This is a genomic window from Trueperella sp. HMSC08H06, from assembly GCF_001808465.1.
Classification (GTDB): Bacteria; Actinomycetota; Actinomycetes; order Actinomycetales; family Actinomycetaceae; genus Trueperella; species Trueperella bernardiae.
On record NZ_KV793344.1, the window covers coordinates 193,993 to 247,369 of the forward strand.

Below are 53,377 nucleotides of genomic sequence, written 5' to 3' on the forward strand. Positions count from 1 at the left end.
GTGGGGATGGACAGTGAGGCGTCCATGTTCTTCGCCAGCCCGCGGTCCCCGCCCTTGAGGGCCGTGACGTCCTTGGCCTTGGGGTCCATGTCCGCTTCGGCGCTGGCCGGGCGGAGGGAGTAGGACGTGGCGTAGGGGGTGATGGCGGGGGCGGCCGCGGCGCGCGGTTGCGGGGGCAGGTCGGAGCGGGTGACGTTCGTGGTGGGGGTGGAAGCGCGATCGGCTTGGGAGTGGACGGCGCGCTGGGCGGGCGTCACTTCCTTTTTCGGCTCCGGGGTGTTCACGACGCCGGCCTCGCTCGCCGCGCCCGCAGGCTTGCGGCCCTGTGCTTCCCAGCTACGGAACATCTCGGCCCACTGGGGGCCGACCCCGTCCTTGTTTTGAAGGTATGCCGCGTAAAGATCTTCGATAAAACCCTGGTTCGCGCCAAAATCATCGGAGTTGGTTGACGACACTGTCTGCCTCACTTGTTCGTTGGATGACCGATGTATCCAAGCCTAGTGATCTTTCTTTCGCACGGGGGAGCAAAGTCCCAAAACTGGCCTCAAATCGGGGTGTTTTCGCCGGTCAAAATCTCTTAGCGTCAAGAAAACTCCCGTGATGATTCAAGAATTCCCCTGTGGGCGAGGGCGGGGCCGCAGCGCGCCCAGGCGGTGGGTTACGATGGTGGGTATGGAAGGACGACAAGAGGTGGCCCGTGGCCACTGATCTCATATTGCTTTGTCTTGCCCTTGTACTTATTGCGGGCAACGCCCTGTTCGTTGCCGCCGAATTCTCGCTCGTCGCCCTGGATCCAGCCACGATCGATGACCGCGCCCAGTCGGGGGACGCGAAGGCCGGGCGCGTGCAAAAGGCCCTGCATCACCTCTCCCTCCAGCTGTCCTCGTGCCAGGTGGGCATTACGATGACGACGATCCTGCTCGGCTACGTGGCCACGGCCCCGCTGCAACACTTCTTCTCTGGCCTGTTGGGCAGCCTGGCGCCCGCAGCGGCGGTCGGCACCGCCGCGACGCTGGCCTTCATCATCATTAACGTCGCCTCCATGCTGTTCGGTGAGCTCATCCCCAAGAACATGGCGCTCGCCGAGCCGCTCTCCACCGCCGCCTTCGTCTCCCTCCCGTTGCGCATCTTCACGGCGGTGTTCAAGCCGGTGGTCGTGCTGCTGAACGAGACCGCGAACTGGATCTTGCGCAAGTTCGGCATCGAGCCGGCCGAGGAGCTCTCGGGTGCGCGCTCGGCCTCCGAGCTCGCCGCGCTCGTGCGGCACTCGGCGGAGGAGGGCACGCTCGACCTGCCCACCGCCCGTCTGCTCACCCGCTCGATCGACATCGGCGCGCTGACCGCCGTGGACGTCATGACCGACCGCGGGCGGGTCGCCGCCCTCCACGTGGACGACACGGCGGCCGACGTCATCGCGCGCGCTGCCGAGACCGGACACTCCCGCTTCCCCGTCATCGGCGAGGACCTCGACGACATCCGCGGCTTCGTCCACCTGCGCCGCGCGGTGGCGATCCCCTACGAGGCGCGCGGGCAGGTGCGCGTGACGTCGTCGTCGTTGCTGGTCGAACCCACGCGCGTGCCCGAGACCATCGCGCTCGCCCCGCTCCTCGTGCAGCTGCGCGCCGAGGGGCTGCAGATGGCTGTCGTCGTCGATGAATACGGCGGTACCTCGGGCATCGTCACCCTCGAGGACGCGGTGGAGGAGATCGTGGGCGACGTGGCCGACGAACACGACCGGCGCCGCGTGCGCACGCATATCGTCTCTGGAGGTAGCTGGATGATCCCCGGCCTCATGCGCCCGGACGAGGTGGCCCGCGAGCTCGGGCTCGACGTGCCGGACGAGGGCCCGTGGGAAACCGTGGGCGGCTGGATGATGGCCCGGCTCGGGCGGATGCCCGAGGTAGGGGACGAGGTGGAGGAAGACGGCGTGCGCGCGGTGGTTGCCACCATGGATGGCCGACGCATCGAACAGGTGCGGATTTGCGGGGTGGACGAATGAGCATCGGAATGGCACTCCTTGTCACGGGCCTGCTCCTGCTGACCAACGCGTTCTTTGTGGGCGGCGAGTTCGCGGTCATGGGCGCCCGGCGCTCGCGGGTGGAACCGCTGGCGGACGCGGGGAAGAAGTCGGCCAAGACCGTCATCTACGCCCTGGAGAACGTCACCCTTATGCTTGCCACCTGCCAGCTCGGGATCACGCTCGCCTCGGTGGCGCTCGGCGCGATCTCGGAGCCGGCGATCGCGCACTGGATCGAGGGCCCGCTCGAGGCGGCGGGCGTGCCCGCGTCGTTCCTCCACCCGATCGCGCTGGTGCTGGCGCTCGCGCTGGTGGTCTATCTGCACGTGGTGCTGGGGGAGATGGTGCCGAAGAACCTGTCGGTCACCACCCCCGAGCGGGCGGCTTATATCCTGGTGCCCCCGCTTGTGTTCGTCTCGAAGATCTTCCACCCGGTGGTCTTCTCCCTCAACTGGTTCGCCAACCACATCATCCGCGTCTTCGGGCTCGAGCCCAAGGACGAGGTGGGCGCAGCGTTCACGGTGGACGAGGTGGCATCGATCGTGCAGGCCTCGAAGAATGCAGGCGTGCTCGACGCGGACGTCGGCCTCATCTCCTCCGCCCTCGAGTTCTCCGAGTACACGGCTGGCGACCTCATGGTGGCAACCGACCAGCTAGTCATGGTCATGCCGCAGACCACCCCGGCCGAGCTGGAGGCCGAGATCGCCCAGCACGGGTTTTCGCGCTACCCGGTTGAGGAGGGCGGCGAGATTGTCGGTTACGTCCACCTCAAGGACATCATCGACGTGGCGCCCGGGCGGCGGAACGCGCCGCTGGCGCCGTGGAAGATCCGCACCATGTCGAAGGTGGATTCGAAGGACGAGATCGAGACGGCTCTGCGCTCCATGCAGAAGGACGGCACTCACCTGGCGGGCGTGGTGGTGGACGGCGAGGTGCGGGGCGTGCTCTTCCTCGAGGATGTGATTGAGGAGCTGATTGGCGAGGTTCGCGACGCCATGCAGAAGTAGCGCCGCCGCGACCATTTCGTGACCATGACAAGTGAGACTTCACCGGCAGTGGCTCACATCATAGGGAGTTCAGTCCCGAGGTTGTGAATACTGCTCGCGGTAGCGTTATCAAACCGTTATCATTGGGAGATGTCCGGGGTTTTCCCGATATTGTGCGCACAAGAAAGAGGAGGGGCCGGATTGGCTGAGCGTGAAACTGTGCGACCATCGCGCCGTGATCTCCGGCTCGCCCGCGAAGCTCAACTTCGCGACGTCCAGGTCACTGAAGTGATCGAGCTCCCGCCCGTTGCTCCGCGGGCCACCAAGGAGCTCTCATTCTTCCGCCGGCTCTTCAAAGAGGCGAAGAATCCCGCCACGGCAGGCGTGCTCAGCGCCGTCGTCGCCGGCTCTGCAGTCACCGGCATCCTATTCGGCAGCCTGTATTCCGCCTCGGCCGTCCAGGGCGCGCAGAACCTGGCCACCTCCACGGTGGCCACCCCGCAGCCCACGGTCCCGGACACCCTGAAGAAGACGAGCGGCGCGGCGGACTCGGCCCGCTATCGTGGTTTCGAACGCACGTATTCGGGGGCTGCCATCCAGTGCGAGTTGCGCGGGGGAGCGAACTCGCTCGCCTCGGCCTTCGAGTCCGAATCCGACCTGGTGGTCATGCCGATGGCGGCGGGCACCTACCGCCTCACCTCGCCCTTCGGGTTGCGCATTGACCCGATCTCCTACACCTCATCCTTCCACCTGGGCCAGGATATGGCAGCCCCGGCCGGCACACCGATCTACGCGATGGCCGACGGCGAGGTCGTCTACGCGGGAGAGGGTATTGCAGGACGCTCGTCGAACCTCATCGTCATCGCCCACGTGATCGATGGAAAGGAATACACCACCTGGTACGTCCACATGTACGACGACGGGGTGCACGTGAAGAAGGGTGACAAGGTCAGGGCCGGCCAGCACATCGCCGACGTCGGCTCGAAGGGCTGGTCCACCGGCCCGCACCTGCACTTCGAGGTCCACACGGGCCACGAGATCGAGACTACGGGGCAGGATAACCTGCTGGACCCGATCAAGGCTCTGGAGGACTTCGGCGCGGTCGATCTGTCCGATATGTGCTAGCGAGCGCAGGCTTCATGGTTCATCAGCGCATGTGGGAGATCGGCGAGCCCGTCATCCTCGCTCACCGCGGTGGTGGGGACGAGCACCCGGAGAACACCATCGTCGCTTTTGAGGCGATGCGCGATCAGGGCTTCCGCTACGTCGAAACCGACTGTCATGTGACGGCCGACGGCACGGCGGTCATCATTCACGATCCGATCCTCGACCGTCTCACGGACGCCTCTGGCGCGGTCTCCTCCTGGGCGTGGAAGGACTTGCGGCACGTGCGCGACCACTCGGGTAACCCGCTCGTGCGCCTCGATGACCTGCTCGAAGAGTTCCCGGACCTCATTTTTAACCTGGACGCGAAGAACAACGCGACCGCCCCGGCGATGGTGGCGGCGATTCGCCGCCAGAATGCCGCCCACCGCGTGAGCCTGGCCTCCTTCTCCGAGGTCCGCCTGGCGTGGATGCGCAGGCGCCTTCCGGGAGTGCGCTCCTCGATGGGGACGTCCGCGATCGCGCGGCTAGTGGTGGCGGCCAAGGGCCCGCGCGCGCTGGCCTACCGCCTGCCGGGTCCGGAGCGCGGCGTGGAATGCGTGCAGGTCCCCGAGCTGTTCAAGACCATCCAGGTGGTAGATGAGAAGTTCATCGCGCTGGCCCACGCACGCGGCCTGGCCGTGCATGTGTGGACCGTCAACGACGCCGACGACATGCGCAGGGCTCTCGAGCTCGGCGTGGACGGGCTCATCACCGATCGGCCGACGTTGGCGCGGTCGGTGATCGACCAGATGCGGGGCGGGGCGAACTAGCCGAAGAGCTTGTTGCTCGGCGGGGATTGCCGGCACGCCTCAGCTAGCTCGGCGCCCTCGGGGGTCGTCTCGTCCGTCAGCTTGTGATAATCGGGATTGTCGAACCATTCTGCCACGGGACTCCACCTATCAGCGCCGGACAGGGCGCTCTCGATAAAAGTCCGTTCTTCAGGGATATTGTCCTTGTCGATCGCGATGCCGAAGGACTCGACGCACGGAATGTAGTACCCGACCATGTACTCGTAGTAGACCCTCCACTGGTCGGCTGTCCACTCTTGCGTGTATTTCGCGTCGATGGGGTACTGGGCGGCACAGTCGGCGCGAACTTTGGCGAAGGACTTCTCCTGTTCATCGGCCACGTCGAGCGTGGTGATGATTCCACCCGAAGACGTGCTGGAAAAGCCGTTGTCCGTCAGGCACTGTGCGATGAGGGGGCCGGAATCCTCGTAGCTCACCCGTCGCACGACAGGCGGGAGCTCGACCTCGGAGGTGGGTGCGGGAAGGTCGTAAGCCTGGAGGATCTGCGTTACCTGCTCGAGCCGCGATGCTTCCTGCTGTTCTTCGGTGATGGGGGCGCTCGTCGGGATCACTGAGGGAGACCACGCGGTGACGTCCCGTGGGTTGTCGGGAGTGCCAGTGGGCGCCGTGGTTTCCTCTTGTGAGGAGCAGCCGGCGAGTATGAGAGCGGCACACAGGGCAACACCAACGACGCGTAAACTCTTGCAGCTGCGAGAAGATATGAACATGAGAGACAACTAACGCGGGTTACAGTAGCCGGCTGCTTTACGAAGACTCGGACTCTGGGCGTACCAAAATGCAGTCTTTAGGTTGGTGTCGATCTGCAAACGGTCGTGACCTTTTCTGTCCTTAACTGAGGTGCCGACCTTCACATACATGTAGTTACTAGGAAACCGTCGCTCGGAATAGGCGGAGATGCCCCCTGCAACTCCCGCCGGGCAGGTTGCTGTTCCGCTTCGAGAGGCAGCTGTTGCCGGAGCAGCGATGCTCAGTGCGAGTGCGAGCGAGGTGGAAAGAGCAATGAGAGTCTTTCTGATGTACATGATCCGATCTCTTATCTGAGGTGTACTGGGATGTATGTGATTAAAGTAACAGCGTTTCAATGTGGAGGAGCGCTTTTGACCAAAAGGCGTTGCTGATCGAAAAAGAAGGGTGGCACGATGCGCCGGATCATCGCATTTTTCCTCACGGTGCTGGTTGCTGCCGGCCTCGGGCTGGGTGCGGGCTACGTCGTTCTCCGCGGTGAGGAGGCGGTGCCGGTCAAGGCCGCGCCCGCAACCGTCACGGTGGAGACGGGAAGCGTGGGCCGTAGCCTGAGCTTTGGCGCGAGCGTTGACGTGGATAGCACGACACTAGCAACGAACGTGCTCCCCGGAGTCGTGACGTTCGTGGCCGAGGATCAGGTGTTCTCCGCCGGGCAGACGTTGTACGAAGTGGGCGGGCTGCCCGTCGGCGTCGTCGACGGCGACGTCCCGTTTTATCGCGACCTCTCCCGTGGCATGACGGGCGCGGACGTCAAGCAGCTCAACGCTTACCTCAACGCGCTCGGCTACCCGGGGGCCGTGGATTCAGACTTCGGGCCGATCGCTGAGAAGAACGTGCGCCAGTGGCAAAAGGACACGGGCCAGCCTGTTACGGGAACGGTTCAGCTCGGGCAGCTGGTGGCCAGCCCGAGCCTGCCCGCCGAGCTCACATTCGACCGGAAGGTCCTCAAAAAGGGCGCGCTACTTGCCGGGGGAGAAGTGGTGATGTCCGCACCGGCCGGCACTGCGCGCGTCTTCCTTGTGCTCAACGAATCACAGCAGGCCCTCTTGCCCACCGAGGCCCAGGTGCGCCTCACGAACGGCGAGCACGAGTGGAGCGGTGTGGTGGGCGAGACCCGCAAGAACGAGGAGTCCTTCACCTACGAGGTCGAGATCCAAGGCGTCGGCGGTGGCACCGTGTGCGACGACGACTGCGAGGGGCTCACCCCCGGCAGCGAGCTTCAGGCGATCATCGAGATTGTGCCGCAGGTCTCCGGCCCGCTCGTGCCGCGCTCGGCCATCATGACCGACGCACTCGGCGCCACCTATGTCGTCGACGCCGCCGGCGAGCGGCACGACGTCGTGGTGCTGGGCGCTTCCCAGGGCGTCGCGGTCGTCGACGGGATCGATGTGGGAAGCGAGATCCGCGTCTTCGGCGAGGGCGACTGATGGACACGCTGCGCGCCAACAACGTGAGCTTCGCCTATGGCAAGGGCCCAAGCGTGCTCGAGGGGCTCTCCTACGACTTCCACCCCGGGGCACTCACGGCCCTCACCGGCCCGTCCGGCTGCGGGAAGTCGACCTTCCTTTATATCCTCGGGCTCATGCTTCAGCCGCGCTCGGGGGCGGTCTGTGTTGGGGAGCGGGACGTTAGCGGGCTAAGCGACTTTCAGCGCAGCACCTTTCGGGCCCGCAACATTGGATTCGTCTTTCAGGACTCCGAGCTGGACGACTTCTCACCGATCCTCGATTCCGTGGTGGAGCCGGGACTCTACGTGGGCAACACGTACCGACAGCTCGTTGAGCGCGGTACGGAGCTACTGGCCAAGGTGGGGCTGAGCGGCTTCGAGGGCAAGCGCCCCACCAAGATCTCGGGCGGCCAGGGCCAGCGCGCCGCGATGGCTCGCGCGCTCATTAATAGCCCGGCGATCATCCTCGCCGACGAGCCGACCGGAAACCTTGACCGCGGCAACGCGCAGACTATCCTCTCCCTCCTCCAGGAGGAGGCACGTGCCGGCCGCACCGTCGTCGTCGCCACGCACGACCCGTTTGTCATCGAGGCGTGCGATTACGTGCTCGATGTCAGCGCGGGGGTGGAGGTATGAGGCTGGTGCAGTTGCTACGCGAGGCGCGGCGGGACGCGCGCCGGCAGGTGGTCCCCACCCTCCTCCTCTTTATCGTCTCGCTCGGTGCGACGCTCGGCGCGCTGCTCACTGCCGGACAGCAGGTGGCTCAGCGCGAGGCCTTGGCAGGCGAGCTCAACGATCCCTCGGCGCGCGTGCTCACGGTTCGCGAGGCCACGGGCAAGCTCCTCAATGCCCAGGTGGTCCAGCTCTTGCGAACCACCCGTGGTGTGGAGTCGGTGATCGGCGTGGGGGAGGTACTGGAGGGGGATGCGGCCGTCCCGGGCGCCAAGACCACCGCGTGGCAGGTGACCGACCTGAGCGTGCCGTTCGTCCTCTCCCGCGGGCGCCCGCCCGCCGACGGCGAGGCCGCGATCGACGAGGAGGTCCTCGGCAAGCTGGGCTGGGAGGTGCCCTCCGGCGTCGTGCTCACCAGCGCCGGGAGGGAGTTTCCCGTGGTGGCGGGCGCGACCGTCCGCCCAGGATACGAGGTGTTCGCCGAGTCAGTGGTCGTCCAGAACTCCGAGCTACAGACCATGCGTAGCATCGTCGTCATGGCCGATGCCATCGACGCCGTGCCCTCCATCCAGGCCGCGATCCGCACGTACGCGGCCGAGGAGTCCCCGGGCCAGCTGACCTTCGAAAGCTCGGGGCTAGCCATTGTTGACCGCGTGACGTCCGGGGACTTTGCCAGCTACACGAAGTCGGTCCTGCTGACCGTCATCGGGCTCGGTAGCGTCCTCACCACGGTGGTCTCCCTTGCCTACGTGCTCCTCTACCGCCGGCTGCTGGGGCGGCGGCGAGCGCTGGGGATCACGCGAATAGACCTCACAGCACTAACGCTGGTGAGGGTGACGCTACCGATCGCGCTAGGAGCGGCGCTCGCGGGCCTGGCAGCCGACGTCGTGGCGCGCGTGTGGCTGAGCCCGATTCCGCCGCAGTTCACGGTGGCGGTGGCGCTCGTGATGGTGCTGACCTCGTCGCTGACGGCGCTCATCCCGATCGCGTGGGCGGTCAACAGAGATCCGGTGGCGATCTTGCGCACGGCGTAGGGCGCGGCGCGGGCGAGGGAAAAGTACCCCGAACAGGATTCGAACCTGCGACCTTCTGCTCCGGAGGCAGACGCTCTATCCCCTGAGCTATCGGGGCCCGGCGATTCGTCAGTCTAACACCGCAGGCCGCGCAGAATCGAATCGTGTGGTGATACCAAATTGGGTGCGTCGGCGGGCGCCGGTATGCTTGGTGCATGACTCCTGAAGATCTTTCTGCCTTTATACGCACCTCGCTCGAGCAGGCGATCGCCGCCGGTGAGGTCAACCTGGATCCGGCCGACCTGCCGGACGTGAAGGTCGAGCGCCCGCGCAGTCGCGAACACGGCGATTGGGCCACGAATGTTGCCCTGCAGCTGGCAAAGAAGGCGGGCACGAACCCGCGCGCGCTCGCGGAACTCCTCAAGGGCAGGATTGCAGGCTCGGAGGCGATTGCGGCCGTGGATATCGCGGGCCCGGGATTCATGAACATCACGCTGAACGCGGCCGCCGCGGGTGAGCTTGCTCGCATGATCGTGGAGGCCGGGGAGGCCTACGGCACGGCGAATGTGCTGGCGGGCTCCACCATCAACCTTGAATACGTCTCGGCCAACCCCACCGGCCCGATCCACGTGGGCGGCGCGCGCTGGGCCGCCGTCGGCGATTCGCTTTCCCGCATCCTCAAGGCCAGCGGTGCGGACGTGGTACGCGAGTACTACTTCAACGATCACGGCGCCCAGATCGACCGCTTCTCTAAGTCCCTGCTCGCTCGCGCCCGTGGTGAGGAGGCGCCGGAGGACGGGTACGGGGGCCAGTACATCGCCGACATCGCCCAGCAGGTGATCGCCGACGAGCTCGCGGCCGGGCGCCCGGACCCGGCGGGGCTTGACGACGACGCGGCGCGCGAGGTCTTCCGCGAGCGCGGCGTCAACCTCATGTTTGCCGCGATCAAGGATGAGATGCGTGACTTCCGCGTGGAGTTCGACGTGTACTTCCACGAGGATTCGCTGCACGAGTCGGGCGCGGTGGATGCGGCGATCGCGCGCCTAGATGAGCAGGGCGTGATCTTTAAGGCCGACGGCGCCACGTGGATCCGCACTACGGACTTCGGCGATGACAAGGACAGGGTGATCATCAAGTCCGACGGGGACGCGGCCTACTTCGCGGGCGACATCGCCTATTACCTGAACAAGCGCGAGCGTGGCGCGGACCGCGTGGTCATCATTCTGGGCGCCGACCACCACGGCTACATCGGGCGCATGTACGCGATGGCGCGCGCTTTCGGTGACACGGCCGGCCAGGGGGAGAACTTGGAGATCCTCATCGGCCAGCTGGTGAGCCTGGTGCGGGACGGGGAGCCGGTGAAGATGTCCAAGCGCGCCGGCACGATCGTGGTATTGAGCGACCTGGTGGAGGCGGCCGGGGTGGACGCCGCCCGCTACTCGCTGGTGCGCGCCGCGATGGACTCCCCGCTGGAGATCGACCTGGGCCTCATTACCTCCAACACGAACGAGAACCCGGTCTACTACGTTCAGTACGCCCACGCGCGCACCTGCGCCGTGGACCGCAATGCGGCCGAGCACGGCGTGAGGCGCGATGCCTTCGACCCGGCCCTCCTGGATGGGGAGGCGGACGAGGAGCTGCTGGCAACGCTCGCCCAATACCCGGTGATCGTGGCGCAGGCGGCCGAGCTTCGCGAGCCGCATCGTGTGGCCCGCTACCTCGAGGAGCTGGCGGGCAAGTACCACTCGTGGTACGGCATCTCGCGCGTGACCCCGCGCGGGGATGACCCGGTCAGCCCCGTCCACCAGACCCGCCTGTGGCTCAACGACGCCACCGGTCAGGTGCTGTGCAACGGTCTGGCGCTGCTCGGCGTCAGCGCCCCGGAGAGGATGTAACCGTGGTGGCCCGCGCACCCGAGCCGACAGGCCGCCCGGACGGGGTGTGGTCGGCGAACGTCGCCCGCACCGAGTCGGGCGAGCTTGCGGTGGCGGGCGTGCCCGTGACGCAGATCGCCGGCGAGTTTGGCACGCCCACCTACATCTTGGACGAGGCGGACATGCGTGCCCGGGCGCGGGCCTGGAAGAACGCGATGGATGCGGCCTTCGCCCCGCTCGCGGGCGCTGACGTCTACTACGCCGGCAAGGCCTTCCTCAGCAAGGCCGTGGCCCGCTGGATGGCTAAGGAGGGGCTGAACATCGACTCGGCCTCCGAGGGAGAGTTGCGCACGGCGCTCGCGGCCGGCGTGCCGGGCAGCCGCATCGGCCTGCACGGGAACAACAAGTCGGATGCCGAGATCACGCTCGCGCTCGAGTGCGGCTCGGCCCACATCGTGGTCGACTCCCTGCCCGAGATCGAGCAGGTGGCGCGTATCGCGCGGGCGGCCGGCACGCGCGCCCCCGTCTACGTGCGCCTGACCACGGGCGTTCACGCCGGCGGGCACGATTTCATCCAAACGGCCCACGAGGACCAAAAGTTCGGCCTGTCGGTGACCACGGGCGCGGCGCAGGAGGCCATCTCCCGCATCGCCGCGAATCCCGCGCTCTCGCTCATCGGCCTGCACTCCCACATCGGCTCCCAGATCCTCGCCGCTGACGGCTTCGCACAGGCAGCGCGCGCCGTGCTGGACGTGCGGGCGTGGGCAGCGGGCCAGGGCATTGAGATTACGGAGGTGGACCTGGGCGGGGGATACGGCGTGCGTTACACCGACGCCGACGCCGTCCCGCCAGCCCCCGAGGAGTTCGCCCGGGTGCTCGCCGCCGCCGTTTCCGAGCACGTGGCACAAACGGGCCTGCGCCCGCCGCGCGTGTCGATCGAGCCGGGCCGCTCGATCGTGGCACCGGCGATGATGACCCTCTACACGGTGGGCACGATCAAGGACGTGGCCACCGATTCCGGCCCGCGCCGCTACGTTTCCGTGGACGGCGGCATGTCCGATAACCTCCGTCCCGCCCTCTACGGCGCCCAGTACACGGCGCTCGTGGCGAACCGGCTCGTGGAGGGCGAGGAGGCGCGCTGTCGCGTGGTGGGCAAGCACTGCGAGTCGGGGGACATCGTGGTTCACGACGTCGCTCTGCCGCCGCTCGCGGCCGGGGACCTGCTGGCCGTGCCCGTCACCGGGGCCTATGGGCGCTCGATGGGATCGAACTACAACATGTTGCCGCGCCCTGGCGTTGTCTCAGTAAGAGACGGACACTGCAGGGTTATCCTCCGCCGTGAGACAATCGAGGATCAGCTCGCCCTTGACGTGGGCTAGTGCGAAAGGACGACATGAGTATCAAGATTGCGCTCCTCGGCTGCGGCACCGTGGGCACTCAGGTGGCCCGCCTGCTGTCCGAAAACAACGCGCTGCTCTCGGCGCGCGCCGGGGCGGACCTCGAACTAATCGGGATCGCGGTATCGAACCTCGCCGCCGAACGCGACCCGGCGATCGACCGGGCCCTGCTCACCACTGACGCGGCCGGGCTCATCGAGCAGGCCGACGTCGTGATCGAGCTCATTGGCGGCATCGAACCCCCGCGCACGCTCATCCGCCACGCCCTCGAATCGGGCGCCTCGGTGGTGACGGGCAACAAGGCGCTGCTAGCCGAGCACGGCCCCGAGCTGTATGACCTGGCGAAGGAAAAGAAGGTCGACCTGTATTACGAGGCGGCCGTGGCCGGCGCGGTGCCGGTGGTCTACGCGGTGCGCGAGTCGCTCGCGGGGGACTCGGTCAAGGCGATCAAGGGCATCCTCAACGGAACCACGAACTACATCCTCGATGAGATGACCACCAAGGGCCTCACCTTCGACGAGGTGCTCGCCACCGCCCAGGAGCTCGGGTACGCGGAGGCGGACCCCACGGCCGACGTCGACGGCTTCGACGCCGCTGCGAAGATCGCGATCCTCGCCTCCCTCGCCTTCCACAAGCGGGTCTCGCTCGCCGACGTCGACGTGGAGGGCATCCGCTCGATCACGGACGCGGACATCGAGGCGGCCACGAAGAACGGCTACGTCATCAAGCTGGTGGCGACCGCAACCCAGGCCGGCGGCAAGATCGAGACGCGCGTGGCGCCCTCGCTCGTGCCCGTATCCCACCCGCTGGCCTCCATCGGCGGTTCCTTCAACGCGGTGGTCATCGAGGCCGAGTCCGCGGACCGACTCATGTTCTACGGCAGGGGAGCGGGAGGCGCCCCCACGGCGTCGGCGGTGCTGTCCGACGTCGTTGCAGCGGCGGCGAAGAAGGTGCTGGGTGGGCGTGCCCCGCAGGAGATCGTGCTCGGCGAGTCGGAGTTCATGGACGCCGGGGAATCGGTCTCGCGCTACTTCGTGCGCCTGCAGGTGGCCGACAGGGTGGGCGTGCTCGCTGAGGTCACGGACGCGTTCGCGGAGGCGGGCGTGTCGATCTCGGCCGTCAACCAGGAAGTTGACGGCCAGCCTGGCCTGGCGGCGCTCGCGATTACTACGCACGCCGCGTCTGCCGCCGACATGGCGGCTACCATCGAGGCTGTAGGAAAGATTAGTGACGTGCATGAGGTGGTGCGCGTTTTTCGGGTAGAGGACGAATAATGGCTCATCAGTGGCAAGGACTCATCAGCGAATACCGTGAGCGGCTGCCGTTTGCGGACTCGGACCCGGTGGTCACCCTCAAGGAAGGTGGCACGCCGCTCGTTTATGCCAAGGCGCTGTCGGAGAAGCTGGACGCCGAGGTGTACGTCAAGGTGGAGGGCGCGAACCCCACCGGCTCGTTCAAGGACCGCGGCATGACCACCGCGATCTCGCAGGTGCTGCAGACTGGCGTGGAGGTGGTGGCTTGCGCCTCCACTGGTAACACGTCGGCGTCGGCGGCTGCCTACGCCGTGGCGGCGGGGCTGCAGTGCGCTGTTATCCTGCCCGCGGGCAAGATCGCGGCGGGCAAGCTCGCCCAGGCGATCGTGCATGGCGCCCGCCTCGTGGCGGTGGACGGCAACTTCGACGACTGCCTCAACATCGTGCGCGAGCTGACCGACTCCCACCCGGTGGCGCTCGTCAACTCGGTTAACCCCTACCGCCTGCAGGGTCAGAAGACCGCGGCGTTCGAGATCGTGGACGAGCTGGGTGACGCCCCGGACATCCACGTGTTGCCCGTGGGCAATGCCGGCAACATTTCGGCCTACTGGATGGGCTATAACGAGTACGCGGGCCGGACCACCCTGGCCTCCTTCGACGACTCGGCCCTCCACATGGATCCCGTGGCCGCGAAGGTGCCGCAGATGTGGGGCATTCAGGCGTGGGGCGCGGCACCGCTGGTGCTCGGCCACGTGGTGGACCAGCCCGAGACGATCGCCACCGCGATCCGGATCGGCAACCCGGCCTCCTGGAAGTACGCCGAGGCCGCCCGGGATGATTCGCGCGGCTGGATTGACCGTGTACGCGACGAGCAGATCCTCGCCGCCCAGAAGATCCTCGCCTCCGAGGTGGGGGTGTTCGTGGAGCCGGCGTCGGCGGCGTCGGTGGCCGGGCTCCTCCAGGCCGGCGAGCAGGGCAAGGTGCCGAGCGGTGCGAAGATCGTGTGTACGGTGACCGGCAATGGCCTGAAAGACACGGCCACCGCGCTGGGCGACATGGAGCTGGACTTCGATCCGATCGAGCCGACCACGCAGGCCGCCGCCCGGGTCCTGGGGCTGTCATGAGGATCGTGAACGACACGGCGCGGGTACGGGTGCCGGCGTCGTCGGGAAATCTTGGCCCGGGCTTTGACTCGATGGGCATGGCTCACGACGTGTGGGATGAGGTCTCGGCTACCCTCACCACGGGTGCCTCGAAGGTGATCGTGGTGGGCGAGGGGCATGACACGCTTCCGAAGGACGAGACGCATCTCATCATCCGTGTCATGCGCGAGACCTTCGAGCGTGTGGGCGCGCCGGCCGCCGGCATCGAGCTGGTGTGCCGCAACGCGATCCCGCACGGCAAAGGTATGGGGTCTTCGGCGGCGGCGGTCGTGGCGGGCGTGATGCTCGTGCGCGAGATGCTGGGGAGCCCCGCCGAGTTCACGCTCGAGCAGGTGCTCAACATCGCCGCCGAATACGAAGGCCACCCGGATAACGCCGCGCCCGCGATCTACGGCGGTGTCACCTTGTCTTGGACCGAGGGCGAGGGCTACCGCACGGCCCAGCTCGCGGTTTCCCCGCAGGTGAGGACCACGCTGCTGGTGCCGCACGAGGTGTTACCGACGACGACGGCGCGCGCAGTCCTGCCGCCCACGATTCCGCACGCGGACGCCGCGTTCAACGCCGGGCGGGCCGCGCTGCTCACCCACGCGCTGGCGAGCGATCCCTCGCTGCTGTTTGCCGCTACGGAGGACCGCCTCCACCAGGGCTACCGAGCCGATTCCATGCCGCACACGGCCGCGCTGCTCAAGGCGTTGCGCGAGGCGGGCTGGCCCGCCGTGGTGAGCGGGGCTGGGCCCACGATCCTCCTGTTTGCGCAGGTGGCGCCCGAGATGGCGAACATTTTGGCCAAGCAGGGTTTCCGCACGGTGGACTCGAAGCAGGTTGCCGGTGCTCACATTTTGGGGCGTTAGGTTTCCCAAAACGGCCGTGCGCGTGTAGGCTAGCCCCTGACGTGATTGGCTGATTGCCGCGTCAGCGAGGCCCGCTGGGCCCGCGCCACGCACATGTTTCGAGCGCACTGCGCCATCGTGCGGATTATTAACCAAGTGATCTCCGGCTTTGTCCCGGATCCGAGGAAGGAACCTCGTGAGCGAAAATCCAACGCCACCCACAGGCCCCATTTCGACGATGCGCCTTGCCGACCTGCAAGAGTTGGCGGCCTCCATGGGCCTTTCGTTGCCGGCCAAGTCCCGCCGCAACGACTACATTTCTGCCATCCGTGAGGCGCGCTCCGGCCAGGCGCCCGCGAAGAAGGACGCGGCCGAGAAGCCGGCAGGTGCCGAGAAGCCGGCGGAGAAGAGCGCCGAGCGGCCCGCGCGTCGTGACAAGACCCAGCCTGCTGATTCGCAGGCGGTCAACCAGCACGGCGATCCGAGTGCCCGGCTCGACCTGCCGCCGGTCAAGGGCCGGCCGGCGAAGGAGCTGAGCCAGGACGAGAAGAAGGCGGCGCTCGACGCGCTGGGCGATGCCGCCGAGCGTCGTGCCGAGGAAAACGCGGACGACGACTCGCGTGGTCGCCGCGGCCGCCGTCAGCGCAGCCGCAACCGCAACCGCGGCGATCGCAATGACCGAAACGACCGGGGCGAGCGTTCTGAGCGGGGCGACCGTAATAACCACAATGATCGCAATGATCGCAACGATCGGAACCGCGACCGCGACCAGGATCGCACCGAGCGCGAGGACGACATCGAGTCGGGTGACGTGCTCATCCCGGTGGCCGGCATCCTCGACATCGACGGCAACAACAACTACCTGCGCACGGGCGGCTACCTGCCCGGCAAGAATGACGCCTACGTCTCCACCCAGATGATCCGCCGTTACGGCCTGCGCCGAGGCGACGCGATCCAGGGCGCAGTGCGCGACGCGTCGGCGGCGGGTAATCGCCGCGGCCGCCAGCACAAGTTCAACCCCTTGGTGGAGGTCACCGCCATCAACGGCATGGCCCCGGACGAGGCGCGCGAGCGGCCCGAGTTCAACAAGCTCACCCCGCTCTACCCGAACGAAATGCTGCGGATGGAGACCACGCAGAAGGCGCTGACCACCCGCGTCATCGATCTCGTGGCCCCGATCGGTAAGGGCCAGCGTGGCCTCATCGTCTCCCCGCCGAAGGCGGGTAAGACCGTGGTCATGCAGCAGATCGCGATGGCGATCGCGAACAACAACCCGGACGTTCACCTCATGGTGGTGCTCGTGGACGAGCGCCCCGAGGAAGTGACGGACATGCAGCGCCTGGTCAAGGGCGAGGTCATTGCTTCCACCTTCGATCGCCCGGCCTCCGACCACACGATCGTGGCCGAGCTGGCGGTGGAGCGCGCCAAGCGCCTGGTCGAGCTCGGCCAGGACGTTGTCATCCTCCTCGATTCCCTCACCCGCCTCGGGCGCGCCTACAACCTGGCCGCCCCGGCGTCGGGCCGTATCCTGTCGGGTGGTGTGGACGCCGGCGCGCTCTACCCGCCCAAGAAGTTCTTCGGCGCGGCGCGCAACATCGAAAACGGCGGCTCGCTCACCATCATCGCCTCGGCGCTGGTGGAGACGGGCTCGAAGATGGACGAGGTCATCTTCGAGGAGTTCAAGGGCACGGGCAACATGGAGCTGCGCCTCTCGCGCCAGCTGGCCGACCGCCGTATCTTCCCGGCCGTGGACCTCAACGCTTCCGGTACGCGCCGCGAGGAGCTGCTGTTCAGCCCTGAGGAGCTCAAGATCGTGTGGCACCTGCGCCGCGCGCTGGGCACCCTCGAACTGCAGGAGGCCTCGGACTACGTGCTGGGCCGCATGCGCAAGACCGAGTCGAACGCTGAGTTCCTCATGTCGGTGGTGCGGGGTATGCAGAACGCGGACTAGGAGTGGGGCCGGCGGTGTGACCAACGGGGCACCGCCGGCCGCTACCCAATCCCTTGCGTGCTGTGGTTAAATTGACCGTCGGCTTCTGGTTCACCGGCTCGCCGGACCCAGGGCATCAAACGATCCAAGGAGAAAGAAATGAAGCAGGGTATCCACCCCGATTACCACGACATTCACGTCACCTGCACCTGCGGCAACGAATTCGAGACTCGGTCCACGCTTCCGGGCGGTTCGTTGCGCGTTGAAGTGTGCAGCGCCTGCCACCCGTTCTACACGGGCAAGCAGAAGATCCTCGACACCGGCGGCCGCGTGGCCCGCTTCGAGGCTCGCTACGGCAAGCGCACCAAGTAACTGGGCTTTACAACGCCGGTACAGTGTTATCTGTACCGGCGTTGGCTTTTATGTTGAGAGATTAGGTTCATGAGTGAGTTCCCTGCCGCGCAGGCCGCGGCCGAAGAGTATGCGGACATTGAAAAGCAGATGGCGTCCCCCGAAGTGCTGGCCAAGCCGGAGAAGCTACGTAAGCTGGGCCGGCGCTACGCCGAGCTGCGGCGTGTGGTGACGCGCTACGAGCACTGGCTGGCCGCCTCCACGGATCTGAGCGAGGCGAAGGAGATCGTGGAGCTCGGCGGAGAGGACGGGGAACTGTTCGCCGCGGAGTTGCCGCGTCTGCAGGCCGAGGTGGACGACGCGGCCGATTCGTTGCGTGACGCGCTGTTGCCGCGCGATCCCGACGACGGCCGAGACGTCATCCTCGAGGTCAAGGCGGGCGAGGGCGGCGAGGAGTCCGCGCTGTTCGCCTCCGACCTGCTGCGCATGTACCAGCGCTATGCCGAGTCGAAGGGCTGGTCCACCCAGATCCTGTCGCACACCGACACGGACATGGGCGGGTACAAGGACGTCCAGGTGGCGATCAAGGCCAAGAATGTGCCGGAGGATCCGTCCGACGGCGTGTGGGCGCACCTGAAGTATGAGGCGGGCGTGCACCGCGTCCAGCGCGTGCCGGTCACGGAGTCGCAGGGCCGCGTGCACACCTCCGCCGCCGGCGTCCTCGTGTTTGCCGAGGTGGACGAGCCGGAGGAAGTGCAGATCAACGATAACGATCTGCGCATCGATGTCTACCGCTCCTCGGGCCCGGGCGGCCAGTCGGTCAACACCACGGATTCGGCCGTGCGCATCACCCACCTGCCCACGGGCATCACCGTGTCGATGCAGGATGAGAAGTCACAGATCAAGAACCGTGAGGCGGCCATGCGCGTGCTTCTGGCACGGCTGCGCCAAGCCCAGATGGAGGAGCTGGCGGCCAAGGAGGCCGATCAGCGCCGCTCGCAGGTGCGCACCGTGGACCGCTCCGAGCGTGTGCGCACGTACAACTTCCCCGAGAACCGGATCGCCGATCACCGCACGGGATTCAAGGCTCACAACCTCGATCAGGTGCTCGCCGGCCACCTCGACGACGTCATCACCTCCCTGCGCGAAAAGGACGAGGAGGAGCGCCTCCAGGCGGCAGCCGACGAAGCCGAGGCCCAGTAAATGTGGGCGCAGGCGATCGCCCGGGCGTGCGCTGAGCTGACCGCCGTGGGCGTGCCCTCCCCGGAGGCCGACGCCCGCCTACTCGCCCAGCTCGTTGCAGGGGAGCGAGTGCAGGGGACGCCATCCCCGCAGGAGCTGGCCCGCTACGAGGAGCTCGTGGCCGCCCGCGCCCGCCGCGTGCCGCTCCAGCACCTGGAGGGTACGATGTATTTCCGCTACCTTGAGCTCGAGGCGCGGCCGGGGGTGTTCATCGTGCGGCCTGAGACCGAGTCGGTGGTCGAGGCCGCGCTGGCCGACATCCGAGCGTTGCCGGATCCGCTGGTGGCGGACCTGTGCACTGGCTCGGGCGCGATCGCGATCTCGATCGCCACCGAATCGAACGCCCGCGTGCTCGCGGTTGAGCGCTCTGCCGATACCTTCGCCTCCGCCGCCCTCAACAACGCCCGCTACGGCGGCCTTGTCAGCCTCGTCCAGGGCGACGCGCTTGAGGAGCTGGAGGAGTACGCGGGCCGCATCGACGTCGTCGTGAGCAACCCTCCCTACGTGGCGCCGTGGCACGAGCTGTCGCCGGAGGTGCGCCAAGACCCGGAGCTCGCGCTGTTTGGCGGCGGGACGGACGGGCTGGATCTGCCCCGGCAGTTGGTGGCGCGCGCCCACCTCCTCCTGCGAGGTGGGGGTATCCTCATCATGGAACATGGAGACGAGCAGGGCGAGGCCCTCCGCGCGGCCGCCACCGAGTGCGGCTTCGTGGACGTCACCACCGGGCGTGACCTGGCCGGCCGGGACCGGTGGCTGCGCGCACGAAAGGAACGCCAATGAAAGTACCGGCGAGCGACCAGCGCGCCATTGCACTGGCCAGCGCGGCGATTGCGCGCGGGGAAGTTATCTGCCTGCCCACCGACACGGTTTACGGCATCGGCGCCGATCCCTTTAACACCGACGCCGTCACCCGGCTGCTGACAGCCAAGTCCCGCACGCGCGCCAACCCGCCGCCCGTGCTCGTGGCCGAGGGACAGGCCGAGGAGCTGAGCGAGGAGATCTCGCCGGCGGCCCGGGCGCTCATGGAGGCCTTCTGGCCGGGAGCGATGACAATCGTGGTGCCCGCGCGCGCCTCGATTGGCTGGGACCTGGGCGAGACGAACGGGACCGTGGCGCTGCGCATGCCCGATTCGGATACCACGCTTGCGCTCCTTCGCGCGGTGGGCCCGCTCGCGGTGACGAGCGCCAACCAGCACGGCCAGCCGCCCGCCACTGCGGTGGAGGCGGCGATGGACCAGCTCGGCGGCGCGGTCTCCCTTTACCTCGACGGCGGCCCGTCGGCCGGGGGAGTGGCCTCCACGATCGTCAGCGTGGTTGGCGAGCCGACAATTTTGCGTCAAGGCGCGATCAGCGCCGACGCCGTGTGGCAGGCGCTGGCGTGAGAACCTACCTCCTCATCCTCGTCCTCGCCGCGGCCCTCACCTACCTGCTGGTGCCGCTGGTGTTGCGCATCGCGCTCGCCACAGGCGCGATAACCCAGATCCGCGAGCGTGACGTCCACTCCACCCCGATCGCCCGTCTGGGCGGTGTGGCGATGTTTGCCGGGCTCGTGGGGGCGCTCGCGCTCGCCAGCCAGATCCCCTACCTGCGTGAGGTGTTCGCGCCGAGCACGGGGGTGTGGGCGATCCTGTGGGGCGGGGCAATCATGTGCGTCCTGGGCGCGATCGACGACGTGTGGGAGCTGACCTGGTATTCGAAGTTCGCCGGTGAGATCCTGGCGGCCGGTGTGATGGCGTGGCAGGGCGTGCAGCTGGTGACGGTGCCGCTTTTGGGACTGACCGTGGGCTCCACGCGCCTGACCCTGTTTGCCACAATCATCGCGGTGGTCGTGGTGGCCAATGCCGTGAACTTCGTGGACGGCCTGGACGGGCTGGCGGCCGGGGTGGTCGGCATCGCGGCGTTCGCCTTCTTCATCTACGCCTACTACCTCACCCGAGAGGTCTCGCCCGGTGACTACACCTCCGTGGCGACGACCGTGCTCGCGGCTCTCGTGGGCAGTTGCGTGGGCTTCCTGCCGCACAACTTCCACCCGGCGAGGATCTTCATGGGTGATTCGGGCGCACTCATGCTCGGTACCGTGCTCGCGGGCGCCACGATCCTGGTTACGGGTCAGATCGACCCGGCCACGGTGGGCGCCCGCCAGGCCCTGCCGGCATTCATGCCGCTCGTCATCCCCCTGCTCGTGCTCCTCATTCCGCTCATTGACCTCACGTGGGCCGTGTTCCGCCGCGTGCGCCAGGGGCGTTCGCCCTTCTCCGCCGACGCCGGCCACCTCCACCACCGCCTCCTGCGCCGGGGCCACTCCCACACCGTGGCCGTGCTCATCTTGTACATGTGGACCGCGATCGCCTCCTTCTCCGCCGTCGCCTACACGGTCTATCCCGGCCCGCGCGTGCTGGCGGGCGCGGCGCTCACGATCTTCGCCGGCACTGCGGTGACTTGGCAGAAGTTCGGAAAGCGCCGTGCGGCGTAGGCCGGGCGAGTCGTACACGGCGGCCGGGCTGATCGCTCGGGCCACGCTGGGCGCGGCGGCCCTGGTCGGCGTCGTGACCGTGATCGCCGCGCTCCTCGTCCCGGCCGAGCGCCTGTCCATCTTGGCCGGCGGCGGGATCGCGGTGCTCATCAACCTCGTGACGCTCAGCGCGAGCGCGCTTGCCGCGCGCTATTTCGCCGACGCGCAGGGTGCGGCGATGGTTGGGGCGTACGTGGTGAAGATGGCGGCCTTCGGGGTGGCCTTGCTTGCGTTGCGGGGTTCGGGGCTGAACCTGCGCGTGGTCGTCGGCGTCTTCGCCCTCGCCCTCCTTGCCTCCCTCCTCGTTTACTCCGTCCTTGCCCTCCGCAGGGCCGGCCCACACGTGGGGCAGGGGTAGCGGAAAACCACCGGTCAGGCACGCGCCACGAGACGGGCATAAGTCACAAAAATCTCCGAGCGAGACCAGGGGGTCATGGGTTACCTTGGAAGCAAGGAAAATACTCAGGTAGAGTGTTTTTTGAGGTCGTGTCAGCATCGACGCACATGAGGACATCGCACTAGTTGGGGTTTGAACGCACTGTGAATCTTTACGCGCTTGCAACGCTACCCATCTTCCTCACGGGGGAGGGTGAGAGCTTCGTTCCGCCTACGCTCGAGCACGAATTCAACCCGCCGGCGCTTTTCTTCGAAGGCACGATCTTTGAGATGAACCGCATCATCATGGTGCGCATGATCGCCGCCCTGGTGCTGGCCTTCATCCTCATCTGGTACGCGCGCAACCGCAGGCTCGTCCCCAACCGCCGCCTGGCCGCCGTCGAATCCCTCCTTGACTTTTCCAAGGTGCAAATTGGCGAGGAGATCCTCGGCAAGGAACGCGCCCACCAGTACCAGCCCCTGATCATGACCATCTTCTTGGGCATCTTCTTCATGAACATCACCGGCGTGGTGCCCGGCCTGCAGATCGCCGGAACGTCGCTGATCGGCATGCCTCTCATCTTCGCGATCTTCTCCTACGTGGGCTTCATCGCGGCCGGCGTCAAGGCCCGCGGGGGCCTGCGCTTCTTCAAGGAGCAGCTCTTCCCGCCGGGCGTGCCGTGGCCGATCTATTTCATCATGACGCCGATCGAGTTCCTCTCCACCTTCGTGCTACGCCCGGCTACGCTCACCCTGCGACTCCTCATGAACCTCGTGGCGGGCCACCTCATCCTCGCCCTGTGCTTTGCCGGTACGCACTTCCTCTACTTCACGCTGTCGGGCGCGCTCGGCGTGGCCACCGGTACGGTGACCTTCATCGGCGCACTCGCGTTCATGTGCTTCGAGATTTTCGTCGCGGCACTGCAGGCCTACATCTTCGCGATGCTGACGGCCTCCTACATTTCCCTGTCCATTTCAGAACACTGATACCCACTCAACAAAAGGAAAGAAAACAATGATCGGAAACATCGCCACCATCGGTTACGGTCTTGCTACCCTCGGCCCGTCTATCGGCATCGGCATGATCGGCGCCAAGAACCAGGAAGCAACGGCTCGTCAGCCGGAGATCGCGGGTATCCTCCGCGTCAACATGTTCCTTTCGATCGCGTTTGCGGAGGCCCTGGGCCTGATTGGCTTCGGTGCTGGCCTCGTCTTCGGTGCATAAGAATGCGTGAGACGATTCTTGCAGAGGGCGGCGACTACAACCTGCTCTTTCCTGCACCGTCGGAACTCCTCTGGGGCACGCTGGCGTTCATCCTCGTGGCTGTGGCGGTCTACAAGTTCGCCTGGCCGTCGTTCGTCGCGATGCTTGACGAGCGCGCGGAGAAGATCGAGGAGGGCCTGAAGGCCGCTGAGGTCGCGCGCGCCGAGGTTGCCGACCAGCAGGCTAAGCTCGCGGAGGAGATCCGCGAGGCCCAGCGTGAGGCCACGGGCATCCGCGAGAACGCCCAGGACAACGCGAAGGCGATCATCGCCGAGGCCCAGGCCAAGGCCCGCAGCGAGGCCGACGGCCTGATCACTAGCGCCCAGCGCCGTATCGACGCTGACTCGGAGGCAGCCCAGCGCTCTCTCCAGGCAGAGGTGGGCGTGCTGGCCACGGAGCTGGCCGGCCGCATTGTGGGCGAAGCGATTGCTGATGAGGCGCTCGCCCGCCGTGTCATCGATCGCTTCATGGATGATCTTGAGACGATGACCCCGGAGCTGACGGAGGCGGAGTCCTAGGATGCGTGCAGCAAGTCAAGGCGCGCTCGACCGGGCGCGGGAGCGGTGGGAGCCGTTCGTCGCCACCCAGGTGGGCAAGGAGATCGAACTGGCCCTCCAGATGTTCTCCATCGTGGATGTCATCAAGGTCTCCACGGCGCTCACCAACGCACTCGAGGGCGGATCGCGGGACGCGCAGGCGCGTGCGAAGCTCGCACGCGACGTGTTCGGCGGGCGCGTGAGCGACGGAGCGGCCGAGCTCGTGGAGGGACTCGTGCGCGAGGAGTGGTCCCAGCGGGATGACCTGCAGCGAGCCATCGAAGCGCTCGGGGTTGACACGATCCTGCTGGGCGCCCGCCGCGAGGGCGTGCTGTCCACCGTGGAAGAGGAGCTCTACCAGACGATGCGCCTCTACTCGGATAACCGCGATCTGCGCCTTGCCTTCACCACGCCGAACCTGTCCCCGGAGGCCCGCCACCGGTTCGCCGAGCAGCTGTTCCACAACCTCCAGCCGTGGACCGTGGCGCTCATCCGGCGCTCGATCGCGCGCGAACACCACACGATCCCGGGCCTGCTGCGCCGCTACACGTTCGCAGCCGCGCGCCTGGACGAGCACATGGTGGCCGCGGTGACCAGCGCCCTGCCGCTCACGCGCGAGCAGGAGGAGCGCCTGGCACGCATCCTCAGCGCCAAGTACGGCACGCCGGTCAAGATCCACGTTTCCATTGACACGGAAGTCATCGGAGGCCTGCGGATCTACGTGGGGGATGACATCATCGATGGCACTATCGCCAGCCGACTCGACTCGGTTCGAGGGGCATTTACCAACTGATTTTGAAAAGCGGCCTAGCCGCAAGCGAGCGAAGGAAGATAAATGGCTGAACTGATCAAGCCGGAGGAAATCCGGGCTGCGTTGGACAGCTTTGTGAGTTCGTATGAGCCTCCGAAAGCGGCCAGCGAGGAAGTCGGCCACGTCACCCTGACGGCCGACGGCATTGCCCGCGTGGACGGGCTGCCGGGCGCTATGGCGAATGAGCTTTTGCAGTTCGAGGATGACACCCTCGGCTTGGCGATGAACCTGGAAGAGGAAGAGATCGGCGTCGTCGTCCTCGGTGAATTCGAGGGTATCCGCGAGGGCATGGAGGTGCGTCGCACCGGGGAAGTTCTTTCCGTCCCCGTGGGCGATGGCTACCTCGGCCGCGTTGTCGATCCGCTTGGTAAGCCGATCGACGGTCTGGGCGAGATCACGGACCTCGACGGGCGCCGCGCGCTCGAGCTGCAGGCCCCGGGCGTCATGATGCGTAAGTCGGTCCACGAGCCGCTGCAGACCGGCCTCAAGGCGATTGACGCAATGATCCCGATCGGGCGCGGCCAGCGCCAGCTCATCATTGGCGACCGCAAGACGGGCAAGACCGCCCTGGCGATCGACGCCGTACTCAACCAGAAGGCGAACTGGGAGTCGGGCGATCCGACCAAGCAGGTGCGCTGCATCTACGTGGCGGTGGGCCAGAAGGGCTCCACCATCGCTTCTGTGCGGGCCACGCTCGAAGCCAACGGCGCGCTCGAATACACCACGATCGTGGCCGCGCCCGCCTCCGACTCGGCGGGCTTCAAGTACCTCGCCCCCTACACCGGCTCAGCCATCGGCCAGCACTGGATGTACCAGGGCAAGCACGTGCTCATCATCTTTGACGACCTGTCGAAGCAGGCAGAGGCCTACCGCTCGCTGTCCCTCCTGCTGCGCCGCCCGCCGGGGCGTGAGGCCTACCCGGGCGACGTGTTCTACCTGCACTCCCGCCTCCTCGAGCGCTGTGCGAAGCTCTCCGACGAGCTCGGTGCCGGCTCGATGACGGGCCTGCCGATCATCGAGACAAAGGCCAACGACGTCTCGGCCTACATCCCCACCAACGTCATCTCGATCACGGACGGGCAGATCTTCCTCCAGTCGGATCTGTTCAACGCCAACCAGCGCCCCGCTGTCGACGTCGGCATCTCCGTGTCCCGCGTGGGCGGTGACGCGCAGATCAAGGCGATGAAGAAGGTAGCCGGCACGCTGAAGATCACGCTGGCGCAGTACCGCGCCCAGGCGGCGTTCGCGATGTTCGCCTCCGATCTTGACGCGACCACCCGACGCCAGCTCACCCGCGGCGAGCGCCTCATGGAGCTACTCAAGCAGCCGCAGTACACCCCGTACGCGGTCGAGGACCAGGTGGCGTCCGTGTGGGCCGGCACCAACGGTTACCTCGACACGATCGAGCTCAAGGACGTGCACAAGTTCGAATCGGGCTACCTCGACTACCTGCGCCACAACACGAACGTGCTGCAGACCATCCTCGAGACCGGCAAGCTGGAGCCCGAGACGGAGGAGGAGCTGAAGGCGGCCACCGCCAAGTTCCTTGACTCCTTCACCTCCGCCTATGAGACCCACGAGCTGCCGACCGACCAGGTCGATCCTGCCCAGAAGTCGCAGGAGCAGATCGTTCGGTCCAAGAGGGGTTAGTAGTGGCCGGCGAACAGCGTATCTACAAGCAGAAGATCAGGGCGACCGAGACGCTCGAAAAGGTCTTCTCCGCGATGGAGCTCATTGCGGCTTCTCGCGTGGGCAGGGCGCGCAAGCGCGCGCTCGGCCAAGATCCCTATACGCAGGCCCTGACCAAGTCGATCGCGGCGGTTGCCGCACACGCTGACGAGAGCCACCCGATGCTCAACGAGCGTACCGACACGAACCGGGTCCTCGTCTTCGTGGTCACCTCCGATCGCGGCATGGCCGGCGCCTACTCGGCATCGGTGCTGCGCGAGGCGGACCGGCTACGCGAGGAGCTCGAGGCCCAGGGCAAGGAGCCGGTGCTCTACGTCTTCGGCCGGCGCGGGGTGTCGCACTTCAAGTTCCGCGGCGTCGAGCTCGCCGGCTCGTGGACGGGGGAGTCCGACAACCCGAGCGCGGACACCGCTCACGAGATCGCGCGCGAGTTCCTCGCCCGCTTCCTCGCCTCACCGGAGGAGGGCGGAGTTGCCGAGCTGCACACCGTTTACACGCGGTTCGAGTCGATGATCACGCAGAACGTGGAGGTGCGGCGGATGCTGCCGCTCGTCGTCGTCGACGACGAAGCCGGGCTTCACGAAGAGGCGCCGCTGTACGAGTTTGAGCCCTCGCCACGCCAGCTCTTCGACGCCCTGCTGCCTATGTACATCGACCAGCGCATCTACGCGGTCCTGCTCATGGCGGCCGCATCGGAGCTGGCCTCGCGCCAACAGGCGATGCACGCGGCCACCGAGAACGCGCAGAACCTCATCGAGGACTACACGCGCCTTGCGAACAATGCTCGCCAGGCAGAGATCACCACTGAAATCACCGAAATTATCTCCGGCGCGGACAGCCTCGGAAAGTAGCGCCAAGAAGGAAATGACTATGACAGATACGTCTCAGAAGCTGGCTGATGGCCGCATCATCCAGGTGGTCGGAGCGGTCGTGGACGTCGAGTTCCCGCCGGATGGCCTTCCTGAAATCAACTACGCCCTCGAAGTCGAGGTCGCCCTGCCCGAGGACGAGGCGGACGGCGCCGAGGTCACGAAGACCATGGTGCTCGAGGTGGCCCAGCACCTGGGCGACAACATCGTGCGTACGATCGCGATGAAGCCCACCGACGGCCTGGTGCGCGGCGCGAAGGTGCGCAACACCGGCGCCCCGATCTCGGTGCCCGTGGGCGACGTGACCAAGGGCCACGTGTTCAACGTGGTGGGCGAGTGCTTGAACCTTGAAGAGGGCGAGACCCTCGAGGTCACCGAACGCTGGCCGATCCACCGCACAGCCCCGAACTTCGATCAGCTCGAGGGCCAGACCAAGATGTTCCAGACGGGCATCAAGGTGATCGACCTCCTCACCCCGTACGTGCAGGGCGGCAAGATCGGCCTGTTTGGCGGCGCGGGCGTGGGCAAGACCGTGCTCATCCAGGAGATGATCCAACGCGTTGCCCAGGATCACGGCGGTGTGTCCGTGTTCGCCGGCGTCGGCGAGCGCACTCGCGAGGGCAATGACCTCATCATGGAGATGGAGGAGGCCGGCGTTCTGGACAAGACCGCCCTGGTCTTCGGCCAGATGGACGAGCCGCCGGGGGTGCGTCTGCGCATCGCCCTGTCCGGTCTGACGATGGCGGAGTACTTCCGCGACGTGCAGAACCAGGACGTGCTACTGTTCATCGACAACATCTTCCGCTTCACGCAGGCTGGCTCCGAGGTCTCCACGCTGCTGGGCCGCATGCCGTCCGCGGTGGGCTACCAGCCCACGCTCGCCGATGAGATGGGCGCCCTCCAGGAGCGCATCACGTCCACGCGCGGCCACTCGATTACGTCGCTGCAGGCCATTTACGTGCCTGCTGACGACTACACCGATCCGGCGCCTGCCACGACGTTCGCCCACCTGGATGCGACCACCGAGCTCTCCCGTGAGATCGCCTCGCGCGGCCTGTACCCGGCGGTGGACCCGCTGGCGTCGACGTCGCGCATCCTCGACCCGCAGTACGTGGGTCAGGCGCATTACGACGTGGCGACCCGCGTGAAGTCCATCCTCCAGAAGAACAAGGAACTTCAGGACATCATTTCGATCCTGGGCGTGGACGAGCTCTCCGAAGAGGACAAGATCACCGTTGCGCGTGCACGCCGCATCGAGCAGTACCTCTCGCAGAACACCTACACGGCCGTGAAGTTTACGGGCGTGGAGGGATCCACGGTGCCGATCGACGAGACGGTTGAGGCCTTCCGTCGCATCACCGAGGGCGAATACGATCACATCCCGGAGCAGGCGTTCTTCAACATCGGCGGCATCGAGGACATCGAGCGCGCCTGGGCGAAGATTCAGGCCGAGTCATGAGGCTAGAGATCGTTACGCGAACCGGGGGCCTCTACAAAGGTGAGGTCTCTGAGCTCGTGGTGCCCGCATTCAACGGCGAGATGGGTATCCTGCCGGGTCACGCCCCCGTCATGGCCGTGATCTACAAGGGCACGGTACGCCTGGTGGAGAATGGGGAGCCGAAGTCCTTCAAGGTTGGCAACGGCTTCATGACCGTGGACCAGGACGACATCACGGTGGTCGTGGAGGATTACGACGACGCCGAGGCCAACGCCAAGATGTTCGAGGAACTGGGTGCGGAATAGGAACGGGCTGATATGGGCGAGGGCGGCATCTGGTGGATCATCGCGATCCTTGTGATGCTCGCCCTCGCCCTGTCATCCCTCTACCTGTATCGCATTCGCTACTTGCTCAATCACGAGGCCTCGATCCAGGTGTCGGTGCGGGGCGAGGACGGGGCGTGGCACAACGCGATCGCGATCCTTGGGCCTGAGTCCCTTGACCTGTATTCCACGCGCTCCCTGTCCTTGGCGCCGAAGGTGCGGTGGGTGCGCAACACGATGAGTTTTGAGGTGCAGCGCCCGCGCGGGGGTATCTCCGTGGTCACGGTCCTCATGCCCGGCAAACCAGGTAGCGCGGGGGAGAGCCGGCGGGTGGCCTCCAGTCCGGAGGAGATGGCGGCGCTGCTGTCCTGGATGGATTCCTCGCGCCCCTCGGCCGAGCCCACGCTCGGGTAGGGGTGAGCCGGGCGGGCGGCGTCGTGCGGCGGCTTGCATTGCCGGGCAGCGTCGTGAGGTAGCGGGCGCAAGACGCTCGGGCCGGGCGCTCTGCTAGGCTGGAGCATCTAGCGGAAAGGAAGCTCGTGCGAATCGTCATTGCGACATGCTCTGTGGATTATTCTGGTCGCCTCGATGCCCACCTTGAGCCCGCCAAGCGGGTAGTCATGCTCAAGTCAGACGGGTCGGTGCTTATCCATTCCGATGGCGGGTCGTACAAGCCGCTGAATTGGATGTCGGCGCCGTGCACGATGCGCGTGGAGGAGCCGGAAGCAGCGGAGGCTGAGCGCGGGATTACCGAAAAGTGGCGGGTGGAGCACGCGAAGATGGATGACGCGCTCGTCATCCACATTTTTGAGATCCACGAGGACATCACGGACGATTTGGGCGTGGAGCCAGGCCTGCTCAAGGACGGCGTAGAGGAACACCTGCAGCGCCTGCTCGCCGAGCAGACCGAGATCCTAGGCGCGGGCACGCAGCTGGTGCGGCGCGAGTATCCGACGGCGATCGGGCCGGTGGACCTGCTGGTGACGGACGCGCAGGGGCGCCACATCGCGGTGGAAGTCAAGCGCCGGGGCGGGGTGGACGGCGTGGAGCAACTGACCCGCTACCTTTCGCTGCTCGAGCGCGATTCCACGCTCCGTCCGATCCGCGGCATCTTCGCGGCCCAGGAGATCCGTCCACAGGCGCGGGTGCTGGCGGAGGACCGGGGGATTGAGTGCGTGGTGCTCGACTATGACGCGATGCGCGGAGTGGACCGGCCTGAGGATCGGCTGTTCTGATGGCCCGGCGGCGGAACAAGTATCAGCGTGAGGTTCGCCCGCTCGATCCGGAGCGGTTGATGAACTACACCCACTACGAGACCGCCGATAACGGCATGGAGTTCAAGGTTCACACCATCCGCGCGGGCACCAAGGAGTACGTGTGCCCGGGGTGTAACGGGATCATCATGGTGGGGGAATCGCACGTGGTGGCCTGGACGGAGGACAGCTGGTTTGGCCCGCAGGCGGGCCAGGAGGCGCGCCGGCACTGGCACACGTCGTGCTGGCAGGCGAAAGGGCGCCGCTCCACGGGCTTCTAGTGGTAGCGTGGTTTTATGATTGCATATCGTAGAACTGGGCCAGCGTCTGACCTTCCGCTTGTGCTTCTTCATGCACTGCCGTTGGATTCGGCGATGTGGAATGCCGTGCGCAGCGAGCTTTCCGACGTCGACATCCTTACCTTCGATGCCCCGGGCTTCGGGGAATCCGAACTGACCGCGGAGTTCATGGCGGGCGAGCCGAGCATCGCCACGTTCGTGGCCGCGATGAAGGCGCGCCTGGACGAGCTGGGCATCAAGCGCATCGCGCTCGGCGGGTTGTCGATGGGCGGCTCGGTGGCCGCGGAGTTCACGGTCACGTACCCCGAGCTCGTGGCCGGCCTTGCCCTCATGGACACGAACATCAATTCCGATGATGCCGACCGCAAGGCTTTCCGCCGCGACGCCGCCGCCAAGGCTGACGCGGGCCAGGGCTATGAGACGGTAAAGGACTGGACGACCACGATGGTGGGCCCGGATGCATCGGACGAGGTCCGGGCGTCGTTGGACGCCCGCTTCCGTGCCCTGCCGAATGAGGGCCTGGCGTGGATCCAGCGGGCGATGGCGAACCGTGAGGATCGCACGGACGCGGTGGCGCGGGTGAAGGGCCCGGTGTATTTCATTCGTGGTACGGAGGATCCCACGGCGTCGATGGAGAGCTACATGAAGCTCGCCTTGCGTACCGACCAGCCACGGATCAAGGAGATCCCGGGCGTGGGCCACTTCGCGGCTGATGAGAGCCCGGTGGAGCTGGCGGCCATTTTGCGCGATTTTTACGCGCACGTAGCCCGCTAAGTGGTGGCTAACTGGTAATTCTGGAGCCGATCGGGGCCGATACGGCCATGAAACCTCTCAGATTCACGAGTTAGCAACGCCGCGAGAGCGAAGAGGGCCCCGGGCGCATGCCCGGGGCCCTCGACGTGCCAGCGTCCACTTGGCAGAGCTTATCTACTCGGCTCCCTCGCCGGCACCGCCTTTCCCGGCTTTGTCTTCGGCCGAATCGACGATCTCCTCGAGTGCGATGGAGTGTGAGGAGGAGGTGAGGATCGCCCGGATGTCCTCCAGGTAGGACTGGAGGGAGTTGCGCTGTTCGCGCAGGGAGGCCACGTGCTCTTCGGCGGATTTGCGCTCGCCGTCGGCGGCGCTTTGCGCGGCGGAGCGGATGCGGTCGGCCTCCTCGCGTGCGGCCTCGAGGATGGCGGCGGCCTCTTCGCGGGCCTGGGTGAGGATGGCGGCGGCCTCGGTGTTCGAGGTGGCGGTGAGCTCGTCGGCCCGCTTGGTGGCTTCGACCACCCGGGCTTCGGCGTCCTGTGCCTCGTTTTCGGCCGCGCTCACCATCTCCTCGGCGCGGGCGCGCAGTTCGGCGGCCTGCTCGGTGAGGGCGCGGGCGGATTCGGCGGCCTTCGCGGCGATCTCGTCCTCCGCCTCGGCGCGCATCTTGGCCACCTCCTGGGCCACCGTGGAGCGCAGATTGGTCATCTCCTCTTCCGTCTGGGCCCGAAGGGCCGCGGCCTCATGTTCGGCCTCGGAGCGCAGGGCGGTGGTGTCCTTGTCGGCGAGCGTGCGCAGGCGGGCGGCCTCGCGTTCGGCGGAGGAGACCATTTCGTTGGCGGTTCGACGCGTGGTTTCGGACAGGGTGGCCGCTTCGGCTTCGGCCTTGGTGCGCATAGTTGTGGCCTCCGTCTGGGCGTGCTCGAGGGTCTTTTGGCTTTCGGATTCGGCGCTGGCGCGCAGCTGGGCGGCGCGGGACTTCGCGTCGGCAACCAGCGCGGCAGCGTCCTGGCGGGCGCGCATCATGAGGTCGAGCGCCTGTTCCTCGGTGGAGCGCAGGAGGCGTTCCACGCGCGAGCCGAGCCCGGAGTAGGAGGGCCGCTCATTTTCCCGCAGCGCGTCCTGGGCCTCGGTCAGCTCGGCGGAGAGCTGGAGGATCTGCGCGTCCAGGCGGGAGACGTGATCCCGCGTCTGCTCGAGGCTGGCCTCCAGCTGGGAGATGCGCTCGTCTACCTGAGCGCGGTCGTATCCGCGCATGACGACGGGGAATTGGTCGGTCACATTGGCTCCTTGATCGGTTTTCTCTCCCTACAGCGTAGTGTCACCGCGCCGTCGAGTCACTCACACTACGATGATTTTATTACCTGTGTCAGGATAGTGTTACACAATTGTTATCAAAGACTACTGGATGCTGAGGAACTGGTATGAAACGGATCGGCGGCCTGCTTTTGGTTATCCTGGGCCTGATCGTGGCGGTTTTCGGGATTGTCCGGGCTGCCACGGCTGAGGAATCGACCGTCGTTGAGGTGACGGTGCCAGGCGGCGAGTCGCAATTCATTTTCACCGCACCCGGCGTCCTGGAGATGGTGAATGACACGGTGGCGGTGACGCTCGAGGGCGAGGGCACGGTCCAGTGGGCGTTGGCCACGACGGGCGACGTCCGGGCCTACGTGGGCGACGCCCCGGCTACCGAGGTGACGGGCCTGGAGAGCTGGGAGGCCGCGTCGTCGGACACGGTCCCGGGCACGGATGAGGCGCGTGCCGCAATTGACGAGGCGGCGGCCAGCGAGGCCGGCTTCGTCATCACGGGCTCTGACCTGTGGCTCGATTCGGGCTCGGGGGAGGGGTCCGTGGAGCTCGAGCTCACGCCCGACACCAGCTTCGAGCAGTCCCTCATCGCGACGACGTCCACCGGGCAGGCGCCCGACCTCACGCTCACGTGGAACAGGCCGCTGGCGCTGTCGAACCCGATGCCGGTGATCGCGATCGGCGTGCTCCTCCTGCTGATCGGAGCTCTCCTTCTGCTGAGCGCGCGCCAGGCGCAGCAGGACCAAGCGAGCGTGGCGAAGAGCTACCGCGAGCGCAAGGAGCGCTCCGAGGCCGAGACCAGTATCATGCCGAAGATCCGGGGCGATGAGTCGCCGGAGGAGTTGGGCGTGCGTCAGTCGGCGGCTGAGCAGACCGGAGGCGCCTTCGGCGCGGGCATCCTTCCCGCCGTCAACCAGGAGCTGCGCGAGCGCGAGCTGAGCGACGCCGACCGGGTGGTGCTTCCCGTAGCGGACGAGGATCCCGACGTCGATCCCGCGGCTGTCGATGAGGCCGTGGAGCCGGCCGTAGAGCCCGAAGGATCTGAGGCTGACGCCCCCGCGGAGGCCGAGCAGGCTGAGCCAGCGGAAGGCGAGCCGACGGAAGTGGAGAGTGGCGAGCTCGGCGCGGACGACGTCGTCGGCGAAGCGGCCGAAGAGGAAAAGGACTGGCGGGCGCTGTGGAATTTCAAGTGGGGTACTCCGTTCCAGAAGGGAGACGAGGATGCGTAAGGCGGTGGCGGCGATTGCCGTAGTGACGCTGATGGGCGGCTGCGCGAGCGAGCAGGCGGTCCCGAGCCCGGTAAGCGGGTCGAACCCGCAGGTGGTGGTGGCGGACGCGAAGTTCGCCGAGATCGCCCAGGCGGCGGCAGATGGGATTGCCGCGGCGGACACGAGCCTGAACGCGGATGACCTCGGCGTGCGCGTGGGCGGGCCGGCCAAGACTTACCGCGCGGCCCAGCTCAAGCTTGAATCCCTGCTGGGCGACTCCTATGACCTCGACCCGCTGCTGGTGGATACGGATGCGACCCCGGTGTCGTCGGGCACGGCTTTCCCGCGTTCGATGATGGCCGTGGTGCCGCCGCGCGACGGGCAGAACCTGACCTCGCTGGCGGTGTGGAGCCAGGACTCGGCGCGCGGCAACTACCACCTGTGGGCGGACGTGGCGTTGTTCCCGGGCGTGGACGCGCCCACCATCGTCTCGCAGCTGAACAACGCCGAGGGCTTCCCGAACGTCGAGCCCGCGGACTACGCGGTGGACCCGAATGAGGTGCTCGCCGCGTACGTGGCCTACAACGGCACCCGCACCCAGCAAGCGATCGCTTTCGAGGCGGAGGACCCGCTCTACCGGCAGATCGCCAACCAGCAGGATGCCTTCGTGCAGTCGTTGGGGGACCTGGGTACGGCCGCCACGGACTTTTACGTAGGCGACGCGGGCCTGCGCGGCGTGGCCACCGACAACGGCGGCCTGGTGATCGTGGGCGAGATGCGCTACGCGATCCGGATCACGAAGACCGTGGACGGGGCCAAGCTGCGCATCGGCGGGCAGATCGGCGCGCTGTACAACGGCTCGGGGGAGAACGCCACGCTGGAGATCGATCACCAGGGCGTGGCGAACTATTCGACAACAGTGGCGTTCTACGTGCCGCCGGCAGGCGCGGATGCCACGGTGCGCGTGATCGGCTCGGCGGAGCCCACGCTGATTTCCGTGGAGAACGTGGCACAGGACCAGCAGTAAAGAGGAGAGCATATGTCGATGTCTATGGGTGGCGCTGTCGACCTGTCGATGTTTAACACGCCGGAGCCGCAGGCTGCGGGCGGGGCCGTCCAGGGCCCGTGGATTTACGACCTCACGGATCAGGGCTTGCAGGGTGCGGTGACGACGTCGGCGAAGGTGCCGGTGGTGGTGGTCTTCCACTCGTCCCATTCCGAGAATTCCCAAACCCTTGTTGCGATCTTCGAGCGGCTCATCACCGCCAAGGCCGGGCGCATCCAGCTGGCCAAGCTCAGCGTGGATGAGTACGCGGAGGTGGCCCAGTCCTTCGGGGTGAGCGCGGTGCCCGCCGCGGCCGCGCTCTTGCAGGGCCAGCCGGTCCCGCTCTTCCAGGGCATGCCCGAGGAGGCCCAGCTGGCCGAGACCCTCGACAAGCTCGTGGAGACTGCCGCCCAATATGGCATTAACGGCGTGCTCGACAACTCGGCGGCCGCCCCCGAACCGGAGGTCCCGCCGCTGCACCGCGAGGGGCGCGAGGCGCTCGAGAAGGGCGACCTCGCTGCCGCCCACGCCGCCTACACCAAGGCGCTCGCGGAGAACCCCGGCGACGACGAGGCCCAGACGGCCCTCCACCAGGTCGAGCTCCTGCAGCGCATCGAGAAGCTGGATATCGCCGGCGACGTGTCGAGGGTCGAGTCCGTGCTGCGCGCCGCGGCCGAGGCGCCGGTGAGCGACGTCGAGCCGCACCTGACCGCCGCCGACGTCGAATTCTCCCTCAACCGGCCCGACGCCGCGTTCGCCCGGCTCATCGAGGTGGTGCGGGCAACCAGCGGGGAGGATCGGGACTCCGCCCGCGAGCGCCTGCTTGCCTACTTCGACATCCTCGGGCCCTCCGAGGTGGTCACGCAGGCGCGTAAGGCGTTGACGAACGCGCTGTTCTAACGGGCGGCCAGCCTGACAATGTGGAGATAGACAATAGTTTCGAACCGTGGAAGGACTCGGCGTGAAACTCTCGCTCTTTAATCGACTTGCTAACGTCGAAACTCCGACGGCCACGGAATCTCTGCTCCAGGAATACTTCCAGGATCATTTCCCCAACATCGCGTTTGAGAACATTGAGGGCATCGCGGCGGGAGCAGGAGTGAGTCCCGCGTCCGTCACCCGCTTCGTGAGGAGCCTCGGATACGCGGGTTTCCGAGACTTCAGCGGTGCGGTGCGGGAGGAGGTGCGGGAGAACTTTGATTCCCCCGCCGAACGCAACGTCGCGCAGATTGAACCGTCGCGGCCGGCGGCGATGTGGTCGGCACAGGTGCAGACGGCAGAGGCGAGCATTGGCTCCTCTATCACGGAGGAGAGCGCGCTGGTCTTCGATGAGATCGTTGAGTTGGTGCGGGATCAGTCCCGGCCGCTCTATCTCTTCTCTCACGCCTCGGGGCGCTACCTGTTGCGCTATTTTTACCTGCTCGCGCGCTACCATCGGGGCAACATGAGGTCGCCGGAAGACATCGACGTCTTACCCCATGAGCTTGCGGGAATCGAGCCGAATGCTATTGCCTTGATTTCGATCTTTGACCGGCACCCGGCACCCATTAAAGGCCTGATCGAGTTTCTACACCAGAAAAAGGTTACGACCATCCTGGTGACGAACCGGCCAGCCTCGCCGCTACGCCAGCACGCGGATATCATCATGACGTTGCAGGCCCCGCCGCCGGTCGGCCGGTTCCGTAGCCGAAGCACCCTGCTCGTTTTCTTGGAGGCGCTCGTTGGAGCCCTCGAGAACGAGGGCTCCAACGAGCGCATTGAGCAGATCGAGGAACTGTTTACGAGCCAGGGTCTGATCATCAAACCCGGCCAATCCTCCTAGTCCTGTTCGCCCTGCCTGGCAAGGTGGGCGGACAGGCCCGTGTAGCTGTCGGGCTGCGAGAGTCGATCGAGGTCCACCGAGGCCAGTGCATCAGACAGCTCCGGTGACCGGGACACGAATGCGGCGAGGGTGGTGCCCTTTTCGCGGTACTCGGCCGCGAAATCCTGCAGTACGTGATGGGCGCGGTCGTGCCCGATATGGGGAGCCATCTGCATAAGGATGTTCTCCGTGAGGATGAGTGGACCGTCCAGCTCAGCATTGCGGCGCAGGTGGGCGGCGTTGAACGTGAGTCGGGTGAAGAGGCCGTTGAGCTTCTCCAGCGCGCCCCCGACCAGCACGAGCGTACGGGGCAGGACGTCGCGCTCAACCTCGAGCTGGCGGTGGTCGCGTTCGTGGGCACCTGGCGGTTGGGTGAGCAGGGTGGCTGTAGCTCCGGCGGCAAGCCGCGCGGCCACGGATGTCTTCATCATGGCGAAGGGGTTGCGCTTCTGCGGCATGGCGGATGAGCCGGAGAGGTGGGCATCCATGGCTTCGAATGCCTCGCCGATCTCGTTGCGCTGCATGTCGAAGAGGTCTTCGGCGATCTTGGCGAGGTTCTGGCCGAGGATGGCCACCACGCAGCACAGCATCGTGATCGAATCGCGGTCAGCGTGCCAGGGCAGCAGACGGAAGGTCAGGTCAAGCTGATCAGCTAGGCCCTCGGCGATTCTCGGCCCATCCTCGCCATTGGAGGCGTAGGTGCCGGCCGCCCCGGAGAACTGGACGCTGAGCGCCTCGTCTCTGCACAGCTGAAGTCGGCGCAGATCACGGTCGAGGCTGGCCTTCCAGCGGCTGATCCGTAGACCGAGCGTGGTGGGCAGGGCCTGCTGGCCGTTGGTGCGCGCCACCATGACAGTCTCTGCGTGCTCGTGAGCCAGACGCTCGCACGTGTCGCGCAAGGCGATGAGGTGACTTTCCATTAGATCGAGTGATTCGCGGATTTGCAGGGCGCGCGCGGTGTCAAGGATGTCCTGGCTGGTTGCGCCATAGTGGACCCAGCCGCGATGCTCCGGGGGAATCGTCTTGCGGATGTTGTCGAGCCCGACGATCAGGGGGTTGCCGACGCCACCCTGGCTGACGGCGTCGACGAATTGGTCGGAGACGCGGGCATTGGCGCGAATGGCCCGGGCGGCCTCCTTCGGAATGATGCCAAGCGTCGCCTGGACTTCGGCGAGCGTGGCCTCGACCTCGAACCACGCCTCGAGGGTGCGCCGTTCGCCCCAGATCTCATCGAAGTCGGTGTAGACGTACCCCCTGCGGGTCAGTGCGCTATCAAGCAAACCAAAAGACACGGTGATTTCCTTTCTATTAGCCAACGATCAGGCTGAGGGTAGTCATGACGACGATGCCGACAGCCATCGGGAGCGCCGTGCGCTTGACGATCGCGGCGGGGCTGACGCCGACTGTTCCAGCGACAGAGATAACGACGCCGGAGATAGGAGACATTGAGCGGAACAGGCCACCCGCGAACTGCATTGGGGTGACGAGGGTGGCAACCGAGCCGCCCATGTCGCTCGCAACCTTAGGAGCGAGCGAGGCGAAGGCAGAGAAGGCGCCGACACCGGAGCCGGTGAGGAAGGTGACGAGGCCGACGATAAGGGTGAGGATGATGGCCATCACACCGATCCCGATTTCGCCGCGCTGGGCGAGACCGATGAGACCGTCGATGAGGCCCGTGATTTTGAGGCCTTCGGCGAAGACCTGTGCAGCAATAATGAGCGCGACCACGGAAGTAAAGATGTTACCCATGCCTGCAAAGAACTGACGTGCGTCAAGGAAGACGCCGTTGATCTCCCGCCTGCGGATCAGCTCGATCACCATGGCGGCGAGCCAGACGACGAAGAAAGCAGAAACGGTCGACAACTCAATGGCGTCGTTCGTGAGCGGGCTGAAGACAATGAGGAGGATGATGGGGCAAATCACCAAAAGGGCGTACCACTTGGGTGCTGACGCTCCCGCGGCCTGTTCCTGCTCGACCTGGATTGCCGAGGCGGCCTCGCGTCGATCGACGTACTTCTGGGTGAAGTAAATGGTGACGGCGATGGCGATCATCGTGGGGATCGCCACGGGTAGCTGATTCTTGACGAAGTAGACGGCGGGGGAGACCCCCACAGTCTCAGCGGCGAGGATGGCCGTTCCTGTACCAGGGCCCATGGGCAGTGCCGAGACCGACGCGATGACGGCACCCGCCGCGGCCGGGCGAACCCCCGCCGATTTGAGGATCGGCAAGAGGGTGACCAGCAAAAGGAGGGCGAGACCCGCGGCGCTTGGGATCACCATGAAGAGCGATTGACCCAGGAAATAGGCAATGACCAGGAGGACGTAGGGCCGGTGGAACCTCTCCATCGGGCTGGCGGCTACCTCGACGAGTGCTCGGGTCGCGCCGATCTTCTTCATGTAGGATGAGAAACCACCAGCGGCCATGATGATTAACCCAACCCCTGCGAGCTGGTTCTTGGCAACGGACTCGATGACTCCGAAGATGTCAACCCATCGCGAACCCGAGGTCGCGTCCTCTGACAGCGGCATCGCGCTCGAATCCAGAATGACTGCGGCCCCAATCAGTAACAGACCTGCGAGGAGGAGCACCATGATCGGCTGCTTCCCCTTGACGAGCATGTATCCTGCGCCAATGGTGACCAGGATAGCGAGAATGATGAGAAACATCGCCCACCCCTTCTTAGTGTTGGCGCCATCGCCAACGGCTGAGAATTAGCTTTCATGTCTTCGTTGGTTGAAAACTAATATTCAGAGTACGCCTACGAAAAGAGGTTTTCATCAAAATAGTGGTGTGAATTGATTGTTTTCGCGCCCGCACGGTCAGTTCTTTACGGAGACTCGGCCCGGAATAGGACGTTGGGCCCGGGAGTTTCCTCCCGGGCCCAACCGTGTCCGTGGCGTTCTACAAGGTGTACCACACCGCGGCGTTCGGCGGTATGACCCCGGCGAAGGGCCGGGACTGGACGAGGATCTTCGCGCCGGCAGGGAGCTCGGCGGGCTCGTCGAAGGTGCAGATGACGTGGACGTCATCGCGGCCTGCCAGCCGGGAGACGTAGTGCAGGTGGTGGCCCTCCTCGGGCTCGTTCAGCTCAGCACGGGCCATCCCCAGTCGCTTACGCTCGGCCAGCAGCGTGTGGAAGAGCGTGAGGGGCGATGCCGGGTCGGCGGCCTGCGCGTCGGCGGCCAGCTTGCCATACTCCTTGGGCTGGGGCAGCCAGGTCGCCCCGCTGGGGGAGAAGCCGTAGCCGGGCGCGTCCGCCTGCCACGGCATGGGGATGCGGCAGCCATCGCGGCCGGCCTCGGCGCCTTCGGTGCGGAAGAAGGCGGGGTCCTCGCGCACCGAGTCGTCGAGCGCCATGTGCTCAGGAAGCCCTAGCTCCTCGCCTTGGTAGATGTAGCACGAGCCGGGAAGCGCGGCCTGGAGCACGTGCGCCGCGAGCGCCCGGTCAAAGCCGAGCTCCACGTCCGGCTGCGTGTCGGTGGAGCGAATCCCGTTCGGGCCCTTGCCCGTGACCGGCAGGCCCATGCGGGAAGCCGCGCGGACGACGTCGTGATTGGACAGCACCCAGGTGGTGGGCGCGCCCACGGAGTCCATGGCGGCAAGCGAATCGGCGATGACGGCCCGGTAGGAGTCGACGTCGAACGGCGTGCACAGGAAGTCGAAGTTGAAGGCCTGGCTCATCTCGTCCGGGCGCACGTAGTTGGCCAGGTCCGTCAGCTCGTCCACCCAGGCCTCGGCGACGAGCGCCCGGTCCGGCCCGTACTCGTCGAGCACGGCGCGCCACTCGCGGTAGATCTCGTGCACGCCGGGCTGGTTCCAGTGCGGCGGGCGTGGGGCGTCCCCGATGCCGGAAACCATCGCCACCTCGTAGTTCCAGTTGGGTAGCGCTTTGTCTTTGACCAGCCCGTGGGCCACGTCGATGCGGAAGCCGTCCACGCCCCGATCCAGCCAGAAGCGCAGGATGTCGCGGAACTCGGCCCGCACTGCGGGGTTGTCCCAGTTGAGGTCCGGCTGGCTGGAATCGAACAGGTGCAGATACCACTGCTTGTCGTGCTCCCAGGGCGAGCCGGGCGCGTCGGACCGGTCGCACACGCGCGTCCATGCGGCCTTGCCGAAGATCGAGCCCCAGTCGTTGGGGATCTCCTCCCCTTCGCGGAACCAGTACAGCTCCCGCTCTGGCCCGCCTGGGTTGCGCAGGGCCGCCTGGAACCAGGCGTGCTGGTCCGAGGTGTGATTGGGTACCATGTCCACGATCACCTTCAACCCGCGCTCGTGGGCGGCGCGGACCAGCGCCACGGCGTCGTCATTCGTGCCGAACATCGGGTCCACGCGCCGGTAGTCCGCCACGTCGTAGCCCGCGTCCTTTTGGGGGGAGACGTAGAAGGGGCTGATCCACACCGCGTCGACCCCGAGGTCTTTCAGGTAGTCGAGCTTGCCAATGATGCCGCGCAGGTCGCCGATCGGGCCGGCGGAGGAGGCGAAGGAGCGGGGGTAGATCTGGTAGATAACGGCCTCGCGCCACCACTGGCCGGGGGCGCTTTGGGCATGAAGCAGCATGGGTATCCTTTGAATTGGGTAGGTGAACTTAGTGGCGGGCGGAATCGTGGTGGCGGCTGGTCGATTCGCGCACGATGAGCTCCGGTTCGAACTTCATCTTCCCGACGTCGGCCGGCGCGCCCCCGATCATCGCGAGCAGCGTGGACACCGCGGCCTCGGTCATGGTCTTGACCGGCTGGCGCAGGGTGGTCAGCGGCGGGTCGGTGAAACTGGTGAACGGCGTGTCGTCATAGCCGATCACCGACACGTCCTGCGGGACCTGCAGGCCCATCGAGCGGCAGCGCCGCACGACGCCGAGCGCCATGAGGTCCGAGCCGCAGATGATCGCGGTGCACCCCGCGCCGATCAGCTGGGAGGCCGCGAACTGGCCGCCCGACAGGGTGTAGAGAGTGTGGATGACGCGCGGCTTTTCGTACGGCAGCAGCTCGCGCATCGTATCAAGGTAGGCCTCGGTCTTGTCCCGGGAGGGAAAGAAGCGGATCGGACCGGAGGCCAGGCCGATCTTCGTGTGCCCGAGCGTGACAAGGTGGCGGATCGACTGGCGGACGGCCGAGGCGTCGTCGGCAGAAAAATCCGGGTTGGCGAGGGCCGGGTTGGCGCCGTTGATCGTGATGAACGGGATTCCCAGCTCCGAGATGCGCTCGTAGCGGGCTGTGTTCGCGGTAGAGTCCGCGTGCAGGCCCGAGATGAAGGCGAAGCCCGCCACCCGCTGGCTGATCATAGCCTCCACGTACGCGTCCTCAGTGGCGCCGCCGGCCATCTGCGTGCCAAGCAGGGGAGTGAAACCCTGCACTGTCATAGCGTTGGCGATCTGCTGGGTGAACAGCGGGAAGACGGGGTTGGTGAGCTCGGGAACGATGATGCCGATCTGGCCGCCGCTACGTTCGCGCAGCACCTCGGGGCGCTCGTAGCCGAGCAGGTCAAGTGCGGCGATCACTGCCTGGCGCGTTTCAGGGGCTACGGAATCCTTGCCGTTGAGGACCCGTGAGACGGTGGCGGTTGATACCCCTGCCTGTGCAGCAATATCAGATAGGCGGATCTTTCGGGCCACGGTTTCTCCAAGTCGTCGTTGAACTCACCGACACCTTAGCTTATTTGCAGAGATCTTGCGTGATATTTGCATAACACACTCTCCGTTGAGGTGGGTAAAGCGCGGAAACGCGCGGTTTTCGGGCGTTGTCGCTTGCGTGAATCTTGCACAATCCTTGTAAAGCCTTGCAAAGCGCTTTCGGGAACGTATGATCAAAGACACGCGGAAGGAAGCGAGCAATGAGGCTCCGTAACCTCGTTCGCTCCACCGCATCACACCACATAAAGAGGAGAGAAAATGCGAAGGAGCATTGCGCTTATTGCGAGCACCGGCCTGGCACTGACGCTGGCGGCCTGTTCAGACAACAACTCGTCCGGCAAGGAGACGACCTCTGCCCCGGCAACCGAAACCTCCACCGAGGCCCCCGCTGGCGGCGGCAAGCTCGTCATCTGGACCGACGCGAACCGCGAGCCGGCCTTCAAGATCGCGGCTGACAACTACAAGGCAGACACCGGCAACGAGGTCGAGCTCGTCGTCAAGGAAAATGACCAAATGCGCTCGGAGTTCTCCTCGCAGGCCGCCGCTGGCGAGGGCCCGGACGTCGTCTTCGGCGCCCACGACTGGCTCGGTGAGTTCGTCACCAACGGCCTGGTGGCCCCGGTCGAGCTCGGCGACAAGGCTGGCGACTTCAACGAGCTCGCCGTCAACGCCTTCACCTACGAGGGCACCACCTACGGCGTGCCCTACGCCGTGGAGAACCTCGCCATCTTCCGTAACGCCGACCTGGTGGACTCCACCCCGGCTACCTTCGACGAGATGATCGCCAAGGGCAAGGAAGCCGGCGTCGAGTACCCGTTCATCATGCAGGTGGGCGCCGACGGCGACCCGTACACCATGTACCCCTTCGAGGCCTCCTTCTCCGGCCCGGTCTTCACCCTTGATGGCGACAAGAACTACACCGCCGATCTCAACCTCGGTGGCGACAAGGGCAAGGCCTTCGCCAAGTGGCTCTCCGACAACGGCGAGAAGGGCACCGGCGTGCTCGACACCAACATCAGCTACGACATCGCTGTTGATGCCTTCAAGTCCGGCAAGTCCCCCTACATCCTCGGTGGCCCGTGGATGATCGCGGACTTTGCCGGCATGAACATCGCGGTTGACCCGATCCCGGCCGCTGGCGACATGCCGGCCTCCCCGTTCCTGGGCGTCCAGGGCGGCTTCATCAACGCCGGCTCGGCTAACCAGCTGCTCGCCACCGACTTCCTCGTCAACTACGTCGGCTCCAAGGAAGTCCAGGACAAGCTCTTCGAGATCGGCCAGCGCCTGCCCGCTCTGACCGCCTCCGCTAATGACGCGACCTCCGATCCGCTCATGGCCGGCTTCGCCGCCGCGGGCAAGGAGGCCCTCCCGATGCCGTCGCTGCCCGAGATGGGTGCCGTGTGGGGCTTCTGGGGCAAGACTGAGTCGCAGATCATCGCCGGCGACGCCGATCCCGCAGGCGTGTGGGACAAGATGATTACTGACATCGAAACAGAGATGAACAAGTAGTGATCCATGGAAAGTGCCGGCCGGTCTCGCTGACAGGCCGGCACTTGTCCTAAGAACCGAAGGGGAAACGTTGTCTTCGATGACAGTTCAGTCCGAGGCGACCAAGGGCAGGAAGCAGCGCCGCGAAGAGCTCCGCAAGAAGGACTCGCACGCCACCAACTGGTCCGTTGGTTTCATCACCAAGCTCATCCTCATGGCTTTGGTCAACGCCCTCGGCATCTACATTATCTTCACCGCATACACGATGGGCTCGTGGGTGGTCGGCACCCTCATGCTCCTCCTGCTGCTCGGCGTCGACTGGGTCTACTTCTCCAAGCGCACACTTGCCCTGAAGTACCTCGCGCCCGGCCTCGTGTTCCTGCTGATCTTCCAGGCGTTCACGATCGTCTACACCGGCTACATCGCGTTCACCAACTACGGCCACCAGCACACCCTGTCCAAGTCCCAGGCCATCGACGCTCTGGTCCTGCAAAACGCGTTTAAGCGCGTGGAAGGTTCGCCTCAGTACCCGCTCGCGATCGTGGAGAAGGACGGCGATCTTGGCTTTGCCGTCATCGACGACGGCGATCTCAAAGTTGGCACCGCCGAGATGCCGCTTGAAAAGGTCAAGGGCGAGACGGACGGGACGAAGATCACCGCCGTCGACGGCTGGGACATCATCCCGGTCTCCGGCCTGGCCGAGCGCCAGCAGGAGGTCATCAACCTGCGCGTGCCGCTGACCGACAACCCGGAGGACGGCACACTCGGCACCCAGACTGGCTCCACCGCCTTCCAGTTCACCTCGACCTTGCACTACGACGAGGCAAGCGACACGATGACGAACACCGAGACGGGCCTGACCTACAAGGCCAACGGGGAGACGGGCTTCTTCCAGGCCGACGACGGCTCCACGCTGTCCGTGGGCTGGCGAGTCGGGGTTGGGTTCGACAACTTCGTCAAGGGCTTCTCCGATGGCCGCTACGCCCAGCCGTTCGTCAAGGTCCTCATCTGGAACGTCCTGTTCGCCTTCTTCTCCGTGCTCACCACCTTTGTGCTGGGCATGATCCTGGCGATCGTGATGAACGACGAGCGGATGAAGGGCCGCAAGATTTACCGTACGATCATGCTGTTGCCCTACGCCTTCCCGTCCTTCATGACCGCGTTCCTGTTCGCGGGCCTCATGAACGCCAAGTACGGCTTCTTCAACGAGATGCTCGGCACGGCGATCCCTTGGCTAACCGACCCGACCATGGCGAAGGTCTCCGTGATCCTCGTGAACCTGTGGATGGGCTTCCCCTACATGTTCCTCATCGTCACGGGCGCACTCCAGTCCATCCCGGGCGACCTGGTGGAGGCGGCGAAAATCGACGGGGCGAACACCTACCAGGTGTGGCGCAACGTCACCTTCCCCCAGCTCATGATCGCGCTGACCCCGCTGCTCATCTCGTCCTTCGCCTTCAACTTCAACAACTTCAACCTGATCTACATGTTGAACGGGGGCGGCCCGTCGATGGCGGACGCCTCGGTGCCGGTGGGACACACCGACATCCTCATCTCCATGGTCTACAAGATCGCGGGCCTAACAGGCGAGGCGCTGCCGAACTACGGCCTGGCCGCCGCCATGTCGCTGGTGATTTTCCTGATCGTGGGAAGCGTGTCGCTGTACTCGTTTAAGAAGTCGAACTCGCTGGAAGGACTGAAGTAGATGACTGATCTGGCACAGCCTCAGGCGGGTCAGCTTGAGGTGGCACAAAACAAGATGAGTTTCGGGCGCTGGTTCCGCGAGCTCGGATTTAGGCACGTGGTGGGCATGCTCGCGGTGATTTACGCGGCGTTCCCGATCGTCTACATCGTCTCTGCGGCACTCAACCCGAACATCTCCACCACGCTCACGGGCGCAAACGCGCTCTTCTCGGACGTCTCCGTTGAAAACTTCACCGAGCTGTCCGACACCATGTTCTGGACCTGGCTGAAGAACACGCTCATCATCGGCGTGGCCACCTCGGTGGGCACGGTGCTCATGGGCGCGGCGGCGGCCTACGCGTTCTCGCGTTACCGCTTCCAGGGCCGCAAAGTCACGCTCATGTCGCTCATGATCATCCAGATGTTCCCGCAGCTACTGACCTTCGTAGCTATCTTCCTGCTGCTGACAACCCTGGGTGACATCATCCCGTGGCTGGGCATCGACTCGAAGATCGCCCTCATCGCCGTGTACTGGGGTGGCGCGCTCGGTGCGAACACCTTCCTCATGTACGGCTTCTTCAACTCCATCCCGATGGAACTGGACGAGGCGGCGAAGATCGACGGCGCCTCGCACGCCCAGGTTTACTGGACGATCATCATGCCGCTGGTCATCCCGATCCTCGCGGTGGTCGGCCTGCTGTCCTTCATCTCCGCGTTCAACGACTTCATCCTGTCGAGGACTATCCTCACCAGCCAGGAGAACTGGACGCTGGCCGTGGGAATGAACCTGTGGGTGGGCGGTAATGAAAAACACTGGGAGTGGTTCACTGCCGGCTCGATCATCTCGGCACTGCCGATCTTGCTGCTGTTCCTCTTCCTGCAAAAGTACATCGTTTCCGGCCTGACCGGAGGCGCTGTCAAGGGCTAAGGCTCCTTTCCTCGCCTTACCCGGTTCGGCCCCGCGCTCTCGCGCGGGGCCGAACTCGTTTGGGCCACGTGTGGGCCGGCAGACCGCGTTCGCTTAAAAACTCTTGGACGGTTTTGGGGCGATCTCCTCATATAAGAAGATCGCCCCAAAACCGTCCAGTGTATATAAATCGGCTTGTCTCTACTCGGCCTCAAACGTAGCCCAGGCCCGCACCGGCAGACCGTTCGCGCTCGCGATCTTCGGCCAACCGATGGAAATGAGCGCCCCGCGCACCGGCACCTGGTCAAGGTTGGCCAGCAGCTCGAGCTGGAACAGCCCCAGTCCCAGCACGTGGCGCTCCACGGCCAGGTCGCCAGCCGCCGCGCAGTCGACGGCCGGGTCCGTGTCGAGCGTCTCGTGCCCGATCCCGATCACGCCGCGATCGGCGAGCGCGCTCACCGCCTCCTTCGACCAGCCAGGCGAGTGCAGCGCCCCGTCGTCGTCGGCGTTGGCCAGCGCCGCGCCGTCGGGCCAGCGCTTGTGCCAGTCCGACCGGAAGGTCACGAAGCTGCCCGCCGGGATGGGGCCGTGCTCCGCCTCGTGCGCTTCGATGTCCGCCACCGTCAGCGCAAAGTCCGGGTTCGCCTCCACTTCCTCATGCCTATCGATGACGACAAGCGGCAATACCGCCTGATCCACCCCGAAGTCACGGGCGAGTGCGCCATCTTGGTGGAAGTGGCCGGGGAAGTCGATGTGCGTGCCGAACTGGCCGGGGAAGGTCTGGCGCTGAATGCGCAGGTTGTAGGGTGAATCGAAGTCGAGGATCGGGGTGTTGAGCTCGATCGCGCCTTCGGGCATGCCACCCCAGTAGGGGGAGTTTTCGTCGAGTTCGTGCGTGAGGTCCACGCGGGTCAGCTTGAGGTTCCACAGGGACATGGGAGGTCCTTTCGATGTCGTTGAGTCTTCAGCTCAGTTGTCTTCGGTGTCGGTTTGCGGCTAGCACCGCCGTCGTCGGGCCGCCGTCGGTCAGCGACGCCAGCCGCCGTCGTTACAGGCGCTCGCGCACCGACTGTGCGGCATCCACGAGGTTGCGCAGGGACTGCTCGGTCTCGGCGTAGGCGCGAGTCTTAAGGCCGCAGTCGGGGTTGACCCACAGGTGGTCTGCGGCAACGTTCCTCAGTGCGGCCGAGATGAGGTCGGTGAGCTCGGCGGTGTCAGGCACGCGCGGGGAGTGGATGTCCCACACGCCGGGGCCGATGTCGTTAGTGAAGGTGCCCTCCACCGACTCGAGCAACTCCATGCGCGAGCGCGCCGCCTCCACGGAGGTGACGTCGGCGTCGAGGGCGGCGATCGCGCCGATGATCTGGTTGAACTCCGAATAGCACAGGTGGGTGTGAATCTGGGTGTCCTCCCGCACGCCCGAGGTGGCGAGCCGGAATGCGCCCACCGACCAGCCGAGGTAGTCCTCGTGTCGGGCCTCGTCCAGCGGCAGGAGTTCGCGCAGCGCCGGCTCGTCCACCTGGATCACCGTAATGCCCTTGGCCTCCAGGTCCGCTACCTCGTCACGCAGGGCGAGCGCGAGCTGGTCGGCCACCTCGCCGAGTGGGGTGTCACGGCGCGGGAAAGACCACGCGATGATCGTGACCGGCCCCGTGAGCATGCCCTTGACCGGCTTACTCGTGAGCGACTGGGCGTACTCGATCCACTCCCCACCGAGCGAGCGCGTGCGGTAGACGTCGCCCCACAGGATCGACGGGCGCGTGCACCGTGAACCGTAGGACTGCACCCAACCGTTGTGGGTCACCGCGAAGCCCTCGAGTAGCTCGGCGAAGTACTGGACCATGTCGTTGCGTTCGGCCTCGCCGTGCACCAGGACGTCCAGCCCGATCTCCTCCTGCAATTCAATGACGTGCCGGATCTCGTTCTTCAGCACCTTGCGGTAGCCGGCCTCGTCCAGCTCGCCCGAGCGCCGCTTCGCCCGCGCCACCCGCAGCTCGCTGCGCTGGGGGAACGAACCGATCGTCGTGGTCGGCAGGAGTGGCAGATCGAGGCGGGCGCGCTGGAGGGAACGGCGCAGGACGGCGTCCCCGCGGCGGCGGTCCCCGGGGCGCAGGGCGGCGGTGCGCTCGCGGACGCTAGCCACCGTGACGCCGTCGGCACTCGCGCGCTGCTCGAACGCGGCGGTCGAAGCGGCGATGTCGGCGTCGATCGCGTCCCAGCCCTCGCGCAGGCCCCGGTCGAGCGTGACGATCTCCGCTACCTTCTCATCCGCGAACGCCAGCCAGGCGTGCAGGTTGGCATTCAGCGGCTCGTCCCACACCTCGCCCTCGAGCGTATGGGGGACGTGCTGCAACGACGTCGTCGTGGACGCCACAACCCTCGCGCCCGTGGCCCGCGCCCGCTCGAGTTTGTCGGCTGCCTCGCGCAGGTCCGTGCGCCAAATGTTGCGCCCGTCCACGACGCCGGCCGCGAGCGTCACGCCCTCCGCCCGCGCGCCCTCGGGCAGGGAGCCGCGGTCAAGATCGACGCCGATCGCCTCCACGCCCGTCGCGGCCAGGGCCTCGAAGGAGGCCGAGGAGTCGCCGTAGGGGACCGCGAGGAAGATCTGCGGGCGGGACTCGAGAGATGCGAGCTGTGAGTAAACGCGGGCGGCGATCTCGGTGAGGCGGGCCCTGCTGGCGGGCAGATTATCGGTGGCCAACGTCGGCTCGTCGAACTGCACCCACGGCGCTCCGGCGCCCTGAAGCTCGGCGAGGAGGGCGGCGTAAGCGACGGCGACGTCGTCGATACGCGTAAGCGGGTCAAAGTCCGGCTCGCGCTCAGTGCCCTTCGCCAGCGCCAGGAGCGTGACCGGTCCGACGACGACCGGCCGCACCGTGTACCCCGCCTCCGCGGCCTCGGTGTAGCGGGCCACGACCTGGCGGTCGGTGTATGCCACAGCGGTGGTCGAGTCGATTTCGGGGACGATGTAGTGGTAGTTCGTGTCGAACCACTTCGTCATCTCGTTTGCCGGGTGGGAGGCGTCGCCGCGGGCTGCGGCGAAGTAGGCGTCCAGGCCGTCGAGGTCTGCGAAGCGAGCGGGAATAATGCCGGCGAGGAAGGCGGCGTCGAGCACCTGATCGTAGTAGGTGTGGGTGTCTGGGATCGCGGCCGGCTCGGTCAGGCCTAGCTCGGTGAGGCGGGCATAGTTGGCCAGACGCAGGCTGCGGGTCGCATCGAGGAACTCCTCGCGGGTGGTCTTCGCGGCCCAAAAGGATTCGAGGGCCCGCTTGAGCTCGCGGTTGGCGCCGATGCGGGGATAGCCGAGGATGGTCGAGGGCAGAGTCATGAAAAGTCCTTCGTGTCTTAATGGTCAGTGTGGTCGGGTGCGGAATGAAAACCTGGGAGCCGGCCCGCAAGCGGATCCCAGCAGGGCATTCGTCTAGGCATGATGCTCCTTGGCGACCAGGTCCATGACCGCGAGCGCGGGGACGGCCTTGTTGAAGGTGTAGAGGTGGACGCCGGGGGCGCCACCGTCGAGCAGCTCGAGGGCGAGGTCGGCCGCGATCCGGACGCCGATCCGCTCTTCCTCCTCGGGTGTGGCGGCGGTGGCGAGGGCCTCGAGGATCTCGGGGGAGGCCACCACGCCAGTGAGCTCCTGGGTGCGAAGCACGCGCCGGGTCTCGACCGGCGGGAGGATCCCCGGCACGATCGGGATGGTGACGCCAGCCGCGCGGGCCAGCTCCACGAAGCGGGTGAACTCGGCGGCGTGCCAGGAGAACTGGGAGATGGCGAAGTCGGCGCCGGCTACCTGCTTATGGACCAGGCGCTCGACCTCGGTCTCCGGGCTCGTGCCCGCCGCCGGGTTGCCGGCGGGGAAGGTGGCCACCGCGATGCGGATTGGCTGGAGCGCGCTTTGCAGGGCGAGCGGGGCGGAGCGGGCGTTGCGCTTGTAGTCGACCTCGCGGATGAGACGGATGAGGTCGGTGGCCCGGACCAAGGCGTCATCGGCCGGAGTCCAACCCGGCTTGCCAAGAGGCGGGTCGCCGCGCAGGGCGAGGAACGTGCGCACGCCAGAATCTAGGTAGTCCGTGACGATCTGCGTGATCTCCTCGATCGACGTGCCCACGCAGGTCAGGTGCGCGATCGGGGGAGTGGGCACGTGCCGGGCGAGGATCTCCGTGACCGCCCGGGCCCCGCGCCGATCCTGGCCCGCCGCGCCGTAGGTGACCGAGATGAAGTTTGGCCGGGCGTCCACCAGCTGCTTGACCGTGGTCCAGAACTTCGGGGCGGTCTGCGGGTTGCGCGGCGGCATCACCTCGAACGACGTGGTGATGTGGGAGGGGAGCTGGTCGCTGCCGCGGGCGGGGAGCCAGCCGAAGGACGCCGGATTGGCGGTGGGTTCTGGCGGGTTCGCGGCCGGGCTTGTCACCGTTGGGTCGGTGGCCCGCGCGGCCGGCGTCGGAACAGCAGAGAGTACAGGGGTAGCAGAGGTACAGGTAGCCATGATCATCCTGGAAAAACGTAGGATGTGGGCTCAAACGGCCTCGATCGGCGAGGCGGCTTGTTTTAGAAAAGTGCTACGAGCGCCTGCGCGCCCAACGTGCGCAGGAACCTAGCACACGTACATTCGCGCAACGACACCAGCAGTCATGACCGACTGGGCGTGAGCATGCGCGTAAATCTTCATGGCAATAACTTAACTCGAATCGTTCCCGCTGTCCAAAGGGGACCCTGAAATGTCTCACATTTCGATCGGCCCTAGAGAGTCGAGGAATCGTTGGGAGAATACCGCCCACGATCCTCAGCCTCCATGATCTGTGCCTCAAACATTTTCCGGAAGGCAGTTCCCGGAGACATCAGTTCATCAAAACTTCCAGATTCGAGGATCCTGCCAGCGTCGAGGAGGTAGATGGTGTCCGCCCATTTCAAGGTTGAGAGCCGATGGGAAGTGAGGATAAAGATCCTGTCCTTGGCGAGAGCTGCGAACTTCGAGAACAGTTCTTCTTCGCCGGCGGCATCGATGGTGCTCGTCGGTTCGTCTAGGATCCACACGTATTCGTCCATGACCATCGCGCGGGCGATGGCAAGCCGCTGCCATTGACCCCCCGACAGCTCGATTCCGCCCCACTGGCTTCCCAGGGGGTGTCAAGTCCGTTCGGGGAGTCCCGGAAAATAGGTGCGATGCTTGCAAACTCTAAGGCGTCCCACAGCTGGGAATCGGCCGCGCGCTGCCTGCTTCCCAACATCAGAAACCGACGCACCGAGATTTCGTAACGCCCATAATCCTGCAGAACAGCGGACACATAAAAGGAAATATGTTCGTCTTCTCCCACGTTGATGGTGCGGTCGCCGATCAATACGCCCCCTGATGCGTCACGCTGTGTGTTCATCAAGGCCTTGAGAAGCGATGTCTTCCCGCTCCCGTTCTCGCCCACTATTGCGGTGAGCTTGCCGGAAGGAGCTTCGAGGGACACATGATCAACGGCGCGTAGCGTGCCGTAGTTGACCGTCACATCGGTGGCGATGAGAGCCTCGGCGTTTCGAACGTCCAAAGGACTTGATTGCTCGGTAGGTCTGTCAGCAAACGAACGGAGATGCTTGTTCGCCGGCAGCGATGTGACAAGCTCCCCGATCTGGTACCCGATGCCCATCATTGCGCTGATCCCTGCCATCACGCCGGCGGTTCCGGCGAACAATGCGCCGATGTTGTTACCGGAGTCCCTGTAGAGCGTGAGAAGCGCGATTGCAAACAAGCCAGTTGTCACGAGCCCGGCCAGCGAATCACTCGCGATTGACAGCCACTCTAGTCGTTGTCTGATCGCCATATGCGCGCATCGGTGATGCGCAGCTAGCTCGGCGAAAACATTCGTCGCCCGTAGGGTCGATATTTCGACCGCCGTACGCTGGTATGAGATCTGGTCCTGAAGATACGTGGATCGGCGAATCTCTTCTGTTGCCTGTGGCCAGAGGTGGGATTCCTGTTTCCCGTACCAGGCATATGCAAGCGTGGTGGGAATGGGTGCAAGGAGGCTGATCAGTGCGGCTGCCGTGCTGATTTCCCACAAAGAGAGCGACAATGTGAACGCGGTCAGCGTCGCGCACGCGATATTGACCGTTGCCTGGAACTGCGAAGAGACATGTCCCTCGGCAACACACTGCCGCGCCGCTCTCAACTCCTTCATGAACCCTTCGTCGTTAAACTCCCGAGCCGAAGCCTGAGATAGCCGATCCTGGAATAAGGAGGCAGAAGAAAGGTTGATCCTCATCGCATTCACGCGCGAGATTGCGTTGGAGACTTGTTGCCAGGCGTTCCCTGCGCCGAAAACGACGGCAACTAGGATGATGAGCCTGACGGCTCTCTGCTCCGAACCCATCGCGCTGGATAGCAACTTGATCAGCACAACGGTGGCGGCGGGGATTAAAGCAGCAACAATGAGAAACAAGATCGATGCGACAGCGCTAAGTGGAGTAGAGCGCAATCCGAATCGGAAGGCCCAAAGCCAGTGCGGGGTGTTCTTGTACGTCTCCACGGATTCACCCCTCAGCGAGAATCTTGACAATTTCCAATGCTAATCTCTGGTGGAGGTCGGACTCTTTGCCGGAGTACCCACATTGAACCCAGCTTTGTTCCTTTGATGTATCGAATCCGGAAATCACATCACCTATGGACATACCTGCCTGACCAGCACTGTCCCAGCAACTGTAGAGCTGCCCATGAGAGGTAACGACAATACCCTCTGGGTCAAACGGGGTGCCACAGGTTCTGCACAATCCAGAGTGCCCAGGGAGAGTCAAGCTAAAGCCAGCGGCAACTACGCTTCGTGCAAGCCTCACATACTCGCTGATGAATCTTTGGTCATAGGTGTGCGGGGTGTAAAACGGGGTTGAATCAACAACGGTCAAAGTGATCGAGATAAAGGAGTGGCTCCCCTCCAAGCAAGGAAAGGTGGATGCTTTGCTTTTTCTTTGTCGTAGCAAATTGGTGAATGAACCTCGAAATCTGTTCGTTCGATACGGACCGTTTCCCAAGGATTGGTTTACGTCGAGAATGAGATATGTCAGTCCTTTGATAGCAATAATCGCAGGATAAGTTGCAAGCAAACCCAGGCATATAGGCCACAGTTAAAACTCTGGGCTTCTTAGACTTTCCCATAGTCACAAGTAGCCTCAGGGCAACTGCACCGAATCTAGTTACGGTCCCGTTAGGAGTCACCAATGATCTTGGCAGGAAGAAAACGCCCGAACTGGGGTTACCCTGTGTTTGTTGACACTTGA

Annotated in this window: 51 protein-coding genes and 1 tRNA gene (1 of these 52 cut by a window edge); 38 read left to right on the forward strand and 14 right to left on the reverse strand. The window is 65.5% G+C overall.

Going from position 1 to position 53,377, the window contains the following annotated elements; all coding sequences use genetic code 11:
• Positions 1-455: the 5' portion of a multifunctional oxoglutarate decarboxylase/oxoglutarate dehydrogenase thiamine pyrophosphate-binding subunit/dihydrolipoyllysine-residue succinyltransferase subunit gene (locus HMPREF3174_RS03230; protein WP_070447847.1), read on the reverse strand. Its footprint begins 3,277 nt before the window's first position; the window shows 455 of its 3,732 coding nt (coding positions 1-455); its start codon is at positions 453-455; the stop codon falls past the left edge of the window.
• Between the two features lie 242 nt (positions 456-697).
• Here HMPREF3174_RS03230 and HMPREF3174_RS03235 point away from each other — a divergent pair, with 242 nt between their 5' ends.
• From HMPREF3174_RS03235 to HMPREF3174_RS03250, 4 genes are all read left to right on the forward strand, one after another.
• Positions 698-1,999 (forward strand): hemolysin family protein, encoded by a 1,302-nt coding sequence (locus HMPREF3174_RS03235; RefSeq protein WP_062613429.1) that lies wholly within the window; start codon positions 698-700, stop codon positions 1,997-1,999.
• The gene (locus HMPREF3174_RS03240; RefSeq protein ID WP_068538673.1) at positions 1,996-3,024 is read left to right on the forward strand and encodes a hemolysin family protein; all 1,029 of its coding nucleotides are present in this window, start codon (positions 1,996-1,998) and stop codon (positions 3,022-3,024) included. The genes HMPREF3174_RS03235 and HMPREF3174_RS03240 overlap by 4 nt, the downstream gene beginning before the upstream one ends.
• A gap of 198 nt (positions 3,025-3,222) precedes the next feature.
• Positions 3,223-4,128: a M23 family metallopeptidase gene (locus tag HMPREF3174_RS03245; protein WP_068538674.1), complete on the forward strand. Its 906-nt coding sequence runs from the start codon at positions 3,223-3,225 to the stop codon at positions 4,126-4,128.
• A gap of 14 nt (positions 4,129-4,142) precedes the next feature.
• Positions 4,143-4,919 carry a glycerophosphodiester phosphodiesterase family protein gene (locus HMPREF3174_RS03250; protein ID WP_082661142.1) on the forward strand — a complete coding sequence of 259 codons (777 nt, stop codon included), beginning with the start codon at positions 4,143-4,145 and terminating at the stop codon, positions 4,917-4,919.
• Here the strand turns inward: HMPREF3174_RS03250 and HMPREF3174_RS03255 are convergent.
• Positions 4,916-5,509 carry a hypothetical protein gene (locus HMPREF3174_RS03255; protein WP_070447850.1) on the reverse strand — a complete coding sequence of 198 codons (594 nt, stop codon included), beginning with the start codon at positions 5,507-5,509 and terminating at the stop codon, positions 4,916-4,918. The genes HMPREF3174_RS03250 and HMPREF3174_RS03255 overlap by 4 nt on opposite strands.
• A 588-nt stretch (positions 5,510-6,097) precedes the next feature.
• Between HMPREF3174_RS03255 and HMPREF3174_RS03260 the strand changes: the two genes are divergently transcribed.
• The 3 genes from HMPREF3174_RS03260 to HMPREF3174_RS03270 are packed head-to-tail and all read left to right on the forward strand — an operon-like array spanning position 6,098 to position 8,855.
• Positions 6,098-7,129, forward strand: coding sequence for a peptidoglycan-binding domain-containing protein (locus HMPREF3174_RS03260; protein ID WP_070447853.1), 1,032 nt, complete (start codon positions 6,098-6,100; stop codon positions 7,127-7,129).
• The gene (locus HMPREF3174_RS03265; RefSeq protein WP_070446442.1) at positions 7,129-7,785 is read left to right on the forward strand and encodes an ABC transporter ATP-binding protein; all 657 of its coding nucleotides are present in this window, start codon (positions 7,129-7,131) and stop codon (positions 7,783-7,785) included. Before HMPREF3174_RS03260 ends, HMPREF3174_RS03265 begins: the two co-directional genes overlap by 1 nt.
• Positions 7,782-8,855, forward strand: a complete 1,074-nt coding sequence (locus tag HMPREF3174_RS03270) for a hypothetical protein (RefSeq protein ID WP_070447856.1) — start codon at positions 7,782-7,784, stop codon at positions 8,853-8,855. Before HMPREF3174_RS03265 ends, HMPREF3174_RS03270 begins: the two co-directional genes overlap by 4 nt.
• Before the next feature lie 24 nt (positions 8,856-8,879).
• On the opposite strand, the gene HMPREF3174_RS03275 is transcribed toward HMPREF3174_RS03270, so the two are convergent.
• Positions 8,880-8,952, reverse strand: a tRNA-Arg gene (locus tag HMPREF3174_RS03275).
• Between the two features lie 97 nt (positions 8,953-9,049).
• On the opposite strand from HMPREF3174_RS03275, the gene argS reads away from it, so the two are divergent.
• The 24 genes from argS (at position 9,050) to HMPREF3174_RS03395 (ending at position 31,017) form a co-directional block, all read left to right on the forward strand.
• Positions 9,050-10,729 carry an arginine--tRNA ligase gene (gene argS, locus HMPREF3174_RS03280; protein WP_070447859.1) on the forward strand — a complete coding sequence of 560 codons (1,680 nt, stop codon included), beginning with the start codon at positions 9,050-9,052 and terminating at the stop codon, positions 10,727-10,729.
• A gap of 2 nt (positions 10,730-10,731) precedes the next feature.
• Positions 10,732-12,087 carry a diaminopimelate decarboxylase gene (lysA, locus tag HMPREF3174_RS03285; protein ID WP_070447861.1) on the forward strand — a complete coding sequence of 452 codons (1,356 nt, stop codon included), beginning with the start codon at positions 10,732-10,734 and terminating at the stop codon, positions 12,085-12,087.
• A 14-nt stretch (positions 12,088-12,101) separates the two neighbouring features.
• Positions 12,102-13,379: a homoserine dehydrogenase gene (locus HMPREF3174_RS03290; RefSeq protein WP_070447902.1), complete on the forward strand. Its 1,278-nt coding sequence runs from the start codon at positions 12,102-12,104 to the stop codon at positions 13,377-13,379.
• Positions 13,379-14,482 carry a threonine synthase gene (gene thrC / locus HMPREF3174_RS03295; RefSeq protein ID WP_062613439.1) on the forward strand — a complete coding sequence of 368 codons (1,104 nt, stop codon included), beginning with the start codon at positions 13,379-13,381 and terminating at the stop codon, positions 14,480-14,482. The genes HMPREF3174_RS03290 and thrC overlap by 1 nt, the downstream gene beginning before the upstream one ends.
• Positions 14,479-15,372 carry a homoserine kinase gene (gene thrB, locus HMPREF3174_RS03300; protein WP_070447865.1) on the forward strand — a complete coding sequence of 298 codons (894 nt, stop codon included), beginning with the start codon at positions 14,479-14,481 and terminating at the stop codon, positions 15,370-15,372. The genes thrC and thrB overlap by 4 nt, the downstream gene beginning before the upstream one ends.
• Positions 15,373-15,589: 217 nt before the next feature.
• Entirely contained in the window at positions 15,590-17,302 is a 1,713-nt protein-coding gene (gene rho / locus HMPREF3174_RS03305) for a transcription termination factor Rho (RefSeq protein ID WP_068538683.1), read from the forward strand.
• Between the two features lie 138 nt (positions 17,303-17,440).
• The gene (gene rpmE, locus HMPREF3174_RS03310; protein ID WP_062613442.1) at positions 17,441-17,653 is read left to right on the forward strand and encodes a 50S ribosomal protein L31; all 213 of its coding nucleotides are present in this window, start codon (positions 17,441-17,443) and stop codon (positions 17,651-17,653) included.
• Between the two features lie 69 nt (positions 17,654-17,722).
• Positions 17,723-18,835 carry a peptide chain release factor 1 gene (gene prfA / locus HMPREF3174_RS03315; protein WP_062613443.1) on the forward strand — a complete coding sequence of 371 codons (1,113 nt, stop codon included), beginning with the start codon at positions 17,723-17,725 and terminating at the stop codon, positions 18,833-18,835.
• Positions 18,836-19,654, forward strand: a complete 819-nt coding sequence (gene prmC / locus HMPREF3174_RS03320) for a peptide chain release factor N(5)-glutamine methyltransferase (RefSeq protein WP_068538684.1) — start codon at positions 18,836-18,838, stop codon at positions 19,652-19,654.
• Positions 19,651-20,256 (forward strand): L-threonylcarbamoyladenylate synthase, encoded by a 606-nt coding sequence (locus HMPREF3174_RS03325; protein WP_062613445.1) that lies wholly within the window; start codon positions 19,651-19,653, stop codon positions 20,254-20,256. Before prmC ends, HMPREF3174_RS03325 begins: the two co-directional genes overlap by 4 nt.
• Entirely contained in the window at positions 20,253-21,347 is a 1,095-nt protein-coding gene (locus tag HMPREF3174_RS03330; protein WP_082661164.1) for an MraY family glycosyltransferase, read from the forward strand. Before HMPREF3174_RS03325 ends, HMPREF3174_RS03330 begins: the two co-directional genes overlap by 4 nt.
• On the forward strand, positions 21,337-21,744 hold the full coding sequence (locus tag HMPREF3174_RS03335) for a hypothetical protein (protein WP_062613446.1): 408 nt from the start codon (positions 21,337-21,339) through the stop codon (positions 21,742-21,744). The genes HMPREF3174_RS03330 and HMPREF3174_RS03335 overlap by 11 nt, the downstream gene beginning before the upstream one ends.
• Before the next feature lie 182 nt (positions 21,745-21,926).
• A complete protein-coding gene (atpB, locus tag HMPREF3174_RS03340; protein ID WP_062613447.1) occupies positions 21,927-22,748 on the forward strand; it encodes a F0F1 ATP synthase subunit A in 822 nt (273 codons plus the stop codon).
• Between the two features lie 28 nt (positions 22,749-22,776).
• Positions 22,777-22,986, forward strand: a complete 210-nt coding sequence (gene atpE / locus HMPREF3174_RS03345) for an ATP synthase F0 subunit C (RefSeq protein ID WP_062613448.1) — start codon at positions 22,777-22,779, stop codon at positions 22,984-22,986.
• 2 nt (positions 22,987-22,988) lie between these two features.
• Positions 22,989-23,543, forward strand: coding sequence for a F0F1 ATP synthase subunit B (atpF, locus tag HMPREF3174_RS03350; RefSeq protein WP_070447868.1), 555 nt, complete (start codon positions 22,989-22,991; stop codon positions 23,541-23,543).
• Position 23,544: 1 nt separating this feature from the next.
• Positions 23,545-24,354 (forward strand): F0F1 ATP synthase subunit delta, encoded by an 810-nt coding sequence (locus HMPREF3174_RS03355; RefSeq protein ID WP_070446427.1) that lies wholly within the window; start codon positions 23,545-23,547, stop codon positions 24,352-24,354.
• Positions 24,355-24,396: 42 nt separating this feature from the next.
• Positions 24,397-26,022 (forward strand): F0F1 ATP synthase subunit alpha, encoded by a 1,626-nt coding sequence (atpA, locus tag HMPREF3174_RS03360; protein ID WP_062613451.1) that lies wholly within the window; start codon positions 24,397-24,399, stop codon positions 26,020-26,022.
• A 2-nt stretch (positions 26,023-26,024) separates the two neighbouring features.
• On the forward strand, positions 26,025-26,912 hold the full coding sequence (locus HMPREF3174_RS03365) for a F0F1 ATP synthase subunit gamma (protein ID WP_068538689.1): 888 nt from the start codon (positions 26,025-26,027) through the stop codon (positions 26,910-26,912).
• Positions 26,913-26,925: 13 nt separating this feature from the next.
• Positions 26,926-28,389 (forward strand): F0F1 ATP synthase subunit beta, encoded by a 1,464-nt coding sequence (gene atpD / locus HMPREF3174_RS03370; RefSeq protein WP_062613453.1) that lies wholly within the window; start codon positions 26,926-26,928, stop codon positions 28,387-28,389.
• On the forward strand, positions 28,386-28,673 hold the full coding sequence (locus HMPREF3174_RS03375) for a F0F1 ATP synthase subunit delta/epsilon (RefSeq protein ID WP_062613454.1): 288 nt from the start codon (positions 28,386-28,388) through the stop codon (positions 28,671-28,673). Before atpD ends, HMPREF3174_RS03375 begins: the two co-directional genes overlap by 4 nt.
• A gap of 12 nt (positions 28,674-28,685) precedes the next feature.
• Positions 28,686-29,105 carry a DUF2550 family protein gene (locus HMPREF3174_RS03380; RefSeq protein WP_062613455.1) on the forward strand — a complete coding sequence of 140 codons (420 nt, stop codon included), beginning with the start codon at positions 28,686-28,688 and terminating at the stop codon, positions 29,103-29,105.
• 125 nt (positions 29,106-29,230) lie between these two features.
• The gene (gene nucS / locus HMPREF3174_RS03385) at positions 29,231-29,926 is read left to right on the forward strand and encodes an endonuclease NucS (protein ID WP_062613456.1); all 696 of its coding nucleotides are present in this window, start codon (positions 29,231-29,233) and stop codon (positions 29,924-29,926) included.
• The gene (locus HMPREF3174_RS03390; protein WP_068538690.1) at positions 29,926-30,225 is read left to right on the forward strand and encodes an ATP/GTP-binding protein; all 300 of its coding nucleotides are present in this window, start codon (positions 29,926-29,928) and stop codon (positions 30,223-30,225) included. The genes nucS and HMPREF3174_RS03390 overlap by 1 nt, the downstream gene beginning before the upstream one ends.
• Before the next feature lie 60 nt (positions 30,226-30,285).
• Positions 30,286-31,017, forward strand: coding sequence for an alpha/beta fold hydrolase (locus HMPREF3174_RS03395; protein WP_160326868.1), 732 nt, complete (start codon positions 30,286-30,288; stop codon positions 31,015-31,017).
• 153 nt (positions 31,018-31,170) lie between these two features.
• Here HMPREF3174_RS03395 and HMPREF3174_RS03400 read toward each other — a convergent pair whose 3' ends face one another.
• A complete protein-coding gene (locus HMPREF3174_RS03400) occupies positions 31,171-32,274 on the reverse strand; it encodes a coiled-coil domain-containing protein (RefSeq protein ID WP_062613459.1) in 1,104 nt (367 codons plus the stop codon).
• A 143-nt stretch (positions 32,275-32,417) separates the two neighbouring features.
• Here HMPREF3174_RS03400 and HMPREF3174_RS03405 point away from each other — a divergent pair, with 143 nt between their 5' ends.
• From HMPREF3174_RS03405 to HMPREF3174_RS03420, 4 genes are all read left to right on the forward strand, one after another.
• Positions 32,418-33,530 (forward strand): hypothetical protein, encoded by a 1,113-nt coding sequence (locus HMPREF3174_RS03405; RefSeq protein ID WP_068538692.1) that lies wholly within the window; start codon positions 32,418-32,420, stop codon positions 33,528-33,530.
• Positions 33,523-34,536 (forward strand): hypothetical protein, encoded by a 1,014-nt coding sequence (locus HMPREF3174_RS03410; RefSeq protein WP_062613461.1) that lies wholly within the window; start codon positions 33,523-33,525, stop codon positions 34,534-34,536. Before HMPREF3174_RS03405 ends, HMPREF3174_RS03410 begins: the two co-directional genes overlap by 8 nt.
• Before the next feature lie 12 nt (positions 34,537-34,548).
• Positions 34,549-35,454, forward strand: coding sequence for a tetratricopeptide repeat protein (locus HMPREF3174_RS03415; RefSeq protein ID WP_062613462.1), 906 nt, complete (start codon positions 34,549-34,551; stop codon positions 35,452-35,454).
• Positions 35,455-35,515: 61 nt separating this feature from the next.
• The gene (locus tag HMPREF3174_RS03420) at positions 35,516-36,376 is read left to right on the forward strand and encodes a MurR/RpiR family transcriptional regulator (protein WP_168160555.1); all 861 of its coding nucleotides are present in this window, start codon (positions 35,516-35,518) and stop codon (positions 36,374-36,376) included.
• Here the strand turns inward: HMPREF3174_RS03420 and HMPREF3174_RS03425 are convergent.
• From HMPREF3174_RS03425 to HMPREF3174_RS03440, 4 genes are all read right to left on the reverse strand, one after another.
• Entirely contained in the window at positions 36,373-37,707 is a 1,335-nt protein-coding gene (locus HMPREF3174_RS03425) for a lyase family protein (protein WP_070446425.1), read from the reverse strand. The two genes, HMPREF3174_RS03420 and HMPREF3174_RS03425, sit on opposite strands and share 4 nt — an antisense overlap.
• A gap of 16 nt (positions 37,708-37,723) precedes the next feature.
• Positions 37,724-39,082 carry a C4-dicarboxylate transporter DcuC gene (dcuC, locus tag HMPREF3174_RS03430; RefSeq protein WP_070447873.1) on the reverse strand — a complete coding sequence of 453 codons (1,359 nt, stop codon included), beginning with the start codon at positions 39,080-39,082 and terminating at the stop codon, positions 37,724-37,726.
• 235 nt (positions 39,083-39,317) lie between these two features.
• Positions 39,318-40,973, reverse strand: a complete 1,656-nt coding sequence (locus HMPREF3174_RS03435) for a glycoside hydrolase family 13 protein (RefSeq protein ID WP_070447876.1) — start codon at positions 40,971-40,973, stop codon at positions 39,318-39,320.
• Between the two features lie 28 nt (positions 40,974-41,001).
• Entirely contained in the window at positions 41,002-42,024 is a 1,023-nt protein-coding gene (locus HMPREF3174_RS03440; protein WP_070447879.1) for a LacI family DNA-binding transcriptional regulator, read from the reverse strand.
• Between the two features lie 276 nt (positions 42,025-42,300).
• Between HMPREF3174_RS03440 and HMPREF3174_RS03445 the strand changes: the two genes are divergently transcribed.
• The 3 genes from HMPREF3174_RS03445 to HMPREF3174_RS03455 all read left to right on the forward strand — a co-directional run bounded on the left by HMPREF3174_RS03445 (position 42,301) and on the right by HMPREF3174_RS03455 (position 46,141).
• Positions 42,301-43,551: a sugar ABC transporter substrate-binding protein gene (locus tag HMPREF3174_RS03445; RefSeq protein ID WP_062613468.1), complete on the forward strand. Its 1,251-nt coding sequence runs from the start codon at positions 42,301-42,303 to the stop codon at positions 43,549-43,551.
• 79 nt (positions 43,552-43,630) lie between these two features.
• Positions 43,631-45,235, forward strand: coding sequence for an ABC transporter permease subunit (locus HMPREF3174_RS03450; protein WP_062613469.1), 1,605 nt, complete (start codon positions 43,631-43,633; stop codon positions 45,233-45,235).
• Positions 45,236-46,141 (forward strand): sugar ABC transporter permease, encoded by a 906-nt coding sequence (locus tag HMPREF3174_RS03455; protein ID WP_062613470.1) that lies wholly within the window; start codon positions 45,236-45,238, stop codon positions 46,139-46,141.
• Between the two features lie 180 nt (positions 46,142-46,321).
• On the opposite strand, the gene HMPREF3174_RS03460 is transcribed toward HMPREF3174_RS03455, so the two are convergent.
• The 6 genes from HMPREF3174_RS03460 to HMPREF3174_RS09650 all read right to left on the reverse strand — a co-directional run bounded on the left by HMPREF3174_RS03460 (position 46,322) and on the right by HMPREF3174_RS09650 (position 53,255).
• Entirely contained in the window at positions 46,322-47,056 is a 735-nt protein-coding gene (locus HMPREF3174_RS03460; protein ID WP_062613471.1) for a cyclase family protein, read from the reverse strand.
• A gap of 112 nt (positions 47,057-47,168) precedes the next feature.
• Entirely contained in the window at positions 47,169-49,448 is a 2,280-nt protein-coding gene (metE, locus tag HMPREF3174_RS03465; RefSeq protein WP_070447883.1) for a 5-methyltetrahydropteroyltriglutamate--homocysteine S-methyltransferase, read from the reverse strand.
• Between the two features lie 93 nt (positions 49,449-49,541).
• Positions 49,542-50,606 (reverse strand): methylenetetrahydrofolate reductase, encoded by a 1,065-nt coding sequence (locus tag HMPREF3174_RS03470; protein WP_083200568.1) that lies wholly within the window; start codon positions 50,604-50,606, stop codon positions 49,542-49,544.
• A 254-nt stretch (positions 50,607-50,860) separates the two neighbouring features.
• On the reverse strand, positions 50,861-51,241 hold the full coding sequence (locus HMPREF3174_RS03475; protein ID WP_083297665.1) for an ATP-binding cassette domain-containing protein: 381 nt from the start codon (positions 51,239-51,241) through the stop codon (positions 50,861-50,863).
• Positions 51,142-52,632, reverse strand: a complete 1,491-nt coding sequence (locus HMPREF3174_RS03480) for an ATP-binding cassette domain-containing protein (RefSeq protein WP_070447889.1) — start codon at positions 52,630-52,632, stop codon at positions 51,142-51,144. The genes HMPREF3174_RS03475 and HMPREF3174_RS03480 overlap by 100 nt, the downstream gene beginning before the upstream one ends.
• Positions 52,633-52,991: 359 nt before the next feature.
• Positions 52,992-53,255: a radical SAM protein gene (locus HMPREF3174_RS09650; RefSeq protein WP_082661145.1), complete on the reverse strand. Its 264-nt coding sequence runs from the start codon at positions 53,253-53,255 to the stop codon at positions 52,992-52,994.
• Positions 53,256-53,377: the final 122 nt, after the last annotated feature.

Coding starts and splice junctions, on each gene's coding strand:
- rpmE (WP_062613442.1), top strand. CDS start 17,441: ATGAAGCAGGGTATCCACCCCGATTACCACGACATTCACGTCACCTGC.
- atpF (WP_070447868.1), top strand. CDS start 22,989: ATGCGTGAGACGATTCTTGCAGAGGGCGGCGACTACAACCTGCTCTTT.
- atpE (WP_062613448.1), top strand. CDS start 22,777: ATGATCGGAAACATCGCCACCATCGGTTACGGTCTTGCTACCCTCGGC.
- atpA (WP_062613451.1), top strand. CDS start 24,397: ATGGCTGAACTGATCAAGCCGGAGGAAATCCGGGCTGCGTTGGACAGC.
- HMPREF3174_RS03410 (WP_062613461.1), top strand. CDS start 33,523: ATGCGTAAGGCGGTGGCGGCGATTGCCGTAGTGACGCTGATGGGCGGC.
- HMPREF3174_RS03290 (WP_070447902.1), top strand. CDS start 12,102: ATGAGTATCAAGATTGCGCTCCTCGGCTGCGGCACCGTGGGCACTCAG.
- HMPREF3174_RS09650 (WP_082661145.1), bottom strand. CDS start 53,255: ATGGGAAAGTCTAAGAAGCCCAGAGTTTTAACTGTGGCCTATATGCCT.
- HMPREF3174_RS03260 (WP_070447853.1), top strand. CDS start 6,098: ATGCGCCGGATCATCGCATTTTTCCTCACGGTGCTGGTTGCTGCCGGC.
- HMPREF3174_RS03450 (WP_062613469.1), top strand. CDS start 43,631: ATGACAGTTCAGTCCGAGGCGACCAAGGGCAGGAAGCAGCGCCGCGAA.
- HMPREF3174_RS03445 (WP_062613468.1), top strand. CDS start 42,301: ATGCGAAGGAGCATTGCGCTTATTGCGAGCACCGGCCTGGCACTGACG.
- prfA (WP_062613443.1), top strand. CDS start 17,723: ATGAGTGAGTTCCCTGCCGCGCAGGCCGCGGCCGAAGAGTATGCGGAC.
- HMPREF3174_RS03325 (WP_062613445.1), top strand. CDS start 19,651: ATGAAAGTACCGGCGAGCGACCAGCGCGCCATTGCACTGGCCAGCGCG.
- HMPREF3174_RS03390 (WP_068538690.1), top strand. CDS start 29,926: ATGGCCCGGCGGCGGAACAAGTATCAGCGTGAGGTTCGCCCGCTCGAT.
- HMPREF3174_RS03460 (WP_062613471.1), bottom strand. CDS start 47,056: ATGTCCCTGTGGAACCTCAAGCTGACCCGCGTGGACCTCACGCACGAA.
- rho (WP_068538683.1), top strand. CDS start 15,590: ATGCGCCTTGCCGACCTGCAAGAGTTGGCGGCCTCCATGGGCCTTTCG.
- HMPREF3174_RS03375 (WP_062613454.1), top strand. CDS start 28,386: ATGAGGCTAGAGATCGTTACGCGAACCGGGGGCCTCTACAAAGGTGAG.
- HMPREF3174_RS03265 (WP_070446442.1), top strand. CDS start 7,129: ATGGACACGCTGCGCGCCAACAACGTGAGCTTCGCCTATGGCAAGGGC.
- atpD (WP_062613453.1), top strand. CDS start 26,926: ATGACTATGACAGATACGTCTCAGAAGCTGGCTGATGGCCGCATCATC.
- HMPREF3174_RS03405 (WP_068538692.1), top strand. CDS start 32,418: ATGAAACGGATCGGCGGCCTGCTTTTGGTTATCCTGGGCCTGATCGTG.
- HMPREF3174_RS03455 (WP_062613470.1), top strand. CDS start 45,236: ATGACTGATCTGGCACAGCCTCAGGCGGGTCAGCTTGAGGTGGCACAA.
- HMPREF3174_RS03415 (WP_062613462.1), top strand. CDS start 34,549: ATGTCGATGTCTATGGGTGGCGCTGTCGACCTGTCGATGTTTAACACG.
- HMPREF3174_RS03250 (WP_082661142.1), top strand. CDS start 4,143: ATGGTTCATCAGCGCATGTGGGAGATCGGCGAGCCCGTCATCCTCGCT.
- HMPREF3174_RS03435 (WP_070447876.1), bottom strand. CDS start 40,973: ATGCTGCTTCATGCCCAAAGCGCCCCCGGCCAGTGGTGGCGCGAGGCC.
- thrC (WP_062613439.1), top strand. CDS start 13,379: ATGGCTCATCAGTGGCAAGGACTCATCAGCGAATACCGTGAGCGGCTG.
- dcuC (WP_070447873.1), bottom strand. CDS start 39,082: ATGTTTCTCATCATTCTCGCTATCCTGGTCACCATTGGCGCAGGATAC.
- argS (WP_070447859.1), top strand. CDS start 9,050: ATGACTCCTGAAGATCTTTCTGCCTTTATACGCACCTCGCTCGAGCAG.
- HMPREF3174_RS03240 (WP_068538673.1), top strand. CDS start 1,996: ATGAGCATCGGAATGGCACTCCTTGTCACGGGCCTGCTCCTGCTGACC.
- HMPREF3174_RS03380 (WP_062613455.1), top strand. CDS start 28,686: ATGGGCGAGGGCGGCATCTGGTGGATCATCGCGATCCTTGTGATGCTC.
- HMPREF3174_RS03470 (WP_083200568.1), bottom strand. CDS start 50,606: ATGGCTACCTGTACCTCTGCTACCCCTGTACTCTCTGCTGTTCCGACG.
- HMPREF3174_RS03355 (WP_070446427.1), top strand. CDS start 23,545: ATGCGTGCAGCAAGTCAAGGCGCGCTCGACCGGGCGCGGGAGCGGTGG.
- HMPREF3174_RS03270 (WP_070447856.1), top strand. CDS start 7,782: ATGAGGCTGGTGCAGTTGCTACGCGAGGCGCGGCGGGACGCGCGCCGG.
- prmC (WP_068538684.1), top strand. CDS start 18,836: ATGTGGGCGCAGGCGATCGCCCGGGCGTGCGCTGAGCTGACCGCCGTG.
- metE (WP_070447883.1), bottom strand. CDS start 49,448: ATGACTCTGCCCTCGACCATCCTCGGCTATCCCCGCATCGGCGCCAAC.
- thrB (WP_070447865.1), top strand. CDS start 14,479: ATGAGGATCGTGAACGACACGGCGCGGGTACGGGTGCCGGCGTCGTCG.